The organism is Pseudoalteromonas sp. CO109Y, assembly GCF_004208935.1.
In the GTDB taxonomy this organism is placed as follows: Bacteria; Pseudomonadota; Gammaproteobacteria; order Enterobacterales; family Alteromonadaceae; genus Pseudoalteromonas; species Pseudoalteromonas shioyasakiensis.
Genome location: NZ_SGPD01000027.1, coordinates 1 through 57671, shown reverse-complemented (window position 1 = coordinate 57671; position 57671 = coordinate 1). Strand labels below are relative to the sequence as shown.

Here is a 57671-nt window from a genome sequence, read left to right as displayed (position 1 = left end):
TTTTAATTAGTAAAACAGACCTAATTAGCGCCGATGAACTTGAGAGTTTAAAAGCCATTTTAAGCTCATTAAATACCTCTGCAGAGCTAATTGCCATTGAAAATGGCCAAGTTGATATCAATGCAATTCTCGGCACGGGCCTGTTTAACTTTGAAAAAGCTCAGCAAGCACCTGGCTGGCTAAAAGAGCTACGCGGCGAGCATACCCCAGAAACCGAAGAATACGGTATTAGCAGCTTTACTTACGAGGCCCGCCGCCCTTTTCACCCTGAAAAATTTTATAACTTTATGCATAATAATCAACGCGAAGGCAAACTACTTCGCTCTAAAGGCTACTTTTGGTTAGCCTCTCGACCACAATTTGCTTGCCAATGGAATCAAGCTGGCGGCATCGCCCGCTATGGTTTTGACGGGATATTTTGGAAAGCCTTACCGCAAGATCAGTGGCCAACAGATAGCGACTACTTAGATTCAATTAACCAAGTATGGCAAGAACCCTTTGGTGATATGCGCCAAGAGCTGGTTTTTATTGGCCAAAACCTCAATCAAGCAGCGATCATTCAAGCTCTCGATAACTGCTTACTTAGCGACGATGAACTATTAGCAGGCAAAGCGCTTTGGCAAACCCTGCCCGATCCATTTCCTGTTTGGGAGGAAGCATAATGACAGCCTACGCATTAGAATATGACACTGATAACCTACCATCAGCGGCAGCAACAGCGCTAAGCCCTGTGGTGTTTTCACAAATTTATAAACCTGAGCATAACATTGCAATTTGGCAACGCAGCTTATCAAATCAGTTACAATCAGAAGTAGCTGAGAGTATTACAGCAAACCCAGATCTCAGTATTAACGCTGTGATCAATCAAAATACCATTGTGGCTGACATAAATAAGTCCATTGAAAAACTACCTCAAGCAGAAGAGCTTAAAGCCGACCTCGCTCAGCTCGTTGATATGTTTTGTTATTTGTTCGAATTAAAACGTACCGGATTACGCCTAAGAGTACTTGAACGAGCCATGTGCCCACGCTTTCATGTTGACAGAGTTCCTTGTCGGTTAGTCAGCACATATTGTGGTAGTGGCTCACAGTGGTTGCAAAATGCAGGACTAGATCGCACTAAACTTGGCGCAGGTCACCAAGGATTAAGTGATGAAGAATCAGGCTTAATGACAGCAAATACTAAAATTCACTCTCTAAATGTCGGTGATGTAGCCCTATTAAAAGGCGAAACTTGGCAAAATAACGAAGGCAAAGGCCTTGTGCACCGCTCACCAGCACTCGCTGCTGGCGAAAAACGGCTACTTGTAACCCTCGACTTTATTGCTTAATACGAGCGTACCAACTGCGTCTATTAATTCTAATAGGCGCTATTTCATTCAAGAACACGCTACAACTGCTCATGGTTTTAAATTAATGAAAAGCATACTGAGCGCACTTGCAATTGCCGATAGGGCAAACATCCTTAGTAACAAAATTAAGGCATTCCTTGCGCCACCAGCAAAAGTGCCTTTAAAGCTTAATGGGTAGCCATGAAAAACCATTAAATATAACACGTTAAAAAGTCCTACCCGCATCCCGTCAATTTCATGGGTGTCGCCATTTTTTAAGTGAATTTCACACACATGCAAAGTGGGTAATCTAATTCGTGGTTCGCCAAACTTTCGTTTGCGTTTTAGATCCATCGTGTAGTGAAACAAAACCTCTGCGATTTCGTTTTTAGCAATGGTGAGAGTGTGATTTTGGTGCTCTTTAAAAGTCAATTTATCAATTTTGAGCTCATCCTTGCTTATGCTCATTGCCCATTTAGAACCAAAGCCATACTTCTTGTAAGTCATGATGCGCTTGGTAATAAACACGACCAAAAAACTTGTAAGACAAACTAAAAAAGCCAACCATGGGTTAAAAGCATCGACTAAATAAAAACTAGATAGCGAAATTGCGCATACCATAAGCGCAAAAAACACTTCGGCCCACTCAGATAACGTCGCTAAGCCTGGGAGAGATTCTAGTTCTGTTATTGACTCTTCAGTTAGTGACGATTTTCCTTTAAAGGCAGCATACCGAAACCATTTTTTATCATTTAAATCCAGTTCTAGTGAGTGCTTAGCCATCGAGCCCATAAAAATCCCTTTTGTATTAATGCTTAATAGAAGCAACCTTTTTGTTCCTAAACTTATACACAACCAGAGCTCACACGTAAATACTCAAAGAGCTAATAAGTTAAGTCCCCTCAGCTAATGACCGTGCTGTATTTAATCAAAAACCAGCTAAGCTTCGTATAGTAAAGAAATTTATATATGTGAGCTGATATGGAGCGCCTTTTTCAAAATAGTCGGTTTTTAGTCATCATCGCGATTATCACTACAGCAATTTCATCGTTACTTGTTTATATAACCTGTGTGAACATCGTTTTTAATGTTGTTAAAACAACGATTATATCTTTGCCTGACTCTGCTAAGGGAGGGAAAGAGATGATAGTCGAGCTTTTAAAAATTCTCGACTTATTACTGATTGGTATTACTCTTCAAGTTATTACCATCAGCCTTTACCGGCTATTCATTTCGCCTGCAACCACAAAGAGTAGCCAGTTTTTGGCCGCCTTTCATATCGAAGATTTTCATGACTTAAAAATTACCTTAGTGCAGGTAACATCCGTCATTTTAGTGATTCTGTTTTTAGAACACGCTGTTGAATTCGGCGGCACAATAGAAACCCTCTACCTTGGTATTTCTATTGCGATTGTGGTTGCCGCCTCGACCTTTGCATGGCGCTCAATGAAGTAGTGAACACTCACCAATGTTAGTTTGCTTTTTCAGGGTGACGTAGCTGATATTGCTCTTTCATCGCGGTATTAAACTGCTCAAGTAAACTTCCCTTTTGGGTTTCTTTAGCCAGTTCTAGCAAATCGATTTTTGAGCACTAAAAAAGGCGTAACAGCTTATGTTACGCCTTTAAATTTAAGCCCTAAAGTGCAAGCGCTAATATTTGCTTAACTTTCGCTAAATCAATATCACCGTGTTCACCTAGCGTTGTTAACTCATTCTTTTCTAAGTTTTTAACAACCGCGTCGATTGCTTGTTCATCAAGGTCATAATCAGCAAGGCGTGTTTTCACAGCCATTGCTTCGAAGAAGTCTTGCACTGCTTTAATCGTTTTATCGATTTGTTCAGCTTCATCGCTATAATTAAAACCAAACACTCGCTCACCAAGCTGCTGTATTTTAATAGACTTTTGCTCTTTTTGAACATGCATTAGCGCAGGTAAAACAATCGCCAGCGTTTGTGCGTGATCAAGATTGTAAAGGGCCGTTAATTCATGACCAATCATATGCGTAGACCAATCTTGCGGTACACCCTGACCAATCAAGCCATTCAGTGCCATTGTAGCTGACCACATAACATTGGCTCTTACATCATAGTTTTGCGGCTCGCTCAGCGCTTTAGGCCCTTCGCTGATCAAGGTTTGTAAAATACCTTCTGCAAAGCGGTCTTGTAATGGCGCGTTTACTGGGTAAGTTAAGTACTGCTCAATAACGTGTACAAACGCATCTACTACACCATTACTTACTTGGCGCTCTGGTAACGAAAAAGTATATTCAGGATCAAGTACTGCAAAAACAGGTTGCACACTCGGTGATGAAAAAGCACGTTTTTGCGACGTCTCTTTTTTAGTAACCACTGAGTTACCGTTACTCTCAGAGCCAGTTGCAGGTAAAGTTAATACCGCACCGATAGGAAGCGGGTTGCTAAACTCAGCACCTTTAACAAGGATATCCCACGGCTCACCTGCAAAGTTATAAGCTGCTGCAACAAACTTAGCGCCATCAATAACACTGCCACCGCCAACAGCTAAAATAAAGTTAACATTATGCTCTTTAGCAGTTACTAATGCTTGCATTAGTGTTTCGTATGTTGGGTTAGGTTCAACACCACCAAACTCAATCACGTCAACATCGGCTAATGCACTCATTGCTTGGTCGTATACGCCATTTTTCTTTATTGAGCCACCACCAAAAAGTAATAGTACTTTAGCGTTTTCTGGTAAACGTGAGGTGATCTCACTCATTTGACCTTTACCAAACAAAATTTCGGTTTGATTTTTATAAATAAAGTTCAACATTTAAATGCCCCTTAAATTAGGTTTAAATTGCTAATTAGCTAACTTACTTAGCTAACATTTCTAAAAGCTTTTCTGCTAATAATTTATCTGAAAACGGGTTTTGCCCCGTAATCAGTTCGCGGTCAACAACCACATTAGGCTGCCACTCACTAGCAAATGCCATATTTCCACCGGCCTTTTCCATTGCCATAGCTGGATAAAACTTAAGCTTTTTACCTTCTAAACTGCTTTCAAAAATACGTTCTTCAGGGTCTGAAAAAATAGTCATTTTATAGCCGTCATAAATCCAGTTATTGGCTGATGCTTTTTCGCCATCTTTTATCGCTTGATAATAAGAATTTGGCTGAACTTGTGCCGACAACAACGTAATTGGGCCATGGCAAATTGCCGCTGTTGGTTTACCTTGCTTATTAAAATGACGCAAAATTTCACCCACTTCTGGGTTGTTTGCTAAATCAATTAAAGGCGCATGGCCGCCTGGGATAAACACAGCCTCATATTGGCTTAAGTCACCCGCTAAAATTTCGCTTAAACTTGCGGTATCTTTTATATCTGGTAGCGATGCTACAAAACGCTGAATGCTCTGCATTTTAGCTTCATTACCATCAAAGTAGTCGGTACTCACTGATTTTTTATCTACTTGAGGCGCATTACCTTTGGGTGTTGCAAGTACAAGCTCATAACCCGCATCGACTAATGCTTTCGCAGGCACACCAAACTCATTTAGGTAGTAGCCTGTTTCAATACTCTGGCCGTCAGCTAAGTCCATGGTTGTTTCACTTGATAAAATAACCAAAACTTCACCTTCACCCGCCACTGCAAACATCGACATAGTTGATGCAGCAACAAGCGTTAGTCGCTGTAATATCTTTTTCATAACTCATCCTCTTAGAAAGTGCAGCCATCATAGTTGGTTTGCGGGGCGAGTAGAATTCGGATAAATTAAGAGGAGCAATCAGAATATTTATGGCTCGTACAGTTACATGTCTTATCTCACGCAATTAAAAACCTTTGTTGAAGTTTATCGTTGTAAAAATATTACGAAGGCAGCGGCTAATTTAGGCTTATCTCAGCCTTCGGTGACCTCACACATTCAAGCAATGGAAGCTGTAGTTGGTAAACCTTTATTTGAGCGTAAAGCCCGCGGTGTTACCCCCACTGCAGCAGCACATGATCTAGCTCTTCAGGTTTCTGGTCATATCGATATATTAGAGCAAAAAATCATGTCGATACGGGCACGTTCTGATGCCGCACATGGCACTATAAATATCGCAGGACCTGCCGAATATATTAGTAGTGTGTCAGGGCCACAAATTGCCAACTTACTGCAATCTGGCAATGTGAACCTTGTTCTGCATATTGGTAATAAGGTAAGTATTTTTGACGCATTGCAATCAGGTACTGCAGATATTGCTATTGCCGCATCAGCGCCTGATCCAGCACTATTCGATAGCCTAGTGCTCGACAAAGAAAAGCTAATTTTAGTAATGAACCGTCTACATGGAAGAGAAATCAAAGACAGCACCATTACCGCAGATTTACTCTCAAGCTACAATGTCGTTGCTTATGATGAAGAGCTGCCTTTGATAAGACAATACTTTGAAGCTGTATTCAACGCAAAATGCCACTCAAACGTCATTGCTATTTGCCCAGATATACGTGCTATTAGCAATATTATTCGCTCAGGCATTGGCTATTCTGTATTACCCGATTACCTTTGTCGCGATCAGATAAAAGCCGGAGAGCTTGTGCAGCTGGGGCCCGAAGGCCCAGAAAATATTATTTACTTAGTTTGGAACAAAGGGGCATTAAAGCACCCCCGTATTGCATTTGCCAAAGATGTTATTTCGGCCTTTGCAAATATTAATTACTTTGCAAACTAAGCAAGGCCTGCTTTGCGTCTAGCAGTTTTACTCGTGGGGCAAGCGCATTTAGTGCGATTAAATGTAGCATTTCAGATACTGTGGTACACACATCTGTCAAAACTTCTACGTCGTACTCTTTAGCTTGCTCTGAGATAGCTGTATGAGTCACACAGTTTTGCGTCATCATGCCTGCGATCAAAAGTTTTTTAATACCATGCTGCTTTAATACATCTTCTAAATTGGTTTGATAAAAGCTGTCTGCATAGTGTTTTACAACCACAGGGGCTTTTGGTGCCGCATTTAAAATATCAGGATGAATATCAACACCTTCTGTACCTTCATTAAAAAATGGCGCTAACCCCTGAGAAGGATCAGCAACATGCTGAATATGAATAGGTAAAACCCCGCGCTCTGAGGCTTGTTTTATCACATCGACGAGCTGATCTTTTACTTGTTTAGCCTGCCATAAAGGAAACGCGCCATCCTCAAAGTAATCATTCTGTAAGTCGATAATTAGTAATGCTGTGTTTGTCATTGTATAAACCCTTTTTCATTGTATTGACGCCTAGTTTGCTGAATTTTTAACGTATCAAACAGTGACCCAAACACCATTTATCGATAATATTGGGCCAAAGTGTTTGATAAGGCTTTACCATGAATGTTGCAGTATTCGCATTTCCAAATATCAGTCCATTTCACCTTGCAGTACCATGCATGGTGTTTGGTGAAGGCGCTCGCTCAGCTGGTATCAAAGAATTTAACTTAGCAGTGTGCAGCGAAAGTAAAGCTGTAATGCCCTCAAGCGCGGGGTTTGATATTCAAGCGCATCACTCAATAACAAAGTTTGATCAGGCAGATATTATAATTATTCCGTCTTGGCCATCCCCTGAAACAGCCCCCTCTAAAGAATTAGCAACCAGTTTGCTACACGCGCATAGCCGTGGCGCTATAATTGTAGGGCTTTGTTTAGGCGCTTATGCGTTAGCGCACATTGGGCTTTTAGATAATATTGAAGCAACCACCCACTGGGCATACAGCGATGACTTCAAAGCGCGCTTTGCAAAAGTGAAGCTTAACAATCAAGTACTTTACCTTGAACATAACCGGCTATATACGTCGGCAGGAACAGCGGCAGCCATTGATTGTTGCTTATATTTAGTTCGCAAATTTTTAGGAAGCGAGCAAACTAATGCTATTGCCAGAATGATGGTAACGGCTCCGTACCGTACTGGTGGGCAAACACAATTTATTGCCCTACCCGTCCCCGAAAGTGTTGCTGATGAGCGTTTAGCAAGCTTACTTGAACAGATGCAAGAAAACTTAGCCAGCAATCACACGATTGATACTCTCGCAGAGCAAATGCACATGAGCCGGCGTACCTTTACCCGCCACTTTCAATCGCTTACAGGGCAGAGCGTTGGGCAATGGCTATTAAATCAACGTTTAAACCACGCGCAGCGACTTCTTGAGTCAACTGATTTACCATTAGAACATTTAGCCGAGCAATGCGGTTTTGGATCATCTGTTACTTTACGCCACCATTTTCGCTCTCAGTTTGGTTTATCACCGCGAGACTGGCGTAATGCATTCCGCCAAGCGTAAAGCTTAGGTATAATCTGTTTTTCAACTCGATTTTGGTTTTTAAATGAAAAAGCTTTCTAAAGTACAATTAAAACAGCAAGCCCTTGTATTAAATGTTACCAATTTCTAAAAAGCCACCTTAACTAAGGTGGCTTATGAAGTTATCGATTAATTGCCGCATCTATTGATAAATACACATAGTTACTAAATTTAGGGTTTGCGAGATGCCCCCCCTCAGCAATGGTTTCTAACAGCTGCTCATAAGTTTGTTTATCTGTATTATTACCAGCATAACCATAAAGTAAAATGTTCACCTTCTCTGCCGTAACGTCAGCTACAGGTTCCGCGAAAACACTACCAAACGATAAGTCAGGTATTTCACCTCGGATCCCTCCAGAAATTTGCCAATCAAAACGCGTTGCGGCTGCATCATCAACTAAAAAGCTAAATGACCAATAAACACGAGCAAAGCGACTGTCAGCACTACTAAAATCATAATTCAAATCAGAACTACTTAGGAAATTTAGTAAGCTGTCTCCAATTTCATTTGAAATTTCAGGCAAAGCAGTTAGTTCAAAGCTACCGTCATTATCCACACGACTTCTAGCATAACTAGTGGTTCTCATAGTGCCACTTTCTATACTTTGTGATTCAGAATTTACTTGAACATGAAAATTATGTTCAGTTGCTGATGGGAATACATAAAGATATTCAGAGTTGCTAAGAAATGAAAAATCAATAAGGTGATATTGGTGCTCTTCTAAAAAATAACCTCGGGTGCTGGTATAGTCGATATATGGGTTATAATCAGCAAGAACTTCAACACCTTGATGGATAAAATCAGACTCTTTTATTTCTATCGTGTTTGAGTTTTTAGGGATTTCAATAATCGCGGCTTTTGCATCGTAGCCATATTTAGATTTAGCTTGAATATAAAGTTTATTGTCTTCAGGGCACACTGAATAAGTATCACCTAATGTCGTACCATTATCCAAACCTAAAGTGTAGTCATAGGAAATACTTCCTAATTGCGAAGTGTCAAGTTGATAATCTTCACAACTACAGTTTAAGCTAGGGTCAAAAAAACTAAAGGTACCTAAGTTTGAGCGTCCTTCAATATCTAGTTCAGAAGAAATAAACGTATATTTTTCAGCGTCTTCTACTGTCTCCCCCAAGATTGAGATGTGTTTAGTGCCTTTTGGAACCGTATCAGAGAACACTCCCTCTTCATTCGTTTTAGCAAAACCAATCGGTGAACCATTTTCAGCATGGAAGACAATATCAGCTTGGTAAGGTACATCAGAGCATCGAAAGCTATAATTGCGCGCTTTTAAAGATATTGTTTGTAAATCACTAGCTCCTCCGTCACCTAAACCTTGGTTTCCAGAGCTGCTTTCGTCTGATGAACTCCCCCCACATCCAGTCAATGCAAGTACGATAGCAGTGTGTAGAGGTAGCTTAAGAAATTGCTTCATTTATTAATCCTTTAAAATATAAATATTCAATCTTTATTATCCATATTTGTGTAATACGGTAGCAAGTTTTATTTTTCACTCAGTGCAAATGAACGTTAAGTTGTTGCAGCAATCAAAGCTTAGGTATAATTAGTTTTTCGACTCGATTTTGGTTTTTAAATGAAAAAGCTTTCTAAAGTACAATTAAAACAGCAAGCCCTTGTATTAAATGTTGCCGACGCCCTTGAAGAGCAAGGTCGCGCAGAACTTGAAGGCATGTTGCAATGCTGGTTTGATGTGGAATACCACTTATTCCCAGGCTCATTGCTTTTATGTTTTCAATTTGAAAACCAGCAATCACTCGATGCAGCGACCCCAGATCTATTAAAATGGCAAAAACGCCTAAGTGGCGCAATGCTGAAAAAAGGCGTGATTTTAAAAGACATGCGCAGGCATTTAGTGTTTACCCTAAAAGGCCCAGACGATTAAATGGGTAAGTTGCGAGTTAGCAAGTTAGCAAGTTAGCAAGTTAGCAAGTTAGCAAGTTAGCAAGTTAGCAAGTTAGCAAGTTAGCAAGTTAAAAACACTAGAGTGACTACCACTTGTGTCAAGTAACTCGCTAACTCGTTGAGTTTTTAATCTGACTTCTAACGACTGATATCTAATAGCTCCATTTTTGTTCAGCGTTAAAACGCCTCCTACATCTCGTATCTCGTCCCTCGGAACTCGTATCTTTCCCCTTTACTCTTTCCCCTAGCAACTCGCTAACTCGTTGAGTTTTTAATCTGACTTCTAACGACTGATATCTAATAGCTCCATTTTTGTTCAGCGCTAAAACGCCTCCTACAAATCGCATCTCGTCCCTCGGAACTCGTACCTTTCCCCTTTACTCTTTCTAACTCGCTAACTTATTCCAACACCTGCGTACTTAACACCAGATAACAACGCCATATCTTTGTGCCATGTTGCTAAATCATTAGCATTAAACTTAGCTAAAGAGTCATGACCACATGCCCTAGCCATTACCGACATTAACTCAGTTGACGCTTCAAAAAAGTTCTTTAATTGATTTGCCGACTTTTCAATATTTAAGCGCTGACGTAAGTCTTGCTTTTGTGTGGCAATCCCTGCTGGGCAGTTATTGGTATTACACATACGCGCAGCAACACAGCCGATTGCTTGCATTGCACTATTTGAAATCGCCACCCCATCAGCACCAAGAGCGAGCGCTTTTACAAAATCAATTGGTAAACGTAAACCACCTGTAATGATCAAACTAACATCACTTGCACCTTGTTCATCTAAGTACTTTCTTGCTCTGGCAAGTGCAGGAATAGTCGGTACGCTAATATGATCCCTAAAAATTTCAGGGGCTGCGCCTGTACCGCCTCCACGACCATCAAGAATGATGTAATCGGCACTCGCATCGAGCGCAAATTGAATATCTTCCTCAATATGATTAGCACTCAGTTTAAAACCGATTGGAATACCGCCCGTTACCTCGCGTACTCTATCAGCAAACTTTTTGAAATCGGCCGCACTGTGTAAGTCTTTAAATGTTGGTGGTGAAATCGCCGAAGTACCCGCTTCAATTCCTCTAACCTCAGAGATTTTGCCAACATTCTTATTGCCCGGCAAATGCCCACCAGTACCCGTTTTTGCGCCTTGTCCACCTTTAAAGTGAAAGGCCTGAACGTTCTTTAATTTATCTTCGCTATAACCAAAGCCTGCACTTGCTAACTCATAAAAGTACCGTGAATTGGCTTGCTGCTCTTCAGGAAGCATACCGCCTTCACCCGAACAAATACCTGTGCCAGCAAGTTCTGCTCCTTTTGCTAAAGATACTTTAGCTTCTTCAGATAAAGCCCCAAAACTCATATCAGAAACAAATAATGGAATAGCCAGCTTTAATGGCTTTTTCGCTCGCGGGCCAATTACAAGCTCAGTATTAACAGCAACATCTTCCATTAAAGGTTGCGTTGCCATTTGTGCCACCATTAGTTGTAAATCATCCCACTTAGGTAATTGATATCGCGGCACGCCCATCGACACCATAGGGCCATGATGACCAAGCTTTGATAACCCTTCACGTGCCAGTTGATGAATAAGCTCAACGGTGGGCTCCTCTTTGGTTGCAGTAGCTACAGGCGAATCAGAGGCTTGAATTTGTACGCCCGGCCCTTCTTGACCAACTTGGCTTTGATCAAATTGCTTGTGACTACCATCACAAAATGGCGCATTAGCGGTGTGCTTACATTGGCATAAATAGGCATCGCCCGACTCTTCTGCAGTAAATGCTTTGGGTTTGAAATCGGTTCCGGCATGTGAGCCATCACAAAATGGCTGATTTTTAGAACGCCCACAGGCACAAAAGTAATACTCTTGCCCCTGCTCTAAGGTGACTTTTTTCGGCGAAACGGCTGCAATTATGGGTTTGCTCATTATTGTTCCCTCACGGTTGCTACATTACATTGCTATGTTCAAGGTACTGCGATTGAGGTAAGTATTAATTCAAGGCTTACTTGCTTTACAAAGGGTAGTTCAGCTCAGTTAAAAAACGAGCTCTTAAGCGCCTAGAAGTTTACTTATCTATCGATTAACAACTATATAACCGCAACAAGCAGCCAAGATATCAGCCATTTCATATTTTAAAGTAAGAGGTAAATCGGCTTGTAAACCGCAGTGTGGGTAATTTTCACATAGAGGATAAGAGGCGCTGCGCTTTAGAGGAATTATTAAAAGCAAACTTCACAGATATAACCCATTGTAGATCGTTATTTATGGCGAAAAGCAACCGTTAACACTCACGGGCTGAAGCCCGACTTACAAATTACCTCTTTGATAATAACCATCGCGCGAAATAAATTTCACGCCTACGGGCAAGTTTCAGCTTGTTTGTTGGGTTTTAAATCTTATAGCTTAAAGCTCTTTTGATTTAATCTGATTTCTAACGACTGATATCTAATATCTCTATTTTTGTTCTGCGTTAAAACGCCTCCTACAACTCGCATCTCGTTCCTCGGAACTCGTACCTTTCCCTTTAACTCGCTAACTTTACTCTAGAAACTCGCAAACTCATTCCACTCCCATTTGCTTCACATGTTCAACCAGCTCGGGGAAAAACGCTAAAAACACCGCGTCTAATTGTTGGTAGTGGCGGGCTATATCGTCAGCGGCTCCTGTAAAGTTATTAGCAAAGCGAATACGCTTGGCGATGTTATCGAGGGCAAGGCCGACCCCATCGAGTGTTTCATATTCTTTAAACCAATCACTGTTGGTCATACTGGTCACAACCTGCTGCATACGCGAAGGCATCATGGCTCGGCGAGCATTTAAAAGTCCATAGCTGTGCTGTTTGAAATCAGCTAATGGTTGGTCATTAAAGTGCTGCCAATGCTGAATAAGAAAGTGATCGAACGCCACATCAATCGCGACACTTGCAAAGCGTTTACGTGCTGGCGAAAAGTACTGCTTAGCCTCTTTTACAAGGGGATGTGAGTCAGTAAACCTATCAACCAAATAATGATTTTCAAGGCCATTTTTAACCGTATTGGGTAACTGCGCTGAATACCGACGCCCACCAAAGTCCCCCAGCAAATTACCAAAATGTGAATCAGCCGTCGGTTGTGCTAAATAAAGGTGAGCCAAGTAGTTCAACGCATTCTCTAAATAAAGTCATTTTATGCATTGTAAAAGAATACAGGTAAAAGGGTCTAGGGGCAGGAGTTGCAAGTTAGCAAGTTAGCAAGTTAGCAAGTTAGCGAGTTAGCGAGTTAGCGAGTTAGCGAGTTAGCGAGTTAGCAAAATTGTAGCAGCGATTTTATATCGCGTAATCAAATGCCTGGTAAGCGTTATGCTTGCATGGCACGTTTTAAATAGATCATCGCGCGAAATAAATTTCACGCCTACAGTGCTAGGTGCTAGGTGCTAGGTGCTAGGTGCTAGGTGCTAGGTGCTAGGTGCTAGGTGCTAGGTGCTAGGTGCTAACAGCATAGTGTTGGTTTTGGATTCGTAAAGGGGGCTCCCTATCCAATCGACTTTTTTCGGCGTTAAAACGCCTCCTACAACTCGTATCTCCTCCCTCGAAACTCGTACCTTTCCCCTTGTAACTCGCTAACATTACGGGCTGAAGCCCGACCTACAACTCACCCGTTGATTTAAGAAATATCGCGCGAAATAAATTTCACGCCTACGGGTATGCATTTCAATTTAACTATGTGCTGGCACAATCCAATCTAACTTCTAACGACTGATATCTAATACCTTCTAACGCCTCCTACAACTCACATCTCGCTAACTTTTCAATCTGATAGCTGACGTCTGAAAGCTGATGGCTCCAAACGTTGAGTTTAAATCGCTCTAACCAACCTACCAGCTAATAGCCATAAAATAACTCACCTTTATGACTTTAAATTAAATGCCAACATTACAAGAGCCGAAATGATCGCAGAAAGAGAAATTAACCGCATAATCAAAATAACTATATTACCTGCACCGCCTGAAGTTGTACTTCTGAATAGTAGCGGGTACTCGTGGAATTTTAAAAGATACAGCACATCAAAAAGACCTACTCGCATACTATCTAGCGTAACAACATCGCCACTTTTTTGATGAATTTCACAAGCGTGTAAATTGGCCGTTTTTTCGTTCACAATATGACCACTTCTACCGTGAAAAGTATAATTAAAAATGACTTCTTGGATATCGCCCTTAGCGATTTGCAAAACTTTTGAAGCTTTACCCTCTATTGCTTGCCTATCTATTTCGAGTGAGTCTTTAGATATACTCATAACCCACTTACGACCAAATCCAAATTTGTTATAAATCACAATTCGCTTGATAACAAATACACAAAGATAACAACTCACACAAGTTACAAAAGCAGGTATCGGCTGCATCGTTTCTTGAAGCACTAGGCTCATTACAGCAATAGCGATAGTCATAAAGAAAAATAAAAATTCAGCTCCGCCCGACAGCACAGCTAGGCCCGGTAGCGACTTTAGTTTTGTATTAGAATCAGCCTGCAATACTGGCTTTTTATAGAAAGTTGAATATCTAAACCAAACTCGGTCGCTCAGGTTTAAATCTAGGGAGTGCTTCGAAAGTGGCTGATTATAATCCATTATTTAAGTTTCCATTTTTAAAACACAATTTTGCCATTACTTTCCCATTAAGCCAACATTCCTACTTAATGATATATTTCCTTTACGTTCAAGTACTAAACTAACTGCCCCAAGGCGCTTCGCGCTACATAGAGAAAAACAAAATTTATTACGCGCGAAATAAATTTCACACCTACAGTAACGTGTTAAGCCATAGTGATGTGCAGGAAGAATCAACTCAAAACTTATAGCTTAAAGCTTACAGCTCTTTTGTTTTAATCTAACTTCTAACGACTGATATCTAATATCTCCATTTTTGTTCGGCGTTAAAACACCTCGTATCTCGCCCCTCGAAACTCGTACCTTTCCCCTTTACTCTTTCTAACTTGCTAACTTTTCAATCTGATAGCTGACGGCTGAAAGCTGATAGCTCCTTCCCCTAGCAACTCACTAACTTGTTGGGTTTCGCTTCGCTCCACCCAACATACAATAAGAGCTATCCTTTACTCCCCAGCAAACTTTAACATTCGCGTTTGGTCGGTAAGCTCAATATCCACCAGCTCGAACGGGGCTTTGGCTACTTGAGTGACTGCAAAGGGCATGGTGAAACTGCCGTAACTATCAATCTGTTTAGCAACTTCAACGGTTGCCAGTTTGATGCGCTCACCTTTATTACCTTTGCCAGTTAACGTAGCACGAATAGCATAGCGGCCAGAGTCAGTCACTTGCACTGGCACCTTGGCTTGGTATTTGTTATTACCAAGCACAGTGACTTTGGCTTTATCCATACTAATGGTTTGCGAGCTATGCACAAACGGCATTTTTATAGAGCGTTTTACCGTTTGGCCATTCACTTTAGTGTCTACACTGGCTTCAAGCTCATAGTAACCATTTGCGGCACCCAAAGTTTCAAGCGGGTAATTAAATACGGCTTCACCATTTTCGTAACGTACATCTAGTTTTTCGCCATCAGGGCTTGAAAGTGTTAACTTCACATCACTATCTTTAAAGCGCTTTTTACCCATACTAAGCTGCATAGCAACACGTTGTTGCTGATCTTTCACTTTAAACTGCGATTTAGCATGTAAGGCATTGCTCGAGCCTTTTTCAATCACATGCAGCAAGTAGGTGTCGTTATCGTTAAGCGCTTGGCTTGTTCTTAACATTGCTTTGCCATTTACCTGACCAAGCTTCAATCCAACACTGCCATCGCTAAATCCTGCATTTTCCATTTGCTCACGTGCAACCATGGCTTGCATTGGCATTTGTCTAAAGTTGTCATCTCGCACCGACAGCTTATCAAGCTGTAAGCCATGAGGCTTAAATACTTCGCCACTATCAAAGCGTGCTTTTGGTGCAATGCGAATAAAGTTATCAGCTTGGTTTACAAAAACAGGCACACCACGCTTAAGCTCTTTACCCGAAACTTTCTGCCAATATTCAACACTGTCTTTTTCAAGTGTTTGTAGTTGAGCGCTTGATGCTGGTTGAACTTGAGGAAATTGATAAACCGTTTGCTCATTAGCATTTGCGGCTGTGCTTACAAGCACTATTGCAGTTGCAATTGTGGTTAACTTATTAATCATAGCGGGCTCCTAAATTCGGTTTTTAAGCATGTTTGGCAAGCCAAAACAGTTACGTCGACTTTGCTGATGACTCAAAGGCTCACCACCTTGGGTTCGTGATTTATCGGTAAACCACACCACCCCAGCTAACGACTGAGAACTGCAATTTAAAAAGCCATCTGAGCAGCTATCTAACCAGTTTTGCGTTACTTCAAGGCCCACTTGATTTTGATAACCGCCACAATAGCTATCGCTATCCCATACCGCTGACTCAACATCACTGCCCACCACGGTTTCGAATCGAGACGGTAAATTTGGGCGGTTCGGTGTGCCATACAGCCACTGTGCGTTATACGATTCCATCCAGGATACTTGTTGTTGTTTTACTGCATCGCTGCCGTAACCTAAAAGCCAACCCAAGCTTTGCTCGAACGAATTACCCGCAATAACCGCATCAGCCAACGGCGTACCACCACTTGAAGGAGCCAGAGCAATAGTACGCGTGACTTTGCTAATAATATTTGGATAGCGGCTATCCCATGTTGGGTTAGATAAAATCCAACGCACTACATTACCGCCATTAGAATGGGTGATCAGGGTTAAATCAGTGATGTTTTTATTATTGATAAATGTAGTGAGCTGCCCTGCTAAACAGCCAGATGCCGCGTCTGCCCACATGTATTGATCAAAGTCACAATTAATGACCGTGTAATTACTACTGTTTGATAAACCTTGACGAACCGTGTCGACAAAACTGCCTGTCCAATAGTCATTATACGCATCGCTTTGCTGGCCTGTACCGTGCACAAATGCGACTCCTTGCGCAGCAAAAGCACTGTGGCTGATACCCGCTGCCAACATTAAAGCTGGCACTAGTGAGAGTGTTTTTATTTTCATGTGTGTTCCTGTTGATTGTCATTTTATCTATCAGGTTGGAGGAGTGACCTCCGACCAAAAACATAGACCAAACAGGTACGAAAGCAAGAATAAATTTACATTAATTTAACTTTTGTGTGTTTTTTAAGTACAAATTATTAGGTTTTAGGAGAAAAAGAAGGGGTGAGATGCGAGATGCGAGGTGCGAGGTGCGAGGTGCGAGGTGCGAGGTGCGAGGTGCGAGGTGCGAGGTGCGAGTAAACTTTCCCCTTTACTCTTTCTAACTTGCTAACTTTCAATCTGATAGCTCTTTTGTTCATCGCGCGAAATAAATTTCACGCCTACGGATGAGCATTTCAATTTAACTACTCGCAGGCACAATCTAATCTAACTTCTAACAACTGATACCTAATATCTCCATTTTTTGTTCGGCGTTAAAACGCCTCCTACAACTCGTATCTCGTTCCTCGAAACTCGTACCTTTACCCTTTCCCCTTGTAACTCGCTAACTTGGGTATTTTAAATTTGAGAACGCGGGGTAAACCCTCTGCTACCTGTTCGGCGTTAAAACGCCTCCTACAACTCGCCCCTCGTATCTCGTATCTCGCTAACTTATGCTTTTACGAACCATACAGCGCTTTCATCAATTGGCGCAGGTTCTTTTGATTAGTTTCCGTCTTAACCAGCGCTTTTAAACGGCTTTTAACCTCTGGTTTTGACTTCGCTTGTTGACTTAACGCCGATATAGCGGCGCTGCGAATATCTCTTGGGTGACTAGGGTCAGCAAAGGCATAAATACTATCGACTTGTTCTGCGTCTAACTCATTATTACCCATAGCCTTTAATATCGCCCCTTGCGTTTTACTATCAGTTTCTTGATTTAGTTGATTACTCAAGTAATTCAAACTGGTTTTACTTGGCATTTTTGCCAAGGCCTCTGCCGCATTTAGTCGTAATCTTGCACTGTCGCCAGCTAAATAATCACCAATAAGCTGTTGATGATCATAGTCTCCACTATTACCTAGTGCGGTGATTAGGGCTGATGCTTTTTGCTCCGTTGCACTAGAGCTCAATGAATCAGCTAATTTTTGGGTTAACTGAGTTGAAAACTCACTGCCCTGCTGATTTTTTGCTATTGCCCCCATTACCATTAAAGCACTATGAGCCAGCTTTGAATTTTCTTCATCAAGACCATATGACATGGAATACTCAAAAATCGCCTCAACCTGTAAGTCAGTTAACGGTTTTTCACTGTATTTTAGTGCCATTAAACTTCTAAAGCGCTGATTTGGAGAAAATAAACCAGGCTCAACAAATACCTCTGTCAGTAATTGTTTTGAATTAACTGAGTCATGCTTACCTAGGTACATAAACAATTTACTTTCCAAAGGATCTGCAATTGATTTAGTTGAAATAAGCTCTTTTAAGCTCATCAAATACTGATCATTGTCATAAAGAAATTGCAGAAGCGTTTTTCGGTCTCCCTCTAGCCAATCCATACTTTTTAAAGCTGTGATAAACGTTTCAGTATTTTTTAAGGGTTGAGGCGGCGCTTTAGGGTAAACCCAATCTGTGCTTAAATTCTCCCATTGATTAGGGTCTTCAGGTAATTGTAGTAATCTTGCATCACTGGGTATCGATTGATTCGAGCGATTTAAACTTAGTGTTTGCAGTACTTCAATATTCATACTTCCATCACTACTACTGACTTGAATATGACTATTTCCGAGGGTTTTTGTTAACCAGCATTTATCGTTTTCAAAGATAAACTCATCACTAATAATGTTCGCCGTTTCTAACTGCATTAGCTTTTTCGCTGCGTTAGTACTTTGCCTAGAGTCAGTTGGTTCTAAATAACTGAGTTTATTTCGCTTTAGTTTGTTATCAGCTAACACTGTGTAGAGTGATTTGTACTGACCGATATCGTCACGCTCTTTAACCCAGTACTTATCCCCCTGTAAATTTTCAGGGGGTTTTGCACGGTGAAAGGCACGGTATAAAGCAATCAGCTTTTGTTGATCGGCCACTTTTAATTTAGCGTTAAACCGATAATCTAAAACTTCACCTGAGTTATTGCTAATTTTCACAGCAAAAGGCACTGCATACTCATTGCTGGTACTCACTGTTTTATTCAACTTTGCTTGAGCTTGGTACAGCTCAAAACCCAACCAGTGAAATTTCTCTGCAACTAACAAAGGCCGATAAATTAACCGCCCTAGCAAGTCAAACTGGCTTTTTGAGGGGCTATTCATCGAAACAATATTAGTATCTGCTTTTGATTGAAGTTCACCCCAAACAGTACAATGAGGCACTGCATAAGCGGCCGAAGCATAGCCTAATAAAGTGCCAAATAATAAACTCAGTTTAATTAAACGCATTATACCTTTGCCTTCATACTAATAATTTAAGGTTGCTGATTCGTCTAAAATTGTCCAGCTTTTATCGTACAAGGTACTGGTATCGTAGATAGTTTGAGTTTTGGTTTTTGTCTTAATCTTGCAACACCACTTGTATTTAGGGTATTTCACATAAACATAAAATTCACCGGAAATAGCCTCAATATCATTTGTTACATCAATTCCTAAGGTTATTTTAGAATCAGTGATAGCTTTAGCTAAATCCGCATAAAGTGTGGCATTAAATGTATCTGCAATAATCAAAAAGTCTATACCAACACCGCCACTTGCAACGCCCAAATTTATTTCTGCAGTGGCATACGCATCCATGCTGGCAGTAACAATATCTCCCCCTAAGTCAATTCGGCTATTGCTATAAGTTAAACCAACTCCTAAATCCAAGCTGCCAGTGACGCCAGCCTCCACTGTAACCGGAACAATTACAATGGTGAACGTCGTTTCAACCACTTTTTGCTCTTCGCTCCAGCTATATCCTAAAGACTTGTCTAAGGCCGTTAACGTGTCGCCCTCGTCAATTAAAGTGTCACCCAGCACACTAAAGTTTGCTGCATAAGTAATCTCACCATCACTTACATTTGCACTCGCTTCAGCACTGGCACTAACCAAACTCGCTGATTTATCAAATAGGTAAAGATCTAAATCTGCTTCAACTAGCCCCTCAGCAGAACCACCATTACTAGAAGAAACATTCATATAGCTATAAAAAGAAGGACTGATTGCTACAGCGTCACTGTCACCATAAGTAGCACTCCAACTGCCAACTTTTGCCAACGTTGTTGCTGTAGCAGCAGTAGTCTGCATCGCTGATGCTGAAGCTATTGTTGTTTTATTACTATTTAGCTCTACCGATTCTGCAGTACTCACTTCATCATGATAAAGCGCATAAGGTACTTCAACAGTAATACTATTATTTTCGCTATGAGCTTCAATTTCATCAGAGTTGTCGTGGAAGGTAAATGTCATGCTAAAGCTGTTTTCGCCACCATCGTGATCAAAATTATCGTGTATCGCTTTGAGCAATACGCCATTTACTGCAACATCCCAAGGAAAGTAATGAGATTGCTCATGATCAGGAAACTTAATACGCATCGTCTCCATATAAGCTTGCGCTTGCTCATTCCATAAGTGAGCATGATAAGTCGTTTCGCCGATGGTTATTGTTGCACTGATGTCAGCCTCGTTTACTGAATTACCAAATTTGGTGGCATTAATAAAACCTATTAAATCAGGTACTTTCTGTGTTGGTTCACCAGTACCTGTGGTATCTCTTTTACCCGGGCCAGGAAAAATAGCAAAGCCGTCGCCTACTTTAAGTTTATCTAAAACAAAATCATGGTAATGACCATCGCTAATGGTTACTGAGCTGTAGGTTGTTTCGTCACCAGACTCAATGCCACGCGACTTATTATCTGTAACATCAACTTCACTTGAGATCACACCACTTGTATCAACAAAAGCGGCAATAATAAATTCACCCGCAGCGAGATCTTCATTTGGCAAAATTAGTGTTGCCGTATGATTTTGCTCGCCTTCTTGTAACTGCTCAATATAAAACTCACCCAAATCGTAGCCATCAGGCTCATCTTCAGTTTCGAGCTCAGCGACTTTACTTCTTTCAATTAAAATAAATGAAACACCAACATGTTCATTCGTTAATAAGGCTGTTTCGGTACTGAAATCAACTGTGATCTGTTGTCCTGGTTGATAAACGTCATCAGAGACTGGGCTCATAGATTTCAACGCTACATTAGCAACAGCTTCTTGTTCGGTAGAGTCATCATCAGAACACCCAACTATTGAAAGTAGGGATAAAGCCAACACAGCACTAATCCTTTTACACTGATTCATATTACGATTCCTAATTATTGATTGTAATTTCGACAAACTATTAATTAATAAAACTCATACTTCTACTCAAAGTCCGACCGACTTATTTTCGAAACGGTTAAGCTTTAACCCACCCAAACTGGGGTACAAAAGGTTCATATTTCAAAGGGTAAATCACAATAATGGATGAATTATGGAGGGATAAAAATTTTTAATAGGTGCGAGGGACGAGGAAGGAGATAATAGATATCAGTCGTTAGAAGTCAGATTAGATTGTGCCTACGCATACTTAAATTGGAATGCTCATCCGTAGGCGTGAAATTTATTTCGCGCGATGAACATAAGAGCATCAGCTTGTAGGTTGGTTAGAGCGGAGCGAAACCCAACATTTGTAGCTATCAGATTACGAACACAAGTTTGCGAGTTCGGGGAACTTTCCCCTTTACCCTCGCTAACTTATCGAGTTTCGCTGTGCTCTGCCCAACACGCTGTTATTAATACCCTTCAAACCTTGTTGCACAACCTATGCCTATGCACTCAACACCACTGTCGAGTTCTAACAGCTCTAAATTATAACTTTTGCTTACATCTACTTTTTTTAGTGGATTATTAAAAAGGCTGATATCTACTAAATTTGCATGTTCACGTAAATCAATGTTTTTTAATTTGTTATTTGACAAAAAGAGCACTTGAAGCATGGGGTTTGCTGTTAAATCGATAGTGCTTAAGTGGTTATTACTGGCGTAAAGTGCAGTTAACTTTTTATTATGGCTTATGTCTAAAGAGCTAAGCTGGTTGGCATCTAGGTTTAGTTCGCTGAGCATCTTGAACTTGCTTAAATCTAGGTTTTTTAACTGATTATTTGCAAGCTCAAGGTTACGAATGCCACTCGGTATATTTACTTTTGTGAGCTTATTGCCCGACAGGTTAAGTTGATATAGTTCAGAATTAACAAGCGTCAATTCGCCTGTCAGCTTATTATCTTTAAGATCAATCCATGTAAGTTTACTGTTATTGCTTACATCAAGCTTTGAAAGCTTATTGCCACTCAGCATTAAAGTCTCTAACTCTTCGTTGTTACTTACATCAATACTCGTAAGGTTGTTTTGGCTTAAATCAACAAGGAAAAGCTGGCTGTTACGGCTTATGTCGATTTCGGTCAGTTGGTTTGGCACTTTCTTATCGGCAGGCCTACTTGTAATGCCGCCAATTTCACCAACTATGAAGCTATCCCCTTCATTACTGAGGACGAGTTTTGTTAAGTTACTAAAATGCTCAATCCCTTTGGCTGAAGTAATACCTCGATCTCTGCAATGTATTTTTGTCACCTCACCCACAGTTTTATAGCCACTTTCTTGTAAACACGCTAAGAAATTAGCATCTGCAACCACGTCCTCTGTTGGTGTATCGTCATTAGCCGAAGCACTAGCAACCCCAAGATTTAATACAAACAAACAGGCCAAAGCCATGTTCATGCTCACAAAGTTCCCTTTTAGCATTATTTCACCTTAAATTTTCAACAACATAATCAGGTGGTTAAGTAAGAGGTTTCGCCACCCAACAACAAAGCATGCATAATACAGGTTTTTTGATGGTTGTACCCATATAAATACACAGGTTGTTTCAAAGTTGTCATTTAAGGCTTTTCGCGAGAAATAAATTTCACGCCTACAGTATCGAGTTTAACCGCAGCAATATGCAGGCACGTCTAACTTCAAACTTGTGGCTTAAAGCTCCTTTACTCTTTCCCCTCGAAGCTCGCTAGCTTGAGTATTTTTAATCTAACTTCTAATCACTGATATCTGATAACTCTTTTTTCAGCGTTAAAACACCTCCTACAACTCGCATCTCGTTCCTCAAAACTCGGATCTTTCCCCTCGCAACTCGCTAACTTGTGTTTTTAATCTGACAGCTGACGGCTGAAAGCTGATAGCTTTTCTCCAACAAAAAAGCCGTTACATTGCTGCAACGGCTTTTTGGCATTTGAATTTAATCAAACCTTAGTCACGGTATGTCTCTACCGCTGGGCATGAACAAACTAGGTTACGGTCGCCGTATACGTCATCGATACGGGTTACTGTAGGCCAGAATTTGTCTTTTGCTACGCTTGGTACTGGGAATGCTGCGTAGAAACGGTCGTATGCACGATCCCATTCATTGCCTAGTACGTCTGCTTGTGTGTGCGGTGCAAACACTAGCGGGTTGTTTTCAATTGACCATTCGCCAGATGCGATACGGTCGATTTCTGACTTGATTGACACCATTGCTTCGATGAAACGGTCGATCTCAACTTTAGACTCAGACTCAGTTGGCTCAATCATTAGCGTGCCAGCTACTGGGAATGACATAGTTGGTGAATGGAAGCCGTAGTCTTGTAGACGTTTAGCTACGTCCATTTCTGTTACGCCTGTTTGCTCTTTGATTGGGCGTAGGTCAACAATACACTCGTGCGCAACGCGGTTGTTACGGCCACGGTATAAAATTGGGTAGTGTTCGCTTAGCTTCTCAGATAAGTAGTTAGCGTTCACGATAGCCATTTCTGTTGCTTGTTTTAAGCCTTCAGAGCCCATCATGGCAATGTATGCCCACGAGATTGGTAAAATAGCTGCTGAGCCGTAAGGGGCAGCAGAAACCGCACCGTTACCGATGTTTGTGCCAGCAACATTAATTACGCTGTGGTTAGGCATAAATGGCGCTAGGTGAGATTTAACACCGATTGGGCCAACACCTGGACCACCACCACCGTGTGGAATACAGAATGTTTTGTGTAGGTTAAGGTGCGATACGTCAGAACCAATTGAACCTGGGCTTGTAACACCTACTTGCGCGTTCATGTTTGCGCCATCCATGTACACTTGACCGCCGTGCTGGTGCACGATGTCACAGATTTCACGAATTGTTTCTTCGTAAACACCGTGTGTAGATGGGTAAGTGATCATGATACAAGATAGGTTTTCAGATACCTCTTCGGCTTTCGCTTTAAGGTCTGCCATATCAACGTTACCGTTTTTATCACAGTCAACAACCACGATTTTCATGCTTGCCATTTGTGCAGACGCTGGGTTTGTACCGTGCGCTGAACTTGGGATCAAACATACGTTACGGTGACCTTCACCGCGTGACTCGTGGTATTTACGAATCGCGATTAAGCCTGCGTATTCACCTTGTGCACCTGAGTTAGGTTGTAGTGAAACAGCATCGTAACCTGTGATGTTTACTAACCAATCATGTAACTCTGTCATCATGATTTGGTAACCCGCAGCCTGATCAAGTGGGCAGAATGGGTGTAAGTTTGCAAACTCAGGCCAAGTGATTGGGATCATCTCAGCTGTCGCATTAAGTTTCATTGTACATGAACCTAATGAGATCATTGAGTGGTTAAGCGCTAAGTCTTTGTTCTCTAGGCGCTTGATGTAACGCAACATTTCAGTCTCGCTGTGGTACGAGTTGAAGTTAGGGTGCGTTAAAATTTCGTCATCGCGTACTAGGCTTGCAGGAATTGAGTTGCTGCCATTTACTTCGATTTCGTTTGCAAGTGCATCAACGCTTAGGCCGTGATCTTCACCTAAAATGATGTCGAATAGCTCAGCTACGTCTGCACGGGTTGTTGTTTCTGATACAGAAATTGAATATTCACCTGCGCGGTTAGACGCAAAGTTAACACCGTGCTCTACTGCACGTGCAACGATTTCGTCTTTGTTATCTGCAACAACAGTCAGTGTATCGAACCATGTGTCGTGCTTAAGGTTTACACCTTTCTCTTTTAAGCCTGCTGCTAAGATGTCTGCAAAACGGTGGATACGCTCAGCGATAGTTTTAAGGCCTTGTGGACCATGGTAAACCGCGTAGAACGCTGCCATGTTCGCTAGTAATACTTGCGCTGTACAGATGTTTGAGTTGGCTTTTTCACGACGAATGTGTTGTTCACGTGTTTGCATTGCCATACGTAGTGCGTCGTTACCTAAACGGTCTTTAGAAACACCGATAATACGACCAGGTAGTGAACGCTTGTACTTGTCGCGTGTTGCGAAGAATGCAGCGTGTGGACCACCGTAACCCATAGGTACACCAAAACGCTGTGCTGAACCAAGTACTACGTCTGCACCTAGTTTACCTGGTGCTTTAAGCATTAATAAGCTCATGATGTCTGCAGCAACACAGGCAATCGCTTTTTTGTCTTGTACTTGTGCGATTAGGTCAGTTACGTCAGTGATTTCACCGGTTGTTGATGGGTATTGGAATAATGCACCAAAAATCTCATGATTAGCCGCTTCGCTTGCAGGACCAACTACTACTTCAAAACCAAACTGGTCTGCACGTGTAGCAACAACGTCGATAGTTTGTGTGTGTACGTCATCGGCAATGAAGAAGATGTTTGCTTTTTTAGCTTTAGCAACACGCTTTGCAAGGCCCATTGCTTCTGCAGCAGCCGTTGACTCGTCAAGTAATGACGCGCTTGCTAAATCAAGACCAGTTAGGTCTAGGGTCATAGTCTGGAAGTTTAATAATGATTCTAAACGACCTTGTGCAATCTCTGGTTGGTATGGTGTATACGCAGTGTACCAGCCTGGGTTCTCAAGTACGTTACGTAAAATTACGTGTGGTACGTGAGTTGGGTGGTAGCCTTGACCGATGTATGATTTGAACACTTTATTTTTGCTTGCTACTGATTTTAAGTAGCTTAGTGTTTCAACTTCAGTGCGGCTTTCGCCAATTGATAAACCTTGCTCTAAGCGAATGCTTGCAGGTACCGTTTGACCGATCAGCTCTTCAACACTCGATACTCCAAGAGCGCTCAGCATGTCGCTTACTTGCGCTGGGCTTGGCCCAATGTGACGGCGAATAAAATCTTGCTTTTGCTCTAATTGTTCAAGAGATTTGGCGTTTGACATTTGTCCAGATTCCTATGATCCAAAAAAAAGTGGTTACTGCCAATGGGTAACTGGCAATAACTTAAAAACAGGTTGATTCAGTAACTTACAGCGTATGGAAAAGTAAGCTATAAAATCATAAAAGCCCCAACTGGATACCCAAACCGCTTGATAATACTTTATTCAGGGCGATGTGAGTATTTTCAATTCAAGGCATATTGATGCAGGAATGGCATTCCCTTTTAAATCAATATAACGATGAAGTGATATTGCTCACACGCCCCGGAACGGTGGGTTTTAAATTGCTTTATTCTGCGTTAACTGATTTCGATTTAGCCCACTAGATCTTCAATCAGTCGCCTTGCCAAAAGCAATTTAAATTCCCACTGAATTTTGTATATTCAAGTGGTTTGGGTATCTCTGGGGCTTTTTAGTCGGCGTGACTAATTAATTAGTCTTCGTCGATTGTGTTAGCGTAGCCTTCAGCGTCTAACAGGTTATCAAGCTCTGATGTGTCAGATGCTTTGATACGGAATAACCAACCGTCAGTGTACGGGTCGTTATTTACTGTTTCAGGCGAATCTTCAAGCTCTTCGTTGATTGCAACGATTTCACCGCCGATTGGTGCGTAGATGTCTGATGCTGCTTTTACAGACTCAGCTACTGCGCAGTCTTCACCCGCGTCAACTTCATCACCAACTTCTGGTAATTCAACAAATACCATGTCGCCAAGAAGTTCTTGTGCGTGCTCAGTGATACCTACAGTAAACGTACCGTCACCTTCGTCGCGAACCCACTCGTGTGAAGTAGCATATTTTAATTCGCTTGGGATATTGCTCATCTTTTTGTTCCTTTGGTTTATATTGGGTGATAACACCAAATTTTTTATAGTTTAGATAACTGATTTGCCGTTACGTACAAAGCAAGGTTTAACAACCTTAACGTTAACCAGTTTTTTACGCATCTCTACTTGGGCTGTTTCGCCAGTTGAACGCGGAACGCGTGCTAGCGCAACACTGTGACCAAGGGTTGGTGAGAATGTACCAGAGGTAATCACCCCTTCACCACCTTCAACGATGACTTTTAAACCGCTACGCAATACGCCTTTTTCTTCAAGCACTAAACCAACTAGTTTGTCTGTGCACTTATCAGCGCGTTGCTGTTCTAATACTTCACGACCGATAAACTTACGATCTTCTGGCTCCCATGCGATTGTCCACGCCATGTTTGCAGCAAGTGGAGAAACACTTTCGTCCATATCTAGGCCGTAAAGGTTCATACCCGCTTCAAGACGTAACGTATCACGTGCACCTAGACCCGCTGGCGCTACGCCTGCGTCTAGAAGTTGTTGCCATAAATCAGCAGCTTGATCGTTAGGCACTACGATTTCATAACCATCTTCGCCAGTATAGCCTGTTGTCGCAATAAATAAATCACCTGCTTGCACACCAAAGAAAGGCTTCATACCTTCAACAGCAGCTTGTTGCTCTGCGTTAAGTACTGTTGCTGTTTTAGCACGTGCATTAGGGCCTTGAACGGCAATCATTGCAAACTCAGGACGCTCAGTAACCGTTACGGCGAAATCAGCTGAAACTTTAGCTAAATGCGCTAAATCTTTTTCACGTGTTGCTGAGTTAACTACTAAACGGTAGTTCGTTTCTGAGAAGAAGTAGATGATTAGGTCGTCGATTACGCCGCCTTCTTCGTTAAGCATACCTGTGTAAAGTGCTTTACCCGGTACAGTTAACTTAGCAACGTCGTTTGCAACTAGCTTACGTAAGAACGCTTGTGCTTGCTCGCCTTGAATATCGACAATAGTCATGTGAGATACGTCAAACATACCTGCATCTGTGCGAACCGCATTATGCTCTTCGATTTGTGAGCCGTAGTTGATTGGCATTTCCCAGCCGTGGAAATCAACCATTTTTGCGCCAGCTTCAAGGTGCTTAGCATGTAAAACTGTTTTAGAAGTCATAATATTCCTTCACTTTTAAATTAACCCACAAGTTGTGGGGCGTGGCCTCAATTTAATGAGGGGGAATAACATGGGCGGCGATTATACATTAGTTGCACAGTTGTCACACCCAAATTGCGATTTTGTAACTAAAAAACAGCTAAACACCCAAGTGCGTAGCTGTTTTAAAAATTTTATCTTTTAAGCAACGTTGGCTAAGGCTAAATCAAAGCCGAGCTGCTGTAAGTGCGTTTGCCATTTATCAAGCTCTGCTTGGCGCGCCACCAGCTGAAATTGCTGTGTTGCTTGGTTATCTATGGCGGTAATAAATACCTCACCACTTTGTGCACCATAACAACTGCGCATGTCTGATAAACGCAGCCCCGGCGTTAGCTTAAAGCTGTCGACCAAGGCATCAAACGCTTGCTCACCACTTAGGGTTAGTGCGCTTAAATCGTCACGCATTACATAATCAATGTCGTAACGTAGTTGTTGCTCATTAATAAGCGACTGTAATTGCACGCTGGCATCTTTACCTAATACAAAACGAAATGCAGTTTCGTTAAAGTAATACAGGGCATAAGCGTAGCTGCTTGTTAGGTCATCGTCTAATGAACTACGTAAGCCTAAACCACTGGCGGTTAGCTTATTAATATCAAGACCTAAAATAGCCGTTAAAAATGGGATTGCTTCAGTGCCACTAAAATCCATAATGGCAGTATCGCTATTTGCTTGTAGCACGTTGTCTGCTGGGGTCTCAGCTTGGCTGTGGCGAGCAAACATTATTGGCGTAAAAGTCATATGTGACACCTATCAATCGTTAATGCTTGAAGTATATTGCGCCGTGCTGGCAACAACAAATTGTAATTATTTATCAATTGATAAATAATGCTTATATACATAGCCCTATAAATAGAATTTTTTAATGAAAAACATTTCTACCGATAGTTTACGTACTTTAGTCACTGTTGTTGAAGTTGGCGGATTTGCCAAAGCTGGTGAATTATTGGGGCTATCGCAACCGGCTGTGAGCTTACAAATAAAGCGCCTAGAAGACATGCTGGGCCATAAGCTTTTTAAAAAGCAAGGCCAGCGCCAAGTGCTTAATCAATATGGCGAATTGCTTATGCCATTAGCTAAGCAAATGCTGCAACAAAACGATGCCATTTTGCAGCAGTTCACCAGCGAAAACGTGACCGGTAAAGTGCGCTTGGGGATCCCCAGTGAATTTGCTGCACGTATTTTACCGTCGATCATTGGTGACTTCGTGGCCCTATACCCTGACGTATCGCTCGAAGTGCGCTCTCGATTGAGTAAACATTTGTTGTCGGTCTCGCGCCAAGATCAATTCGATTTAGTGCTGGCATTAAACGAAGAGCTAGAATCAGCTAAGTTCCCTATCTTTATGCAAGACCAACTAGTATGGGTGGGTGATTTAAACCTTGCACAGAACGATGTGGTAACGCTTGTAACCGCCCCCGAGGGATGTATTTATCGCCGCCGCGCAATCGAAGCACTACAAAGTGCGGGTATTAAATACCGCATTGCTTACAGTAATGCCGACTTAACTGGCCTAACTGCGGCATTAAAAGAAGGCTTAGGCATTACGGTGCTTGCAAAAAGCACCGTACCGAATGAGCTTAATTACCAAATACAAACCAAGGACCTCCCCGAGCTTGGTCAAATCGGTATTAGTTTAATTAAACGTACCGACGACCCCGGCACCGCCGTAGACAAACTCGCCGAATTCATCGCCCTACGTTTGACTTAGGATTGAGTTGCGAGTTGCGAGTTGCGAGTTGCGAGTTGCGAGTTAGCAAGTTAGCAAGATTGTAGCAGCGATTTTATATCGCGTAGGAATTTAGCTAGGTGCTAGGTGCTAGGTGCTAGGTGTTAGGTGCTAGGTGCTAGGTGCTAGGTGCTAGGTGCTAGGTGCTAGGTGTTAGGTGCTAGGTGCTAGGTGCTAGGTGCTAACAGCATAGACTTTTTTCGGCGTTAAAACGCCTCCTACAACTCGCATCTCGTTCCTCGTATCTCGCAAACTTTCCCCTTTACTCTTTCTAACTCGCTAACTTTTAATCTGATAGCTAACGGTTGAAAGCTGATGGCTCCAAACGTTAGGCTTAGATAAGCATCGCGCGAAATAAATTTCACGCCTACGGGTATGCATTTCACTGAGACTGCGTGCAGGCTGATCTGACTTATAGCTTAAAGCTTACAGCTCTGTTGTTTTAATCTAACTTCTAACCACTGTTATCTAATATCTCCATTTTTTCGGCGTTAAAACGCCTCCTACAACTTGCATCTCGTTCCTCTTATCTCGCAAACTTTCCCCTTTACTCTTTCTAACTCGCTAACTTTTAATCTGATAGCTGACGGCTGAAAGCTGATGGCTCCACCCTATTAAGTTTTACTTAACACCTCCCAAAACCCAATATCGTAATACAATACTACTGTATTTTTTATATCTTATTTATTTCAAAAACTTACAGTTCAGACCTGTTTTATTACAAATAGGATTGATTCGCATTTTTTTACATGTTTTAATTGCGCCGGTTAAAAAAATCTAAACATATACAGGACACACAATGACACCTAAGTTTATTGTTTCTACGCTTTCGACTGCGGTCGCTTTATCTTTAAGCGCTAATGCTTTTGCAAAAGATGTAACTAAAGAAGAGAAGAACTTCGAGCAAATCACTGTAATTGGCTCTGCATCTGCAATTAACGATATTCCTGGCTCTGCTACTTTTATTGATGAGCAAGAACTAGAAAAGTTTGAATATACTGATATATCTCGTGTTTTAAGTGCTGTACCGGGTGTATATGTACAAGAAGAAGACGGCTACGGCCTTCGTCCTAACATCGGTATGCGTGGTACGGGTACAGGTCGTAACGACAAAATCTCAGTAATGGAAGATGGTGTACTTGTAGCACCAGCACCTTACTCAGCGCCTTCTGCTTACTACTTCCCTACTATGGGTCGTATGGAGTCTATCGAAGTACTTAAAGGTGCAGCTTCTGTAAAGTATGGCCCGCGTACAACAGGCGGTGTTTTAAACTTAGTTTCTCGTAGCTTACCAACTGAAGGGTCTAAAGGTTTACTTAACGCCGAGCTTGGTAGCGACGGTTTCTACAAAGGTCATGCTTACTTCGGTAAAAAGAAAAACAATGCTGCAGGCCTTGTAGAAGTTTTCACTTACGGTGCAGATGGCTTTAAAGATTTACCAGTAGGTAGCGACAACACAGGCTTCGAAAAGAACGATTTCTTATTAAAGTTTGGCTTTGACTTTGGTGATAACGAAGCACACAGCCTAGAAATGAAGTTAAAGTACTCAGACGAGCGCTCTGACGAAACGTACATGGGCTTAACTGACGCTGATTACCAAGAAAACCCTTACCGTCGTTATGCTGCATCGCAAAACGATGAAATGAACACACAACACAATGCATACCAAATCAACTATGCATACCGCTTTGGTAAAGGTTACGAGCTACTTGCGACAGCTTACCTGAACGATTTCCACCGTAACTGGTATAAAGCAAGCAAAGTAAGCAGCAGCTACCTTGAGCAATACAGCGAGTTTGAAGCAAACCCAACGAGCGAAGGTATTGAAGGTGTTGGCGTAAAAGCGAATAACCGTGATTACCAAGCGAAAGGCTTGCAAACTGAATTCCATATCCCTGCGGGCAACCACTACATCACTGTGGGTGCACGTTACCATGAAGATGAAATGGATCGTTTCCAATGGGAAGACAAGTACACGCTTAACCAAGACCTATCAATGACGCTTACAGAAAAAGGCGTTCCAGGTTCAAACAGCAACCGTTTAGATAGCGCAGAAGCGACGACCCTATTCATTCAAGATGAGTGGTCACTTGATGCATTAGTTATTAGCGCAGGCCTTCGCTACGAAGACATCACAATCAAACGTGTTGAATGGGCTAAGTCTGATCCAAACCGTGAAAATGGCTTAACAAAAGATATCAGCAACGACACTGAGATCTTAGTACCATCACTAGGTGCTACTTACACTGTTAGCGATAACCTAACGCTTCTTGCTGGTATTCAAAAAGGTTACGCACCAGCAGCCCCTGGTAATGCGGATCAAGAAGAAGAAGAGAGTGTTAACATTGAGCTAGGTGGTCGTTACGATTACGCGGGCATTCAAGGTGAAGTAATTTACTTTAACTCTGACTACACAAACATGCACGGTAACTGTACTGCGGCTGTTGGTTGTAGCGATGACAACATTGGCGACCAATACAACTACGGTGAAGTATCTGTGTCTGGTTTTGAGCTAAGCGCAGGTAAAGTGTTTGCTACTAACGCAGCTTCATTCCCTGTTCGCTTAACTTACACTTACACTGATTCTGAGTTTGACAATGCATTTGAATCAGATCTTTGGGGTAGCGTAGAAAAAGGCGATGCAATGCCATACGTGCCTGAAAACCAATTAGCGCTTTCAGTGGGTGCTGAGTTCTCAAGCTTTGTATTCGATACGCAAATGCGTTATGTGTCTGATGCACACGCAGACTTAACTAGCTCAGGTCGCAATGCAATCGACAGCCGCGTGGTATGGGATTTAGCTGCTAAATATCTAATCGACGACAAACAAAAAGTATACTTAACAGTAGACAACCTGTTTGACAAAACCTACGTTGCAAACCGTGCAAACGGCGGTATTCAACCGGGTAAACCACGTACCCTACAACTAGGTTACAGCTACTCGTTCTAATAAAACGACTTAGCGAAATATCAAAAGCCGTGTGATGAAAATCCCACGGCTTTTTGACTGGTTAAACGTATTGCAAAAACAAGTTATCATCGTGTGATTAAAATTGCTTGCCCTTGGATTATTTCAGCATTTTGCAAGGCTATGCATAGTTTTAAATCCTCATTTTCACTATTCATATCTTAACCATTCAAACCTTAATACTTCTAGTTTACTACTCGAACACCACATAATATTTTAAAACCTTGATTTTAAATAAATAATGTAATTAGTTAATTTTTAAAAAAGAGACCTCAATAGTGATAGAGCTGAAGTTTCATGATTCAATTGAACTGACAATCACTGTATCTAGAGAATCACATATGAGAATTTTGACCACCTCTAACGCCAAGTTTAGTTAGTAAAATGATTGAGAATTATTGTAAATTCATATCATTGATATTTATCACTTTTGTAACTAGATCCAAGCCTAGCTTCAGCTCGGTCGATTGCTTCTCTAAATGACACTCTAGGCATCAGAATAGATTCACGATTTTGCGTACCAAAGGTATAGTCATACGGAAAGTGCTTGCGCTCTGTATGTGGCCCAAATTTACCCGTTGCAAATATTCCTTGGTGGCAACTAATACAATTACTAGTCGAGTCAGGCCCCTCTATAAAAGGGTTAGAATTCCAAGTTATTACCTTCGACTTATTACGATAGCTTAAAAATAACTTTTTGCTACCACTAAATAGTGGAAAGTTATTCATGCCATCTCCCGGTGAAGAATCCATTTCAAGTTCATTAACCGACACTAACATAATATAGTTAGTGTAGATATCGTTGATATTATCCGGTCTATCACTACCAAACCCTTTATCTGCCTCAGGTTGCCAAATAAATGAAATCCATATCCAATCTTTTAGCTCCTTAGTGACAATGTGGAAGCCTTTTAGAACGAAGACTCTTTCACCATCACGTATCATAAAAGAATTTTTTTTATCTAGACAATATTCCCCTTTTTTAATCCACTCACTACTATTAGCAATAACTTCATGCACTCCTATAGGGCTAAGATCTTTAACATCACTTTTGTGACAAAAACCTATGTCATTTTGAGATTTAGCTTCACCCCACGCCAATTTCATCATAATTGATGTTGGCGGAAACTCAGCCATACAATTGGAATGAGATGCTTTGTTCGTTAGCGGTGCGTCCATCAACTTTATACTCACTGGTGAGCATTTAGCAATACTTCGAAAGTTCTGCAATATGTGGAGCACATAATCTGAGTTGTAAACTGCAGGAGAAAACGGTTGAAACCCTCCAGTTAATGGTGCTGGATCAAAATTAGGAGATTTAAGCCTTTGAATTTTAGTCAATAATTTTTTTGCTGCAATTTCTGTAAGTCCAGAGTCGGTAAGCGCTACATTGGAATCTATCGCGTCTAAAAGATACGTAATGTCATCACGAGAAAACCATGTTTGCCACAATGAAGCTGGACTATTTTCCATAACGAAACCAAAACCGGCTTGTTGCTTGGCAGGAGCTAAAACTTCAGCTGAAATTTGCCAAGCAATCTTCCTGCGAAGTGAAAAATCTGCTGCAAGCTGCAAAGAGTCAAGTTCACCTACACCTAAATAAGGCTCAGCTTTCACTCTTGCCCCTACCTCTTTTGATTTGGTTATCAAAGCTGCATGAATATTTAGACTAATGCCTATCAGAAAATAGGCAACTAGGTTCATTGAGGCTAATTTAAGCATTCAGCTCCCTCCTGCCTTAATTCATACTTTTAAGCGCTATTTTTTGCTTTAGTGACAACCCCCATTCAAAGTTAGCATCTATTTTAAGTGCCACCTCTATGTAATCACTAGCTTCTTTGAAGTGATTAAAGTGCAAGTGACAGTGGGAAAGCCAATAAAGGGCATCGAGGTATCCCCATGAAGGTATTTGCTCTGTTATTGGCTGGGCTGTTTCAAATAACTCAACAGACTTAGCTAGTAACGTAAGTGCTTTTTTCTTACTGCCTCCAACTAGCTTCGGTTTGTTCATAAACGATAAACCTTGTAATAGATACGCCCGGGGGTTGTTAGGATTTATTTCAAAAGCAATCTTAAAAGACCTATCCGCTGTCATCCCAGCTCTTGCTTTCGCTATAGGATCTTTTATTACAGCTGCCAAGTGACCACTACAACAGGCTGCCAAAGCATAAAACTCATCGCTTTTATTTTCCACTCCATGAGCATCTTTTAACAAACTCATAGCCTGTCGCGAATGAGCTTTACTATCCACCTCCAACTGGCTCAGTGTCAATAATGTAAAAACACTATAGTAAACCTGCCAAGGCTTTAATTGTTCAGGCATCTGTTCTTTCACAAAATCATTAAAAAGCCGATTTAATCCTTTAATATCATATTGCATTTTTAGCCGCCAAATTTGTGTTTCAATATCTAGAAAGTGACGCGTATGTTGATACATTTCCTATCTCCTTACTCGAATTAACCTTTTCTAATGGCAGTCACAATTGAGCGATTAAGTGAAATAAAAGTCGGAGGGAGTCCACCGACAAAGGCAATAGTGATAGCAGTCAGAACAGCTATAAGCGCACTTTGCCAAGTGATACTAAATGGAAAAACTACTTCACTTAGGCTGAGATGATTCAAAATCACGGCTTTAGACTGCAAAAATATACCCAATGTCAACAATATTCCCACTACCGAGCCTGCTATACTTATTAAAATGGTGACACTATAAATACTGGTTGCTAGATTTAGCGAAGAAAAGCCTATCGCTCTGAGCACTGCTGTTTCTCTCTGACGGGCTTCAATCATGGTGTGCATGCTCTGCAATGTCGAAAAACCTGTGGCTAGAATTAAAATAATAATGCTGGGAATAGCAATAATATCTACAAACTGAATCATTTCATCGATTTGACCTGCGTAGTAATGTCGCTGCGTTTTGGCAACCAAGTTGATTCGGTTGTTTTCTTGGTTAAGTATATTGACTATCGCTTGAGCATTTGCAGCATCTTCAACTCCTACTCGAATAGATTGAAAAATAGCCCCACGATTGTAAGCATCCTGTAATAAACTGATTTCGCCCCATACCTCCGACTCTGCAACAGTCTCAGTTGTGGCGAAAACCCCCACAATTGTCCACTCCAATGAGCCCAAAGTAATTTTCTGGTTAAGCCCCAACCAAGGAAATCGTGAAACTAGCTTATCGCCAACGATGAGTTCACGCCTGCCTGACGAAAACATCCTACCACTTTGAATACTGAAGTGATTTCTCAGTTTCAGTGAATCATCACTTACACCTCTAACGGCAACCACCTGAACTTCGTGTTTGGCTGCATCGGCAACTCGAATATTAGTAAAAAGCTCCGAAGCGACAATCGAATTCCTAGAGTTTGCATTGATCAGTGTTTTTAGTTGTTCTACTTGTTGAAGGCTAAAAGAACTGATCACTTCGCTTTCTGAACCATTGCCCAACAGTATCAATTGTTTATCTGAGCCAGCTGTTTCAATCACCCCTGATAACCCCACCCGAAGTGACGAAAACACTAAGATAATCAATGTCAGACTAGCAGAGCAAATTAGAATAGAGGCAACCTCATAACGCCTTTGGGCTAAACTCTTAATGTCTAGTAGTAAACAATTTAAAAGTAGCTTCATATTAAATTGCCGATTTTAAGTTAGCTGCCATGTCTTCTTGCAACAACTTTAACAAAGGAAGAGTGGCACCTGTTGCACCAAGAGAAATAGCGATGGCGGAAATTTGAACTATGTCCCAAAATCTGAGCTCAATATCGGAGAACGGACCATCCACAAGTATCTGTCCGAGTAGTACGGAGCTGACAAGAGTAATACAAGTTGCAATCAACATGGCCAACACCACAACCAAAATATTCTCTGCCACTAACAGTGAACTAATCTTTCTTTTTGAATAACCCAGCGCACTAAAAAGTGCCAACTCCCTCTTACGCTCCACCAATGACTGAGCCATAGAACTGGACGTGAGTAAAAACACAACCAAAACGGCTATGGCTAAGACGAGTTTTGTCATGAGAGCCAAATCACCCAACTGCCTACGAAATGATTCAGCAAAAGCGCTTTCTTTTGAAGTAAAAGTTGCGTTTTTGCTATTTTCAAACAGCTTGTCTAACTGGTTGATAGTGTTGTTGATATCATAATCAGATCGAACCCGAGATACAAAAAAGCTAGTCATACCTCTGCCGAACAAACGATTCCGCTCCAAATAAGTGTGCTTGATTAACATAGACTGCTCTTCGGTACCGTCCTCGGCATAAAAAATCCCAGCAATGGTAAAGGGCCAATCGTTGCTGAAATTCTTTTGGGTCCAAATACTGGTAGTAAGCACAATTTTATCACCTACTTTCCAATCAAAACGCTCTGCAAGTAGCGGCGTGACTAAAACAGCAGTTGGATCTTCCAGCCACAAGGGCAGACTAGTATTTGGAATTTGAATTCCGTCATACACTGCAAAATAGGTATCTTCTTCAATAGCGTATTGAGAAAAGGTCTGGTCAGGTTTAAGAAAGTAACCACCAAACCAAGTGGCAAAAGTAGCGTTGCTCACTTGTGGCATTTTTCTCACCCGCTCAATGGCAGGTTGCATTAATGGCTGAATAATTGACTGTTGGTTGATGGTGACTATGCGACGTTTTTCATCCAGTTCAAATTCCACGTCATAGGCATTATCAATACCAATAATCAGACTGAAAACAAAAAATGCCAAACACATAGGTATTACAGTCAATACAAGTCGTACCGGCTTTCGCAGCATATTCTTCACAATTATCTGCAGCAAGCTCACACTAGTACTCCTTACCTGAAGATAGGAATACCTCTGAACAAACACTAGCTTGGGTAAGTCTTCCTTTATACAGCTCTATGCGCCTATCGGTTGCTTCAGCCGCTATCATATCGTGAGTCACCATAATAATAGTTTTCTTAAACTCTGTTTTTAATGTATTGAGTAAGTTTAAAATTGATTTAGCGGATTTTCTGTCCAGATCACCGGTAGGCTCATCGCATAACATTAATTTTGGTGAACTGACAAAAGCTCTAGCAATCGCGACTCTTTGTTCCTGTCCACCAGATAATTCGTTAGGATAGTGTGACGCTCTGTCTGCTAGTCCCACCAGTTCAAGTGCTGCACCCACTCGTTCTCGTCTCTTTTTTGATGACATACTGGTAAGGAGTAGTGGCAATTCCACATTTTGTGCGGCGCTTAAATAGGGCAGCAAGTTGCTAAACTGAAAAACAAAACCGATATTTCTCGCTCTCCAAAACGCAGATTCTGCATCGCTGCCTTTGATTTGTGCCTGACCTTCAATGAGTATTTGACCAGCATCCTGACTATCCAACCCGCCGATAATATTCAGCAGTGTGGTTTTTCCTGAGCCCGAAGGGCCAGTTAAAGCAATAAACTCTCCCTGTTCGACATTCAGGTTGATTTGATCCAAGGCGATAATCCGAGTGTCACCTTTTCGGTATTCTTTTGATAATTTTTTTATTTGTAAAAACATAATATTATCGCTTAATAGTAATAGTCTGGCCATCTGTTAAAGGGGAAGTTGACGATGCGATAACTGTTAATCTTTGTGGTACATCAGTTAGCAGATAATCGTCATTTGCGTTTTGTCTTGCATCTACTAGTCGCAATCTTGCAACGCCGTTTTCCTCGACAAATACATAGGTTTTTCCATCTATAAAATGCACCGCTGAATTGGGAATCACAATAGCTCTGGGGGCGTCTTTTAGATGGTCTGGCTTTTTAGTAAAAACCCCTGTTACCGTCGCGCCAGGGTTGATTGTATTCACTTGCTCTACAGGTTCTGTTATAACTATAACTGTGCCAGTTTGACTGTCAGTAATTGGCGCGATTTGTTTAATTTTTGCTTCAACTAGCAAATCGGGCTGAGAGGTGAAACTGACACGTATGCTGTCGCTGCTAAACACTTGTGAAAGAAAGCGTTCATTGACGTCAAAGTGAAACTCCAAAGAAGACAAGTCTGTGATGGTGCATATGCCGCTTCGGGTAAAAGTACCTCCGGCAGATGCAGGGGAAATAATTTCGCCGACGTTAGCACTCATAGCGGTCACTATACCACTGAACGGCGAGCGTATAACTAGGTCATCGAGATACAGCTGAGTTTGCAGAATGGCATTTTTTAATTCATCAATGGATTGCTCTAACTGGATGATCGCTATTTTCTTGCTAATGACCTGACTGAGTACTTGTTCGTAGGCTTCGTTACTAATAAGCTGATTTTCAAACAGTCGTTTCGCCCTTTCACCGGAAGCTTGTGTTAAAGCCAAATCTTCTAATCTAACCTCCCTGAGAGATAACTGAGATTTCAACTTGGTTTCAAAGGTATTGAGCTCTATCTTTGCTTGCCTGTCATCCAAAGTGGCAACAGCTTGACCTGCTTGTACCAAATCCCCTAGCTCTACAGAAATACCGGTCACTCTACCCGTTACATTGGCTGATACAGTGGTGCTCTCAGGCGCAACAACAAAGCCAGATACCTCTAACAAAGGAGCTAAAGCGACTCCTGAAGAACTAGTATCCTGTGGGATAACAATTACGCCGACTTCGGTTGGTTTATCTGTTGATAGGTTTTGAACTGCAATATAGCTGATTCCCAGTAGTAATAACACAAAAATTGGATAGTAGATCAATTTAAGATTACTTGGTTTGTGCAACTGTGCAGTGTCACCAAATTCAAGTTTGTGCAAGATGGACAACATATCTTCATTGGTGTCTTTGCTTAGGTTACTTTGAATTCGGCTCATATGAATTTTTCTCGATTGAGGTTTCTAACGCCGGCGACACAACCCAACCCGCCCAAACCTATTAAAATAGCTGCCGGAAATAGTGCTTCTACGATTGAATAATTACGCCAAATTGCGCCTTCCATCAGCAAAATAGACCATTTACCGGGACTGATACTGCTAAGGGCAGACAGCCATTCAGGCATTAAAAACTGCGGCATCATGCCACCGCCTAACATGGCGAATATCACCATAATTGACCAGGCAGCACCTGCCACCGAACCCGGGTTAGAGCCAAGGCTGCCAATGGCTAGCATCAGTCCGGCAAAACAAAACGCAGAACACAGAATGGCGAAACTCAGCATAGCGAAAGATTGAATATTCAGTTGAAACGCAATCTTTCCGTACACAATTAAAATGGCGCAGGAAATAAAAATAGTGAACATACATGACAGGATCTTGGAGGATAAAATCACCCACATAGGAGTGGGGGAGACTTTTAATCGCAATATGGTTTGTTGCAGTCTTTCGGTGGCCAGGCTAGTACTCATAATGGCCACGCAGGCTAATATAGACCAGAGTGCAGCTTGCGGTACGGTAATACTAAAAGCACTCACGGGCAGCTCGCTTTCAACAACATAATCTTCATGGGTGATCTTTAACGGCTGCAGACTTGGGCTGGCCATACCCGATGTGCCACTGTCTTGTCTTTCCTGCACTAACTCCATCGCTGTGGGGATAGTGATGCCGGTGATCATCCCGGAAATTACTTTGCGCTTAGGATCGGACACTATGCGAATTTCAGGAGGAGAGCTGATGAAAGGAAACTGCTGTAATCTGGCACCAAAATCCGGCTCTAAAATCATATAGGCAATAACGTCCCCCAAACGCGTGGCGTTTTGGGCCTCTTCTAATGTGCTCTGAATAATTTCCAGATCATCCCGTTGTGACAATCGTTCTATATAGGCAGCACTGATTGGTGTCTTGTCATTGTCAACCAGGGCTACGGCCAATTTGTTGGTTTCCTCACTGGCACTGTTAATGGCCCCGAAGATAGTGGCGATCAAAAGTGGCAACAACAAAATCATAACCAGGTTGGATGCATCACGCACAATTAACATGCAATCTTTTTTAATTAAATGGATGATTTCACGCACTGAGTTTTTCTCCGTTCAACAAATTTGTCAGCACGTCTTGCAGGCTGGGCGGAATGACCCTGAGATTAAAAATACTGGAGTGAGAATCAAACAATTGATGTACCGCTTTGGCTGGCTCTCTGCTGGACAGAACAAAAGGTTGCCCCTGCTCAGTCTCCTGATACGAAATTTGACTATCACCGCCGTATTGAGCAATAAGATCCTGTGTGGAGGCGCAAGCCAGAGCCCGGCCTTCGTGTAGTATCAGCACCTCGTCACAGACCTGATCCGCTTCCTCGATATAATGAGTGGTATACAACACAGTTTTACCTGAGTTTTTTAGGTCTAACACCACGTCTAAAATGTGTTGCCGGCTTTGAATATCCACTCCAGCGGTAGGTTCATCCAACAACAACAATTCGGCGTTACTCAGCAGTGCCACCGCCATATTGGCTCTGCGTTTCATTCCTTCTGAACAAGCCTTTACCTTGCGATGGATAAAGGTCTCCAGACCCATCTTTTCTGAGGCGTAATTAACTTTTTTTTCAAGTTCACTTCCCTTTAAGCCTTGCAGAGTAGCGAAGAAAGTCAGATTCTCCATTATGGACAAACTGCTGTACAAGGCGATTCTCTGGGGGGCCAAACCTATTTTTGAGCGCGTTGTTTGATCATATGGAGGCATTGAATTGAACAACTCTACCTGCCCTTCGTCCGATGAAAGAAGCCCAACCAACAAATTGACTATGGTCGTTTTTCCAGCTCCATTTCTGCCTAAAATTCCCAGTACCTTGCCAGCATCTACAGAGAAACTGACACCTTTGACAGCTGGATTGGCGTCATAGGACTTATGAATATTTTTGAAATTGAGTATTGTTGACATATCAGCCTTGTTGCTCCTTGTACCCCTTGATTGAAGTGTTAGTTTGATTTGCACTGTGCCAATAGACTGCGAAATTAAAGGCGCAATGGGCGATAATGGCGGGTATTAATGATTCAGTACTCAAAGTCATTAACAGCCATATAAAGCCGTATACTGATTTGAAAACCACATGTATCCAGCCAAAGAAAACGTGGTGCAACCCAAATGCCAGTGAGCTAATGACAGCTGCCCATGTTAAAGAGAGTGACCACTCCTGAAATATGGCTAATGGCAAATAGGCTCGCCAAATAATCTCTTCCATCAACACAATGGACACCACGACAGGAACAAACCATTTCTTTTGCCAATAGGGCACTACAGATGCGTGAGCGTGTGCTTGTTGTTTGATTTTTAGCGATATTAACCAAGCTTCGAGTTTGAAGAGTAATAGCCCTGAAATAGCGGACAGCAGGATAATTGCTGTCGATACCAGCCTGTGCTCAGAACTCAATGGCAGTTTGAACTGTTGATTAACTTCAGAGTGGGAAGAGGCCCAATATACAGCAACAAACAGAAGAGCCAGGGTACCAGCGTACATTAGCAAGCTGTTTCGGCCGAAAAAGTCATAACTATCAATGCGCAACTTAGTAAGTAGCTGTGCTGAAAGAGCGAATACCACTGCCAAAATCAGAACAAAACCAAGTATCCAATAAAGTACCATATCCATCACCTATTAGAGGGAGCTGTAGTCCGGTATCGGTTTACCAATTGGCATAATCAGAGAGACAAATTGGCGGTCTCCATCAATACTCATGAGCTGATTCATCTCGTCATCTAGAAAGCCAAATACCATGCAGGATCCCAAATCAATTGAGGTTGCGGCAAGGTGTAAGCTTTGTCCCAATACACCGGCATCCATATGGGTGAGGCGATAGGCCCTGTCCTCATATTTCCATTGCACTCTGTCTAAGTCACTGACCAATACAAAGATGCCTGCGCAGCGTGCAATCCAGTCCTGAAATGAAGTGATTTCAAATATGCGCCCTCTTATTTCGCCTTCACTGACCAACTCCAATGCGTGTTTGTCGGCTCTGTACTTATATATTCCACGGGACAGTGATTCCGTATTCAGCGAAATATAGTAAAGCTGGATAGAGAGCAAACCTCCCCCGGTAGGAGCTAGAGGTGCATGGGGAATAACCTGAGATGAAGTAGTTTTAAATCTATCTCTTGCACTCACTGTGGATGCACATAAACTTGATATTTCAGCAAGAGAAACGGCTTCATCAGTGTAATCTCTCACTGATGTTCTTCTGCGCATCAGTTGTTCAAACTTTTCCGAGGGTTGCTCGCTTGGCTCAGGGAGCGTGATCAAAGTATTGTTATCATCACCTTGGTTAATCGCGGGCCGGTCAGAGAACAAAATGTTGTTCATTACCTGCTTACCCACATCAACATCCAGCTTTAATCCATCGTGAGCCAAGGCCAGAGGGCTAATAGGTAAACCTTCTTCCTGACGAGCCAAAGCACGCTTAATATACACTTCAATAGCCGCCTTGTTTGCCGCATCCAGTTGCTCCAACAGAGGAGTAACCGTATCTCCATTCGGAAAAGGACAACTTTGATTAGATTGTTCAGCCGCAGGTGCGGAAGCAGGCATTTCCTGATCTATGGTTTGTTCGCTATTATTCATGACTGTTTGCTCCATTCTTATCGTTTGTGACACCGAGAACGCATTGAATAGACTGTTCGATTCCGTCGAGATCTAAGAAACGATCCACTTCGTTATCGTAGAAGTAATCTAGTTGAGTCATTTTCCCACTTTGCATTTCTTCCTCGTAGTAACCGAGGATATAGCCCAGGTCTAATAGCATTTTGCGGTAACCTTTTGTCCCGAACATCATCATGTATCTCCAAGGACAGCCGACTAGAAACACCAGTGAATCTTGAGTAGATACTGAACCTGCACTGGGTCCATAAAATGATTGATTTAGCTTTTCCAGCTTTGCGGCGTCGTAATTTCTGTCTTTAACTAGAATTTGTTTGTTGGGCAGGATCTTGCGCAGCTTGTCGCCAGTGAGTACATAAGCGTCTATGGCGTAAAATCTTCTGGGAGCAAATTGTCCCAGTGAATGCAAGCACTGAGGTACTTCCTTATGCCACTCAAACGCCGGCAGTATTGGACTGACATTCATATCACTGACAGTGTCTGGGCTGTAGTTGTATGGAGTGTCCATATAATGCTGAATAATCTGATCTATGCTCTCTTGATTTTCAGCGATTCGCCTAGTGGTGTGGCGAGATACTTTCGAATTTTCGTGAAAGAATTCCGCCGGGTTAATGGAAAGCTCACCGAAGCGGCATTGAAATTCCCTGTATACCTCCGGTAGTAAGTCGATACTGTTAATCGGCGGCATAAAGGTGCCTTCGGCTGTAGTTTTCTGATCTAGAAAATAATCAGCAGGATCGATAAATGGCATAACCGGACTCCTACAAGAACACGTTTCTAAATGGACGGAATGGAGCACAAGCCGGGCAGCGTGGAATGCGTTTAATATCTTCGTAATCGACCGACATGCGCTCGAAGTCAGTCCGTATGGCGCGACTCACCAAATAACTTCTGCCAGTTGTAAGATAGGTCAGCAGCCCTGCGGTAAACTGTCCTGATACCACATCAACATAGGGAGGGGGGGCTATTCCTAAATCTGGCTGCCCCATTGCACTCACTGCATCATAATAGGTGATTACATCGCGCTTTAAGGTACCGGCGGCGGCAATGCCCTGAACGTCGAACTCGTTAAAACAACCGGTTTCCCCAGGAATAAAAATAGGTCCTGCAACGCCTTCAGAACCATCAAATATACTAATAGCCCAAGGCTTTTCCGCTTCAAGAGCTTGTTCATTGATAGTGTGCAATATGGATTGCATATATTCATCCAGTGCAGCCACTACAAAGTCACACTCTTCAAATACTCTGGCGATATTTTCTTTAGAAAAACTGTCCTCGGTAAAGGTGGAAATACGCTTTAAGTCGTACTGCTGTAAAGATTCAGCTAAACAGTCAGCGATAGGAGCCTGCTCTTGAATATATCTGGGCTCAATACCGAGGAAGCGATGAACGGTATTGGTATTGTTGATTTTGGCGTCATCTGCCAAGATCAAGTGCTGAATGCCGCTTTGCACCAATTGTTTGGCTATGCGACTTCCCGCTTGACCACAGCCTATTACCCCTATGCGTTTATTCGCCAATGGCGTTTCGGCGTCTTGAATAACCCGGTAGTAAACGTCCACTAAATCGTGGTCAGCCTCAACCAGAATTTTTTCTTCAATTAATTGCTCAATGAGTTGGCGGGCATCTTCTTGTTCTTCGTGTTTAACGATTCCCTTTTCTCTGAGTTCCTGAAGATTAGTTTGACTGTTCATATGGTTAATAACACGACCTAATAAACCAGTACGCCCTTTATCCGTCCAATTTTTGGAAAAGAAAGAGCGAGCACTGTGTTTAACCAATATTTCATTTTCGGTGACTTTTATCACTCGAAGATGTGGATTAACCTGATATTTTTCGTTTCCAAGTTCCATTTATAATTACCTTATATTTTTGGGCAACATAGATTCTTTTAAAATGCCAACCCTAGTTAAAGGGCCGGCATTAATTTACTTAGCTTTGGTTTGATCACCGCCATTACAGCAACAACAGCAACAGCACCAGCAGTTACAACCGCCAGGAGCAAACGCTAATCCTGACTCGTATCTGTGATCAAAAACTGAAGATTTTGAGAGTTTCATTTGTCTTCCTTATATTTAAATTTAAAAACCAACCCCACGGTTATTCCGTGTGTTTTCCTACTAAAGCTGCAAGTTGCAATGCAACAAGCACCCATTACCGCTAACCCGGTTTTAAATTACATGTAACCCAGTTTCTATGGATATGGTTGTGGTGATTTAGTCAAGTCTTCAAAAGTTAACTTTCTGTCTTTCCAATTTAATTCTTGTGGTAATTCGAAATAACGATCAACTCCATATGAAGGCATTGAATGTAAGTATGGAGGTGTAAGTTTGGTACAGAAAACTTTCGTCAAATGGACTGTTTTTAAATTAGGTAGCGTAAAATTAAAAAATATTGGGTTTAAACCATTTTTTCTGGAAATTTCCAACATTTGCTCGTATTTACTTTCATTACTCTTAGGCTTTTTTATAAGCTCTGATAATTTTATTTTTCCAGAACCTTCTAAATACCATTGGAGCTTTTTGGCGTGGGATGGGTAACCATAGTGACCAATTACTTTGTAGAAAATATCGAACTTTTCTACAGGTACATCCTCTTCAACAAAAAACAGTTCTTTCACTCTTTCTGAGTATGCCCATTGAGGACAGTTTAGAATGATTCGGCTACTTCCCTCTGCCTGTGCAAATTCACCTAAGGCTGAGAGGATGGCATCTTCAATTGTTAGACCACCGCCGCCTCCGGAAATATAGTTGTATTTGTTAAAGCCTTTAACGAAACCAACAGCAGTGACAGTATAAAAATCCTCTACATCTGTCATATGTAAGTAAAGAGTAATATCGTCAACTAGGGTTTTGGCGTGTTCTAAAATGCGTTGCACTTTAAAATCGTCAGGCAAGCAGTCCAATTCAATGATCTTCGGTGCATGTCCTGTATTCCAGTGTACATTCACAGCATCGCGCTCTAACACTTCAGAAATACCATGATAAACGGCGAGTTCTTTTGTAATGTGAGTCGCTAATCCACCACTTGTGGCATAGCAAAACATATTTTCTTTTGGATGCAGTAAGCTAAATGGCATAACAATTTGAGCAGGCACCCAAATTTTCTCAGAACTATCCAATAATCGTTCACCTTGAATCCATCCCACAAAGGTATCTTCAGTAAATCTCTCGTATTCAAATCCTTCTCTTTCGTATTGTTCATCTGCAAACAAGGGTAATTCACTGGGATGCAAGCAGTTGAATCCTTTTTCCTGCATAGTTCTGTAGGTACCATGTATCAGCCGGTCATCGTATGCAAATGAGATGAAGCTTCCCATTGCCCTCTCGATAACTTCGCCCAAGGAAGAGGCCATCATGGCAGGTAAGTCAAAGCCTTTACCGCCACCAAAAATGGTCCGTTGTATACTACTTTCGAAAGAATTCTTGCCAAGAATATCTCGAGCAATATGATCAAACTCATAGAATTCACAGTTCCCAGTGTACATAGTAAGCCCCCCTGAGCCTCTAAAATAACTAAGTATCCTTTTGATTGGTCCCCTTGGGTAATAATAAGAGTTTATTTCTTCATACCCTTTACTTTCCTTGATTCCTGTAATGTAAGGCAAAGACAGGTACTGTTGATTAATTGCAGTCGATTCAATGTTAGCTGACATAGTAATAGTCCCAAGCGAATTTACTTTTTGATGTTTGTTATTTAGTATTTATTCAAGCCAAAGTACTGCCCGATTGACTCCCCCTTCTCTAGAGTTGGTATCAATGTGTTCCTAATCCAAACATTGTCAGAAATCTCTAACGATTGAGTAAGTGCAGATATTGCCTCTTCTTGCTCGCCAGATACGGATTTGAGCATACCTAACCAAAGATAAGCTTCGTCAAGACCCCATTTAGGTAAGGGGTGACCTCCATTTGAGTTTTGAGTTTTAAAATGCGCTATAGCGCTGCTAAACAATTGACTTGCTCTCTCTACGCCTCCACCAAATTGTGGGGGGGTATACACAGCACTCGTCCCTTTGATGAATAACAAGCGAGGATTTTGACTGTCTATTTTCGTCGCAGCTTCAAGGGCATCACGACTTTTAAGTGACAATGCCATAGTTTGTTCTGGTTGGTAACGAATCATGGCATTAGAACATGCTGCATTGAGAATATATGCTTCAGTATACTCTACTGACCTGGCGAGTATATTAGCGTTAATGTCAAGACAGTTTTGAAAATAGGCTTCGCCATTTTCGTAGTCGAGTAACCCAAGCCTATAGTTGATGAGAGCGATATAATACTGAATAAAAAGTAACTCTCCTTCTGAATTAGTCTTTTTATTATGTAGTAATTTCCCATACTCTTTTAAACTTAAAACGTCATTTAAAGAGTATAGTTTTTGTATTCCATCTGAAACACCATTTAAATCAGATACTTCTTCCACCTCCCCGGCCCTTATAGACAAACTCAAAAGACACTGAAATAAAAACAGAAAGAAAACTAAAAAAAGCCTCATGATAAACTCCATTTTAAAAAATTATAACAATATAATTTCACTCCCACTTTAACTATTATATCAACATTCAAGAATGTCAAACATTTTCACCTCAAAAAGACACAGGTAAAAAAGATAGAAAAAACAAAACAACCCAAAGCAACACAATGAAAAAAAAGAATTAATATCAACCTCGAGCAGATACTCAATTCAACATCAAGACCCACAAGTAACTGAATCAAAATAACTATTTATTTTCAATAAATTATAAAAATAAAACACAGAAATAAAAAACATAGAAAAAAAGCTGAATAAAAACAAAAAAACAATAATAACTCATTAAACAGAAACCACAAAAACAATAAAAATAACCACTTAAAAAGCAACTTTAAAACCCACGTTCATGTTTAGTGAATTTAAAAAATAACAAATTCATAATCCATATTAAAAATTCAACCCTACAAAAAAACAAAATTAAAATCTAAAAAACAAAAAATTAGCATATAACTTATTAAGTCCATAAAATCATTTTACGGTTCATGAAAAGGAATTATTTCAATGCTCTCACGAATTATATCCAAACGAAGAAGATAAATTCTATTTTTAGAAAATTATTGATTGAAGAGTATTTGGCAGAGCACATAACTAATAATATGAAGGAACGTAAAAACACAGAGCAAGATCACGAACTTTACCTTGACTTAAAAATATGATCTTATACTTCTTTTTTAAGTTAGCGCTCTTATGTCTGATCCCTTATTTCTAAAATACTTCTAATCAATTGATGACCCTCGTCAACACACGGTGAGACCGCACTTTGTAAAAAGGCTTTAACACCCAGCTCTTTTCTGATCTAATAACGCCTACATAATCACTATCTACTTGTTAATTATATCGTTATTTAGCCACCTTGAACTTATTGAAGATATGCGTTCTTTTATCTATCAACATCATGATCTTACTGATGTTTTGTTTCTTATCATCTCGGCGGTTTTATCCGGTATGAAGGCTGGAAAAATATTGAAGTAAACTCCCCGGTCTCAGGCAGTCAGAGCATTTAAACACAGTATTCCAACGCGACATAGCATTGCACGTATTCTTAAAACAGTGGAGACTGATCCGTTGGTTTTGGCCTTGTTCAGTTAGGTCAACGAGCAGCGGTCTGAGTCTGGTAAGCCAATAATTGCGTTTAATGGCAAAACCCTACGCAGTGCCAGTAGAAAGCGTGAGGAAAACTTACATTTGATGTCAGCTTATGATTGTGCGTATGGTTTAACTTTGTATCAGCGTACGGTAGAAAGTAGGTCCAACGAGATCCCAGCAGTTAGGGCCTTATTAGATGTGCTCGATATTTCAGATTCTATCGTCACATTAGATACGCTACATTGTCAGAAAGCGACACTCTCAACACTGATTTTAAGAAAGGCTGATTTCACTGGTCGCAGTTGAAAGATACAACAAGTCCGGCTCGACAACAAAAATAGACACACACTGTTACTGTTATTACTTCTGTCGAACCAGATGCAAATATGTTACAAAAGCGATCCGCCATCACTGGCACATAGAAAACCAGCAGCATTGGGCGCTAGATGTCGTGTTTAAGGAAGACACTTGCCAGATAGATGAACCGATTTCGGCGGAAAATATCGCGCTATTCAAACAGGTTGTTCGCAATCTGGTAAAATAGCACAGAGGCCGTAAAGATTCGATTCGTGGTAAGTGCTTTCGGACCAGCTTTGACGATGAATTCAGGACTGAGCTTATCTTTGGTTAATCGTCGTTAGCAAGCTCTTTGATATCATATTCTTAACTGTCAGTACTGTTATTTCAGGATGTCAAGGTTGGCAAGATATAAAAGATTTTGGACACGATAGACTTGATTGGCTTAGAAAGTTTGTCCCATTTAAAAATAACATTCCTCGCCACGATACTATTGCGCGAGTCATCAGTTGTATAGACATAACACAATTTCAAGATTCATTTTCATCTTGCATGAAGGCTTGTAGTAAGCTTACTTATGGCGAAGTAATCGCCTTAGATAGGAAACGATTAAAAGGCTCATTTACTCAAGCAGATAGACGAGATGCACTATGGTAAAGAAGTTGATTATCTATTTGTAGTTAAGGCAAATCAGAAAGCGTTACTTAAGCAGATTGAAAGTGAGCTATTACCAAAGCTAACCGAACAAGTAAGAGATCGTGTGCTGTTTAATGAAGCCGACTATCAAAGAAATAGAGAAGAATTCAGGAATTGTGCAATAACATGGTTTAGAAAAATTACTTGAAACGGTTCATTGGAGAGACGCAAAAACGATTGATGTAATAGTCTCTTACAGGAAAGAAAAAGATAAAAATAAATAATGAGTTATGCTATCGCTATTACATAAGTTCAGCACATTTAACAGCAGAAAAACTAGTGGTGTCAGCTTGTCAACACAGGCAAATTGAAAATGGATTATGTTGGCGCTTAGATATGGGGTTTAGAGAAGATGATTGCCATTTTAGGCGTGAGGGAGTAGCATTGGTATTCGCCGGACTTAGGCATATCGACTTCAATCATTTAAAAGCAAAGACAAGTATTAAAAAGTATGCTTGAAAAGCAAAAGAAAGCGATGCGCAGTAGGGGGTTTCTTGGTAAAACTTTGACTTAAAAGTGTTTTTAATACTCTCACCCTGCGTAAAAACATAGAGATGTGTGTTATCAAAGAATCTCAAAAAAGCCGCGGTGATGGGCGTACCGCGGCTTTGCCTAACTTGAAAATAATCTACTGGATTACTTCCAGCTTCTCATCTTATGGCCTTTTAGGGCATAGAATAAAATGAATACATAACTTGGGATCATAACAATGTAAGCGCCTTGTGCGCCTAGGCCTGCTACGTTTCCTAAACCGATTAATAATGGGCCTAGTGCACCACCAGCAATGCCCATGATCAATAAGCCTGATGCAGTGCCTGTTAAGCGACCTAAGCCAGCTAAAGCCAGTGGCCAAATTGCAGGCCAAACCATGGCATTAGCAAAGCCTAATAACGCAATGCATAACAATGGGTCTGGTAATTGTGGGCCACCAAATGGCACTAATAATAGGTTTGAAATAATAAACGAGTCATTACTACCAAGTACCACTAACAACACGGTGATAATACCAGCAATACCCGACATTAATAACGCCGTTTGTTGGCTCATAAAGCGTGGAATAGTCAAAATACCAATCGCGTAACCAATCAACATACACGCCATAGTGTAAGAGGTCATAACTGAGTAGTCGGCAACGCCAATTTGTAAAGCGTACGAGCCAATGGTATCTGCTGCAATAACTTCAACAGCAACGTATAAAGCAATACCCACGACACCTAAAACTAAGTGAGGATGTGCTAGGGTTTCTTTAATTTCACCTTTACCGTTTGATGTTTCGTCTTCATCAAACACTAAATCAGGTAATGGTGCAAATTTCGCAAAGGCAGCAAATAACATGATTAACGCAGCAATCAATACATAAGGCATGATAAGGCTATTTGCCATAATATCTTTTTGTTCTTGCGATAATTTACCTGCGCCATCAACCACACCGCTTACTACTACAGCTGCAAAAATCACAGGCACGATAACACCCGCAAATTTGTTTAATAAGCCCATGATACACACGCGCACAGCGGCTGATTTTTCAGAGCCCATTTTCACCACATATGGGTTAACAGCGGTTTGTAGCACGGTTTGTCCAACACCTATCATTAACTGTGCGAACAAGAAAATTTCGATCATTTGCAGTTTCGCAGCCGGAATATACATCAGCGCCGATAAAGCCATAATCGCACAGCCAATCGCCATACCATTCTTATAACCAACGCGCTTGATCAGCATAGCCGATGGGATACCGGCAACTGTTACCGCAATATAAAAAGAAGAGATGATAAACGAAGCTTGTAACGGCGAAAGCTCAAGCATTTGCTGCAAAAACGGTGTGATTGCACCATTAAGCCACGTTATACACCCTAAGATAAAAAACATTGAGCCGGCCAATACCATTGGCAGCCAGATGCTTTGTTTTGTGTTGTTGTCACACTCAACCGTTGCTTCCATAATTGTTCTCTTAGTTTAATTATTTTTATTTGGTTGGAATCTAGTATACAACTCAACAGAGTTGTTTAATTTCCATACCAATCACAAAAATTTAATCATACACTAACAAAAATGACAGCGCTATCATTTTGCGTTCATATAAGTGCAAAAAAGCCGCAGCTAATTGCTTAACTGCGGCTTAAACTAAGTAGTAACAACTAGTTAGGTGTTATTTACCAATTGCTTCTTTTGCGAACAAATGTTTAATTGGGCCAAGGTTGTCTACAAGGCTTAAACCAACGCCACGTACAAGTTTTTTCAGTGGGTTAGCGCCTGCAAATAGCTCTTTTAAGCCTTGCATCATAGCAATGTGCTTTTGTGCATCAAGCTTACGAGTACGTTCATAATCACGCAGCGTGCGTGCACTTGCAAACTCGCCTTGCTCATTACTTAATAGCTCAATTAAATAAGCGGCGTCTTTTAGGCCAAGGTTCATACCTAAACCAGCTAATGGATGAATGGTATGCGCTGCATCGCCCATTAATACCACTTTACCCGACACCCACTGCTGGGCATAACGCATCTTAAGTGGAAACGCCATGCGCTCACTTTGCACTTCACATAAACCACATTGGCCATCGAGAGCTGCCATAACCGCTTTATTAAAGTTGCTATCATCAAGCGCTAGAAGTGTTTCACAATGCTCTGGGCTTGTTGACCAAACAATTGAGTGCGTATGTTTATCTGGCAAGGGTAAAAACGCCAGCGGCCCAGTGGGCAAAAACACTTGGCGTGCCGTGTTGTTATGCTCATCAGCGGTTCTAACTGTGGCAACAATGGCGTGATGGTCATAATCTTTAAAAGTAATTGGCATGTTGAACTGCTTACGAATAGCCGAGTTAGCCCCATCAGCCGCCACTAATAACTTAGCAATTACAGGCTCGCCGCTTTCAAGAGTAATAAACACATCAGAATCAGTTTGATGAATTTGCTGGTAGCGGGTTTCGAATAATAAAGTGGCATTACTTTGCTTTTCAAGTTCGCTAATTAAAGCGTAGCGAATAATGTCGTTTTCAACGATATGACCTAACTGCGGCAAATCGAGATCGTTATGATCAAAATGGATTTTGCCAAAGCTGTCTTGATCACGTACATCCATCGAGGTATACGGTGTAGCACGTTGTTTAATGATCTCTGGCCATACATTTAAAGACTCAAATAAGCTCTGACTAGCTAAGCTTAATGCGCTCACGCGAAGTGCGTAATCATCACCCGGTAAGGTTTGATTTTTACTCGCATCAATCACCACAACGCTGATATCTGCTTTTGCTAAACCTAGTGCTAGCGTAAGGCCAACACAGCCACCACCGACAATACAAACTTGTGCTTGTTTCATATCCGTTTACCTTGCTTAACCTGACCCATAAGCTGTTTTGCCAGCGGGGTTTTTAACGAGGAGAATAAATCCATTGAGAAAAGACCAATGCTGCGACCAAGCGCAAGCAATCGTGATGAGTTAGAGAACAAACGCACTAGGCTGTCTGTGAGTGTCATCACGGTAGTAATATCTTTACTGCGAGTTTGGCTGTAATAACGGGTAAAGGTGTAATCACCAAGGTCGTCTCTATTTGCCATATCACACAGTAGTTGCACATCACGCAGGCCTAAATTAAAGCCCTGCCCTGCGATAGGGTGAATAGCGTGCCCTGCATTACCAATTAATACCGTACGGTGGCTGCTCAGTGATTCTGCTTTACCATACACAAGCGGATAACTTGCACGCATACCCACTTTACTAAATGAACCGCCGCAGTAACCAAATGCTTTTTGCAACTCAGCTAAAAAGGCATCGTCTTCAAGCGCCATAGTGTGCTCAATTTGCTCAGGCTCCATGCACCACACCAGTGAGTATCGATTATTACTCATTGGCAATAGGGCCATTGGGCCGTGCTCAGTAAAACGCTCAAAAGCATGATGATGATGACCACCAGCCACTTCGATGTTAGCAATAATCGCCGCTTGCTGATAAGCGCGAGTATTAAACTCTATATTAGCTAGTTTACGGCTTTGCGAATGAGCACCATCGGCAATCACCACAAGCTTTGCGCTTAACTGCTCACCCGAGCTTAGCGTGATGTTGGCAAAATCGCTTTGGTATTCAAGCTTGGCAACCGTATCAGGGCAAAACAAACTAACATCAGTACGAGTAAGTTGCTGATGAAGGCTGCGCCCAAATGGGTTCACTTCGACCACATAACCAAGGGCATCATGGCCATATTCTTGGCAATCAATATGTGTTTTACCAAAATGACCACGGTCAGACACAGTTACTTTTTCAATCGCTGCCGCAAATGGCGCTTGGCAATCAAACGCATTGATTGATTTTAAGTACTGAACAGACTGCTGAGCCAGCGCAATGCTTCTATCATCAAAGCTTGGGTGATAGTCTGCGCTTACTTCATTTGCTTCAATTACAGCGATTGATAACTGATTATTGCTCTGTTTTAGACCCAGAGCACAACTTGCTCCCGCCATTCCACCGCCGATAATGACAACATCAAACTGCTTTGCCACGCTTGCTCCTAGCCTTTATTTGCTTGCATCACTGCTTCAATGTCACTAATGGTTTTTGGAACCGAAATGGTCAGATTTTCATGGCCATCTTCAGTGACAAGTAAGTTATCTTCAATACGAATACCGATGCCTTTATATTGCTCTGGTGCTTTTGCATCTTCGCTAATATATAAACCCGGCTCGATAGTGAGCACCATGCCCGACTCAAATAAGCGCTCTTTTTCATCAAGCTTGTATTCGCCAACATCGTGCACGTCTAACCCTAACCAATGGCCAAGGCCATGCATGTAAAACGCTTTGCATGCTTGGTTTGCCATTAACTCATCAAGCTCGCCGGTTAAAATGCCTAAATCAATAAGCCCTTGCGTTAATACCGTTGAAGCCAGTTCATTTGCTTTAGATAAACTACCGCCCGGCTTAACTTGGCTAAATGCTGCTTCTTGGGCTGCTAATACAATGTTGTAAAGCGCCGCTTGTGGTTCGCTAAATTTGCCATTAATTGGGAAGGTGCGTGTAATATCTGCCGCATAACCTTCAAGTTCACAGCCAGAATCAATTAATACTAAATCGCCATCTTTTAGCTCAGCATCATTTTGTGTGTAGTGCAAAATGTTGGCGTTGTCGCCACTGCCGACAATCGTGCCATAAGCAGGGTGACGAGCACCATTCATTGCATAATGATGATGAAGCTCTGCTTCTAATTGGTATTCAGTTGCGCCTGGTTTGGCAAACTGCATAGCGCGAATATGGCCTTGTGCACTAATTTCGCACGCTGTGCGCATAATGTTTAATTCTGCGTGAGATTTAAACAACCGCATTTCATGCACTAAACCACGAATATCTTTTATGGTATGTGGGGCTTTATAGCCTTTTTTAGGTGCGCCGCGAAGTGTGTTTAATAAGTCCCAAACCTTTGCATCGAAATTTGCGTAAGTGCCTTGTGCATAAAATAAAATCTGCTGGCCGTTCACCAAATCTAATAATTGTTCATCTAGTTCACTAAGTGGGCAAGTTGCGTCGAATAAGTACTCAGATTTAGCTTTTTCGAAGCCAATTCTACGGCCATGCCAAATTTCAGCTAGTTTGTCTTTGTTACGGCAAATAAGCGTACTTGGTGTATCGCTCGACGGGCAAAGCACTAAAACTGCATCTGGTTCGTTAAAGCCTGTTAGGTAGAAAAAGTCACTGTCTTGACGAAATGCATATTCAGTATCACGGCTACGTGTTACTTCTCCTGCCGCAGGAATAATAGCCACGCTATTTTTATCCATCATCGCAAGCAAGCGCTCGCGGCGGGCTTTAAATTCAGCTTTATCGATAGCAATAGACGACATGCTAAACCTCTGTAATTTGATTAGTGAAGGGTCTTCTTAGGGTTTTTATCAGCTGGTTCTTTACCTAGCTCAGCAAAACATAACAGCGCAGAAACACGTACATACTCAATCACTTCGTGCAGTGCTTGGCTGTCTTCTTCGGTCTCTTCAAACATGGTGTCTAGGCGGGTAATTTCACTAAAATCGCTGATCACTTCTTTCACATCAGCAGATAACTTGCCGTAATCTTTTTGTTTTAAACCAAAACCAAGCATAAAACCCGATACCCAAGATACTAAGCCATTGGCTAAATCGATCAGTGTTTCGTCGTCGCTTGGTAAGAATAGGTCAAATTGAAATTCTTCATCGCTAAAGCTGGCAACAACCTGAGAATACACATCAGCAAAAAATGCTTTTAAATCTTTATTGAAGGCTAAGCCATCATTGAATACATCGCTTAATAAACCTAAGTATTCGTCGGCTTCGATATTGATGCCACAGGCTAATAAACCACTGATCACACCATGGGCTTCTGCTGGTGCGACAAAAATTTCATTCTTTTCTAATAACAATTGGGCTTGTTGGTAATCAGGTAACGTGCTCATAACTTTTTCTTTGTTCGGCTAAGTAACGCCATGCTACCACTCGATAAATCGCAACTCCAATTAATTGTATGATTGAGGTCAAAAAGCAATCTGAAAAGTAAATAAGCAGTTAAAGGTGGGGAAAAACTACCCGAACGATCCGCTTTTTTTGCTTCTATGGTTTAAGGATTGAAACTTGTCTTATATACTGAAGGTGTTCCCTAGGGTGCAGGAGCTTGGTTAAGTCCCTGAGCCGATAAATTTTATGTTAGGGTTTCTGTTCGTCTACTATTGTGCAAGCTCGGCATGTACCGAGAAGCCTACGGTAAACCGCAGATCCCCGCCCTGAAACCTCAAGGTTTCAGGACTGACACCGGGCACCGCATACTTGGGGAACACCATTTCTATTTAGTTACAAGCTACAAGCTACAAGCTACAAGCTACAAGCTACAAGCTACAAGCTACAAGCTACAAGCTACAAGCTACAAGCTATCAATACCTTCCCTTATTTTTTCTCTTATACAAAACTTATTATTCTTATTCGCGCAAAATAAATTTCAAGCCTACGGTACTATTTAGTTTCAAGTTTCAAGTTTCAAGTTTCAAGTTATCAATACTTTCCCTATATTTCACTTTTACAAGTAATTTTAGTTTTCGGCGTTGAAACGCCTCCTACATCTCGAAACTCGTTAACTTTACTCTTTCCCCTCGCTAACTCGCTAACTCGCTAACTTATTTTTATATGACTTCTGACGACTAATATCTAATATTTCCTATGTGTTGGGTTTCGCTTCGCTCTACCCAACCTACGGGCTAAAGCTCGACCTCGACTAACCCGTTATTTAAGAAATATCGCGCGAAATAAATTTCACGCCTACGGTATCGGGTTTAGCCATAGCAATGTGCGGGCACAATCTAACTTTACTCTTTCCCCTCGCTAACTCGCTAACTTGTATGTTTTTCTGACTTCTGACGACTGATATCTAATATCTCCATTTTTTCGACGTTAAAACGCCTCCTACAACTCGTATCTCGTCCCTCGAAACTCGCACCTTTCCCCTTGCTAACTCGCTAACTTGTTTATTTTGATCTGACCCCGATAAAGTAGACACGGGGTTTAATTAACTTGTTCGTACTGCATGGGACTTTTATACCCTAGGGTGCCATGCCTTCTTACTGAGTTGTAGTATTTTTCAATATAAAAATACGTTTGTGTTGTCATTTCACTACGACTCAGTTCATTTAAATTCTTTATCCACTCCTTTTTATACTGTGCGAAGAAGCTTTCTGAGCATGCGTTATCCCAGCAGTTGCCTTTTCTAGACATACTCACTGTGACACCTCTATTAGTTAACCACTTCACTGTTTCCTTTGCGACATACTGAGCTCCTTGATCTGAATGAAAGAGCAAGTTCGAACCATCAGGTTTGCGTGCAGACCATGCCTTTCTCAGTGTTTTAATAACTAACTCGGCGTTGTTTATCCGGCTTGTTACCCAGCCAACAACCTTACGAGAATACAAATCAAGGATGACGCATAAATACTGCCAACCATCTTTACAGCGTACTTGTGTGATATCTGAAACCCACACGGTATTTACTGCATCAACATTAAACTGGCGTCGTAGTAAGTTACTCGCTTTGATTGTACCTTCTTTCTTCGCGCGGCTTGTATAGCGCCTCTTACCTGACTTTGAACGATACCCAACGCTTTGTAAAAGTCTCTGCACACGTCCTTTACTGCAATCAAAGCCATGTGCTACCGCTGCTTCCCAAAGCTTTCTATAGCCCGGGATACA

45 protein-coding genes, 1 other RNA gene and 1 pseudogene (1 of these 47 running past the window's edge) are annotated in these 57671 nt (G+C 41.5%); 10 read left to right on the top strand and 37 right to left on the bottom strand.

Going from position 1 to position 57671, the window contains the following annotated elements; translation table 11 throughout:
• Both zigA and EXT43_RS10235 read left to right on the top strand, forming a co-directional pair.
• Window positions 1–662 carry the 3' portion of a zinc metallochaperone GTPase ZigA gene (gene zigA / locus EXT43_RS10240; RefSeq protein WP_130166889.1) on the top strand. 535 nt of this gene lie to the left of the window's left edge, so only the last 662 of its 1197 coding nucleotides appear in the window; its start codon lies beyond the left edge, outside the window; it ends in the stop codon at window positions 660–662.
• Window positions 662–1330, top strand: a complete 669-nt coding sequence (locus EXT43_RS10235; RefSeq protein ID WP_130166888.1) for a DUF1826 domain-containing protein — start codon at window positions 662–664, stop codon at window positions 1328–1330. Before zigA ends, EXT43_RS10235 begins: the two co-directional genes overlap by 1 nt.
• 69 nt (window positions 1331–1399) lie before the next feature.
• Here the strand turns inward: EXT43_RS10235 and EXT43_RS10230 are convergent, their stop codons facing one another.
• Entirely contained in the window at window positions 1400–2113 is a 714-nt protein-coding gene (locus EXT43_RS10230; RefSeq protein ID WP_130166887.1) for a hypothetical protein, read from the bottom strand.
• Between the two features lie 198 nt (window positions 2114–2311).
• Between EXT43_RS10230 and EXT43_RS10225 the strand changes: the two genes are divergently transcribed.
• Window positions 2312–2785: a YqhA family protein gene (locus EXT43_RS10225; RefSeq protein WP_063529685.1), complete on the top strand. Its 474-nt coding sequence runs from the start codon at window positions 2312–2314 to the stop codon at window positions 2783–2785.
• 181 nt (window positions 2786–2966) lie between these two features.
• On the opposite strand, the gene EXT43_RS10220 is transcribed toward EXT43_RS10225, so the two are convergent.
• Together EXT43_RS10220 and EXT43_RS10215 are read right to left on the bottom strand one after the other, a co-directional pair.
• A complete protein-coding gene (locus EXT43_RS10220; RefSeq protein WP_130166886.1) occupies window positions 2967–4121 on the bottom strand; it encodes an iron-containing alcohol dehydrogenase in 1155 nt (384 codons plus the stop codon).
• A gap of 43 nt (window positions 4122–4164) precedes the next feature.
• On the bottom strand, window positions 4165–4998 hold the full coding sequence (locus tag EXT43_RS10215; RefSeq protein ID WP_130166885.1) for a type 1 glutamine amidotransferase domain-containing protein: 834 nt from the start codon (window positions 4996–4998) through the stop codon (window positions 4165–4167).
• 106 nt (window positions 4999–5104) lie between these two features.
• Here EXT43_RS10215 and EXT43_RS10210 point away from each other — a divergent pair, with 106 nt between their 5' ends.
• Complete coding sequence (locus tag EXT43_RS10210) at window positions 5105–6004, top strand: LysR family transcriptional regulator (RefSeq protein WP_130166884.1); 900 nt, start codon at window positions 5105–5107, stop codon at window positions 6002–6004.
• Here the strand turns inward: EXT43_RS10210 and EXT43_RS10205 are convergent.
• Entirely contained in the window at window positions 5985–6521 is a 537-nt protein-coding gene (locus EXT43_RS10205; protein ID WP_063527664.1) for a cysteine hydrolase family protein, read from the bottom strand. The two genes, EXT43_RS10210 and EXT43_RS10205, sit on opposite strands and share 20 nt — an antisense overlap.
• Window positions 6522–6640: 119 nt before the next feature.
• On the opposite strand from EXT43_RS10205, the gene EXT43_RS10200 reads away from it, so the two are divergent.
• On the top strand, window positions 6641–7588 hold the full coding sequence (locus tag EXT43_RS10200) for a helix-turn-helix domain-containing protein (protein WP_130166883.1): 948 nt from the start codon (window positions 6641–6643) through the stop codon (window positions 7586–7588).
• A gap of 140 nt (window positions 7589–7728) precedes the next feature.
• Here EXT43_RS10200 and EXT43_RS10195 read toward each other — a convergent pair whose 3' ends face one another.
• On the bottom strand, window positions 7729–9042 hold the full coding sequence (locus tag EXT43_RS10195; RefSeq protein WP_062564992.1) for a hypothetical protein: 1314 nt from the start codon (window positions 9040–9042) through the stop codon (window positions 7729–7731).
• A 159-nt stretch (window positions 9043–9201) separates the two neighbouring features.
• Between EXT43_RS10195 and EXT43_RS10190 the strand changes: the two genes are divergently transcribed.
• A complete protein-coding gene (locus EXT43_RS10190; RefSeq protein ID WP_130166882.1) occupies window positions 9202–9510 on the top strand; it encodes a hypothetical protein in 309 nt (102 codons plus the stop codon).
• A 414-nt stretch (window positions 9511–9924) separates the two neighbouring features.
• Here EXT43_RS10190 and EXT43_RS10185 read toward each other — a convergent pair whose 3' ends face one another.
• The 12 genes from EXT43_RS10185 to EXT43_RS10130 all read right to left on the bottom strand — a co-directional run bounded on the left by EXT43_RS10185 (window position 9925) and on the right by EXT43_RS10130 (window position 28434).
• A complete protein-coding gene (locus tag EXT43_RS10185; RefSeq protein WP_130166881.1) occupies window positions 9925–11463 on the bottom strand; it encodes a glutamate synthase-related protein in 1539 nt (512 codons plus the stop codon).
• 633 nt (window positions 11464–12096) lie between these two features.
• Window positions 12097–12678 carry an ACP phosphodiesterase gene (locus tag EXT43_RS10180; protein ID WP_130166880.1) on the bottom strand — a complete coding sequence of 194 codons (582 nt, stop codon included), beginning with the start codon at window positions 12676–12678 and terminating at the stop codon, window positions 12097–12099.
• A gap of 743 nt (window positions 12679–13421) precedes the next feature.
• A complete protein-coding gene (locus tag EXT43_RS10175) occupies window positions 13422–14144 on the bottom strand; it encodes a hypothetical protein (protein ID WP_062564989.1) in 723 nt (240 codons plus the stop codon).
• Window positions 14145–14626: 482 nt separating this feature from the next.
• Window positions 14627–15709: a DUF4785 domain-containing protein gene (locus EXT43_RS10170; RefSeq protein WP_062564988.1), complete on the bottom strand. Its 1083-nt coding sequence runs from the start codon at window positions 15707–15709 to the stop codon at window positions 14627–14629.
• A 9-nt stretch (window positions 15710–15718) separates the two neighbouring features.
• Window positions 15719–16585 (bottom strand): hypothetical protein, encoded by an 867-nt coding sequence (locus tag EXT43_RS10165; RefSeq protein ID WP_062564987.1) that lies wholly within the window; start codon window positions 16583–16585, stop codon window positions 15719–15721.
• A gap of 599 nt (window positions 16586–17184) precedes the next feature.
• Window positions 17185–18942, bottom strand: a complete 1758-nt coding sequence (locus EXT43_RS10160; RefSeq protein ID WP_062564986.1) for a HEAT repeat domain-containing protein — start codon at window positions 18940–18942, stop codon at window positions 17185–17187.
• A gap of 18 nt (window positions 18943–18960) precedes the next feature.
• On the bottom strand, window positions 18961–20829 hold the full coding sequence (locus EXT43_RS10155; protein WP_130166879.1) for a hypothetical protein: 1869 nt from the start codon (window positions 20827–20829) through the stop codon (window positions 18961–18963).
• A gap of 473 nt (window positions 20830–21302) precedes the next feature.
• The gene (locus EXT43_RS10150) at window positions 21303–22307 is read right to left on the bottom strand and encodes a hypothetical protein (RefSeq protein WP_062564984.1); all 1005 of its coding nucleotides are present in this window, start codon (window positions 22305–22307) and stop codon (window positions 21303–21305) included.
• Window positions 22308–22808: 501 nt separating this feature from the next.
• Window positions 22809–25700, bottom strand: a complete 2892-nt coding sequence (gene gcvP, locus EXT43_RS10145) for an aminomethyl-transferring glycine dehydrogenase (protein WP_062564961.1) — start codon at window positions 25698–25700, stop codon at window positions 22809–22811.
• A gap of 430 nt (window positions 25701–26130) precedes the next feature.
• Window positions 26131–26520 carry a glycine cleavage system protein GcvH gene (gcvH, locus tag EXT43_RS10140; RefSeq protein ID WP_054551324.1) on the bottom strand — a complete coding sequence of 130 codons (390 nt, stop codon included), beginning with the start codon at window positions 26518–26520 and terminating at the stop codon, window positions 26131–26133.
• Window positions 26521–26571: 51 nt separating this feature from the next.
• Window positions 26572–27654, bottom strand: a complete 1083-nt coding sequence (gene gcvT / locus EXT43_RS10135; protein ID WP_062564960.1) for a glycine cleavage system aminomethyltransferase GcvT — start codon at window positions 27652–27654, stop codon at window positions 26572–26574.
• Between the two features lie 180 nt (window positions 27655–27834).
• On the bottom strand, window positions 27835–28434 hold the full coding sequence (locus EXT43_RS10130) for a hypothetical protein (RefSeq protein WP_054560756.1): 600 nt from the start codon (window positions 28432–28434) through the stop codon (window positions 27835–27837).
• Between the two features lie 124 nt (window positions 28435–28558).
• On the opposite strand from EXT43_RS10130, the gene EXT43_RS10125 reads away from it, so the two are divergent.
• Window positions 28559–29404: a LysR family transcriptional regulator gene (locus EXT43_RS10125; protein ID WP_054551321.1), complete on the top strand. Its 846-nt coding sequence runs from the start codon at window positions 28559–28561 to the stop codon at window positions 29402–29404.
• A gap of 817 nt (window positions 29405–30221) precedes the next feature.
• Window positions 30222–32372, top strand: a complete 2151-nt coding sequence (locus EXT43_RS10120) for a TonB-dependent receptor (protein ID WP_062564959.1) — start codon at window positions 30222–30224, stop codon at window positions 32370–32372.
• A 429-nt stretch (window positions 32373–32801) separates the two neighbouring features.
• Here EXT43_RS10120 and EXT43_RS10115 read toward each other — a convergent pair whose 3' ends face one another.
• The 14 genes from EXT43_RS10115 to EXT43_RS10050 form a co-directional block, all read right to left on the bottom strand.
• The gene (locus EXT43_RS10115; protein ID WP_130166878.1) at window positions 32802–34112 is read right to left on the bottom strand and encodes a hypothetical protein; all 1311 of its coding nucleotides are present in this window, start codon (window positions 34110–34112) and stop codon (window positions 32802–32804) included.
• A 16-nt stretch (window positions 34113–34128) separates the two neighbouring features.
• The gene (locus tag EXT43_RS10110) at window positions 34129–34827 is read right to left on the bottom strand and encodes a hypothetical protein (RefSeq protein WP_062564957.1); all 699 of its coding nucleotides are present in this window, start codon (window positions 34825–34827) and stop codon (window positions 34129–34131) included.
• Window positions 34828–34847: 20 nt separating this feature from the next.
• Complete coding sequence (locus tag EXT43_RS10105; RefSeq protein ID WP_062564956.1) at window positions 34848–36023, bottom strand: FtsX-like permease family protein; 1176 nt, start codon at window positions 36021–36023, stop codon at window positions 34848–34850.
• A gap of 1 nt (window position 36024) precedes the next feature.
• Entirely contained in the window at window positions 36025–37185 is a 1161-nt protein-coding gene (locus tag EXT43_RS10100) for an ABC transporter permease (protein ID WP_062564955.1), read from the bottom strand.
• Window position 37186: 1 nt separating this feature from the next.
• The gene (locus tag EXT43_RS10095) at window positions 37187–37900 is read right to left on the bottom strand and encodes an ABC transporter ATP-binding protein (RefSeq protein WP_062564954.1); all 714 of its coding nucleotides are present in this window, start codon (window positions 37898–37900) and stop codon (window positions 37187–37189) included.
• 4 nt (window positions 37901–37904) lie between these two features.
• A complete protein-coding gene (locus EXT43_RS10090) occupies window positions 37905–39170 on the bottom strand; it encodes an efflux RND transporter periplasmic adaptor subunit (protein WP_062564953.1) in 1266 nt (421 codons plus the stop codon).
• Window positions 39167–40306 (bottom strand): ABC transporter permease, encoded by a 1140-nt coding sequence (locus EXT43_RS10085; protein WP_062564952.1) that lies wholly within the window; start codon window positions 40304–40306, stop codon window positions 39167–39169. Before EXT43_RS10085 ends, EXT43_RS10090 begins: the two co-directional genes overlap by 4 nt.
• Entirely contained in the window at window positions 40299–41165 is an 867-nt protein-coding gene (locus EXT43_RS10080; protein WP_062564951.1) for an ABC transporter ATP-binding protein, read from the bottom strand. The genes EXT43_RS10085 and EXT43_RS10080 overlap by 8 nt, the downstream gene beginning before the upstream one ends.
• A gap of 1 nt (window position 41166) precedes the next feature.
• Window positions 41167–41865, bottom strand: a complete 699-nt coding sequence (locus EXT43_RS10075) for a type II CAAX endopeptidase family protein (protein WP_062564950.1) — start codon at window positions 41863–41865, stop codon at window positions 41167–41169.
• Between the two features lie 12 nt (window positions 41866–41877).
• A complete protein-coding gene (locus EXT43_RS10070) occupies window positions 41878–42837 on the bottom strand; it encodes a SagB/ThcOx family dehydrogenase (RefSeq protein WP_062564949.1) in 960 nt (319 codons plus the stop codon).
• On the bottom strand, window positions 42830–43624 hold the full coding sequence (locus EXT43_RS10065) for a hypothetical protein (RefSeq protein WP_062564948.1): 795 nt from the start codon (window positions 43622–43624) through the stop codon (window positions 42830–42832). Before EXT43_RS10065 ends, EXT43_RS10070 begins: the two co-directional genes overlap by 8 nt.
• Window positions 43625–43634: 10 nt before the next feature.
• On the bottom strand, window positions 43635–44726 hold the full coding sequence (locus EXT43_RS10060) for a ThiF family adenylyltransferase (protein ID WP_062564947.1): 1092 nt from the start codon (window positions 44724–44726) through the stop codon (window positions 43635–43637).
• Between the two features lie 341 nt (window positions 44727–45067).
• Complete coding sequence (locus EXT43_RS10055; RefSeq protein WP_062564946.1) at window positions 45068–46528, bottom strand: YcaO-like family protein; 1461 nt, start codon at window positions 46526–46528, stop codon at window positions 45068–45070.
• A gap of 41 nt (window positions 46529–46569) precedes the next feature.
• Window positions 46570–47295 carry a hypothetical protein gene (locus tag EXT43_RS10050; protein ID WP_130166877.1) on the bottom strand — a complete coding sequence of 242 codons (726 nt, stop codon included), beginning with the start codon at window positions 47293–47295 and terminating at the stop codon, window positions 46570–46572.
• 942 nt (window positions 47296–48237) lie between these two features.
• On the opposite strand from EXT43_RS10050, the pseudogene EXT43_RS10045 reads away from it, so the two are divergent.
• Window positions 48238–49120 (top strand): annotated as a pseudogene (locus tag EXT43_RS10045) (ISAs1 family transposase).
• Between the two features lie 998 nt (window positions 49121–50118).
• Here the strand turns inward: EXT43_RS10045 and EXT43_RS10035 are convergent.
• The 5 genes from EXT43_RS10035 to EXT43_RS10015 all read right to left on the bottom strand — a co-directional run bounded on the left by EXT43_RS10035 (window position 50119) and on the right by EXT43_RS10015 (window position 55894).
• Complete coding sequence (locus EXT43_RS10035) at window positions 50119–51423, bottom strand: MFS transporter (protein ID WP_055198117.1); 1305 nt, start codon at window positions 51421–51423, stop codon at window positions 50119–50121.
• A gap of 208 nt (window positions 51424–51631) precedes the next feature.
• Window positions 51632–52798 carry an FAD-dependent monooxygenase gene (locus EXT43_RS10030; protein WP_062564943.1) on the bottom strand — a complete coding sequence of 389 codons (1167 nt, stop codon included), beginning with the start codon at window positions 52796–52798 and terminating at the stop codon, window positions 51632–51634.
• On the bottom strand, window positions 52795–53976 hold the full coding sequence (ubiH, locus tag EXT43_RS10025) for a 2-octaprenyl-6-methoxyphenyl hydroxylase (RefSeq protein WP_130166876.1): 1182 nt from the start codon (window positions 53974–53976) through the stop codon (window positions 52795–52797). Before ubiH ends, EXT43_RS10030 begins: the two co-directional genes overlap by 4 nt.
• A gap of 8 nt (window positions 53977–53984) precedes the next feature.
• A complete protein-coding gene (gene pepP, locus EXT43_RS10020) occupies window positions 53985–55310 on the bottom strand; it encodes a Xaa-Pro aminopeptidase (RefSeq protein ID WP_062564941.1) in 1326 nt (441 codons plus the stop codon).
• A gap of 20 nt (window positions 55311–55330) precedes the next feature.
• Window positions 55331–55894 carry a UPF0149 family protein gene (locus tag EXT43_RS10015; RefSeq protein ID WP_054551315.1) on the bottom strand — a complete coding sequence of 188 codons (564 nt, stop codon included), beginning with the start codon at window positions 55892–55894 and terminating at the stop codon, window positions 55331–55333.
• A 194-nt stretch (window positions 55895–56088) separates the two neighbouring features.
• Here EXT43_RS10015 and ssrS point away from each other — a divergent pair.
• A non-coding RNA gene (gene ssrS, locus EXT43_RS10010) (6S RNA) lies at window positions 56089–56272 on the top strand.
• 718 nt (window positions 56273–56990) lie between these two features.
• On the opposite strand, the gene EXT43_RS10005 is transcribed toward ssrS, so the two are convergent.
• A partial coding sequence (locus EXT43_RS10005; protein ID WP_130166875.1) for an IS3 family transposase occupies window positions 56991–57671 on the bottom strand: 681 nt, incomplete at its 5' end.

Coding starts and splice junctions, on each gene's coding strand:
- EXT43_RS10115 (WP_130166878.1), bottom strand. CDS start 34,112: ATGCTTAAATTAGCCTCAATGAACCTAGTTGCCTATTTTCTGATAGGC.
- EXT43_RS10125 (WP_054551321.1), top strand. CDS start 28,559: ATGAAAAACATTTCTACCGATAGTTTACGTACTTTAGTCACTGTTGTT.
- EXT43_RS10110 (WP_062564957.1), bottom strand. CDS start 34,827: ATGTATCAACATACGCGTCACTTTCTAGATATTGAAACACAAATTTGG.
- EXT43_RS10225 (WP_063529685.1), top strand. CDS start 2,312: ATGGAGCGCCTTTTTCAAAATAGTCGGTTTTTAGTCATCATCGCGATT.
- EXT43_RS10120 (WP_062564959.1), top strand. CDS start 30,222: ATGACACCTAAGTTTATTGTTTCTACGCTTTCGACTGCGGTCGCTTTA.
- gcvP (WP_062564961.1), bottom strand. CDS start 25,700: ATGTCAAACGCCAAATCTCTTGAACAATTAGAGCAAAAGCAAGATTTT.
- EXT43_RS10155 (WP_130166879.1), bottom strand. CDS start 20,829: ATGAATCAGTGTAAAAGGATTAGTGCTGTGTTGGCTTTATCCCTACTT.
- EXT43_RS10090 (WP_062564953.1), bottom strand. CDS start 39,170: ATGAGCCGAATTCAAAGTAACCTAAGCAAAGACACCAATGAAGATATG.
- EXT43_RS10160 (WP_062564986.1), bottom strand. CDS start 18,942: ATGCGTTTAATTAAACTGAGTTTATTATTTGGCACTTTATTAGGCTAT.
- EXT43_RS10035 (WP_055198117.1), bottom strand. CDS start 51,423: ATGGAAGCAACGGTTGAGTGTGACAACAACACAAAACAAAGCATCTGG.
- EXT43_RS10190 (WP_130166882.1), top strand. CDS start 9,202: ATGAAAAAGCTTTCTAAAGTACAATTAAAACAGCAAGCCCTTGTATTA.
- EXT43_RS10235 (WP_130166888.1), top strand. CDS start 662: ATGACAGCCTACGCATTAGAATATGACACTGATAACCTACCATCAGCG.
- pepP (WP_062564941.1), bottom strand. CDS start 55,310: ATGTCGTCTATTGCTATCGATAAAGCTGAATTTAAAGCCCGCCGCGAG.
- EXT43_RS10205 (WP_063527664.1), bottom strand. CDS start 6,521: ATGACAAACACAGCATTACTAATTATCGACTTACAGAATGATTACTTT.
- EXT43_RS10095 (WP_062564954.1), bottom strand. CDS start 37,900: ATGTTTTTACAAATAAAAAAATTATCAAAAGAATACCGAAAAGGTGAC.
- EXT43_RS10075 (WP_062564950.1), bottom strand. CDS start 41,865: ATGGTACTTTATTGGATACTTGGTTTTGTTCTGATTTTGGCAGTGGTA.
- EXT43_RS10195 (WP_062564992.1), bottom strand. CDS start 9,042: ATGAAGCAATTTCTTAAGCTACCTCTACACACTGCTATCGTACTTGCA.
- EXT43_RS10070 (WP_062564949.1), bottom strand. CDS start 42,837: ATGAATAATAGCGAACAAACCATAGATCAGGAAATGCCTGCTTCCGCA.
- EXT43_RS10080 (WP_062564951.1), bottom strand. CDS start 41,165: ATGTCAACAATACTCAATTTCAAAAATATTCATAAGTCCTATGACGCC.
- EXT43_RS10105 (WP_062564956.1), bottom strand. CDS start 36,023: ATGAAGCTACTTTTAAATTGTTTACTACTAGACATTAAGAGTTTAGCC.
- EXT43_RS10215 (WP_130166885.1), bottom strand. CDS start 4,998: ATGAAAAAGATATTACAGCGACTAACGCTTGTTGCTGCATCAACTATG.
- EXT43_RS10170 (WP_062564988.1), bottom strand. CDS start 15,709: ATGATTAATAAGTTAACCACAATTGCAACTGCAATAGTGCTTGTAAGC.
- EXT43_RS10060 (WP_062564947.1), bottom strand. CDS start 44,726: ATGGAACTTGGAAACGAAAAATATCAGGTTAATCCACATCTTCGAGTG.
- EXT43_RS10185 (WP_130166881.1), bottom strand. CDS start 11,463: ATGAGCAAACCCATAATTGCAGCCGTTTCGCCGAAAAAAGTCACCTTA.
- gcvT (WP_062564960.1), bottom strand. CDS start 27,654: ATGACTTCTAAAACAGTTTTACATGCTAAGCACCTTGAAGCTGGCGCA.
- EXT43_RS10220 (WP_130166886.1), bottom strand. CDS start 4,121: ATGTTGAACTTTATTTATAAAAATCAAACCGAAATTTTGTTTGGTAAA.
- gcvH (WP_054551324.1), bottom strand. CDS start 26,520: ATGAGCAATATCCCAAGCGAATTAAAATATGCTACTTCACACGAGTGG.
- EXT43_RS10165 (WP_062564987.1), bottom strand. CDS start 16,585: ATGAAAATAAAAACACTCTCACTAGTGCCAGCTTTAATGTTGGCAGCG.
- EXT43_RS10175 (WP_062564989.1), bottom strand. CDS start 14,144: ATGGATTATAATCAGCCACTTTCGAAGCACTCCCTAGATTTAAACCTG.
- EXT43_RS10200 (WP_130166883.1), top strand. CDS start 6,641: ATGAATGTTGCAGTATTCGCATTTCCAAATATCAGTCCATTTCACCTT.
- EXT43_RS10030 (WP_062564943.1), bottom strand. CDS start 52,798: ATGAAACAAGCACAAGTTTGTATTGTCGGTGGTGGCTGTGTTGGCCTT.
- EXT43_RS10210 (WP_130166884.1), top strand. CDS start 5,105: ATGTCTTATCTCACGCAATTAAAAACCTTTGTTGAAGTTTATCGTTGT.
- EXT43_RS10230 (WP_130166887.1), bottom strand. CDS start 2,113: ATGGCTAAGCACTCACTAGAACTGGATTTAAATGATAAAAAATGGTTT.
- EXT43_RS10055 (WP_062564946.1), bottom strand. CDS start 46,528: ATGTCAGCTAACATTGAATCGACTGCAATTAATCAACAGTACCTGTCT.
- EXT43_RS10015 (WP_054551315.1), bottom strand. CDS start 55,894: ATGAGCACGTTACCTGATTACCAACAAGCCCAATTGTTATTAGAAAAG.
- EXT43_RS10150 (WP_062564984.1), bottom strand. CDS start 22,307: ATGCTAAAAGGGAACTTTGTGAGCATGAACATGGCTTTGGCCTGTTTG.
- EXT43_RS10130 (WP_054560756.1), bottom strand. CDS start 28,434: ATGACTTTTACGCCAATAATGTTTGCTCGCCACAGCCAAGCTGAGACC.
- EXT43_RS10065 (WP_062564948.1), bottom strand. CDS start 43,624: ATGCCATTTATCGATCCTGCTGATTATTTTCTAGATCAGAAAACTACA.